Below are 55,091 nucleotides of genomic sequence, written 5' to 3' on the forward strand. Positions count from 1 at the left end.
CGTTTGGTGATGATGGCGGAAGGGAACCACGCGTACCCATACCGAACACGACCGTTAAGCCTTCCAGCGTCGATGGTACTTGGACCGCAGGGTCCTGGGAGAGTAGAACGTCGCCAAGCAATGAAAGAGCCTCTTCGGATTATAATCCGAAGAGGCTCTTTCCTGTTGTGTGATGCATAAAATAAGCACATCTTTTCAATTTGAAATGCTTTTGCGGTATATGAAATAAACGATGGGGTGTTTTTTAAAAATAAGCGCACGGTATTATTTAAAGACATAATCTTAGGGAAAGAATACATAATAAGCATAGGAACCGAAACCGTTGTTGCTTAAACGAAGTTAAACAAATGTGATATCGGAGCATCTCGCTGTAGGCTCAGTCTGGAGCACTGCGGGGTGTTGCATTATTGTAAAAATCTGATATAATGTTTTTAAAGTCAAAGAAAGTCAAAGTCAATAATTGAGATTTTCAATGGCTTTCACACAACATTTTACGAACTGGCTTTACTTCTGCCTTTGGAGGTCGAACGGATGCGAAATGTTTCAGAAGTTATCGAACAGTATCTGAAGCAAATTTTGCAGCAGAGCCCGGGCGGCGTGATTGAGATCCAGCGTAATGATCTTGCCGATCAGTTCAACTGTGTTCCATCACAAATCAACTATGTCATCAGTACCCGTTTTACTTTGGAAAAAGGGTACATTGTGGAAAGTAAACGAGGCGGCGGCGGGTACATTCGAATTCAGAAGATTAAACTGCATTCTCATGGCCCCGTGCTTGACCATATTTTTCGAACGATCGGCTCGCATATGGATCAATCCGCTTCGGAAGGTCTGTTGTACCAGCTAGAGGAGGGCGGCTTCATTTCCGAAAGGGAAGCGGCCATCATGAAGGCAGCTATGGCAAGAGAGGTGCTCACCTTGAAACTGCCTCTTCGCGACGAGATTCGGGCGAAGCTTCTTAAAGCCATGCTGATCTCCTTACTTAGCAAATGAGGAGGGAACCGAATGTTATGTCAAGAATGTGGTAAAAAACAAGCAACGCTGCATTTTACTAAAATTTTGAATGGCGAGAAGACGGAATTTCACATTTGTGAAACGTGTGCCAGGGAAAAGGGAGAGCTGATACCGGGAACCCCGAATGGCTTTTCCATTCACAATCTGTTGAGCGGATTACTTGACTTTGAACCCTCAACAACGCCCGGCACGCTGGCGAATAAAGTTCAACCGAGCCGCTGCGAGCATTGCGGGCTTACTTATAGTCAATTTAGTAAAGTAGGACGATTCGGCTGCAGCGAATGCTACAAATATTTCGGTGAGAAGCTCGATCCCCTTTTCAAAAGAGTCCACGGAAATATCATTCACACCGGCAAGGTTCCAAAACGATCTGGCGGGTTGATTAAATATAGGCGCGAAATCGATCGGCTCAAAAAGGAGCTGCTGTTATCCGTTGAAAATGAAGAATTTGAGCAAGCGGCCAAGCTTCGGGATCAGATTCGGGAATTAGAAAAGAAAGTAGCCGAAGGCTGAGATAATGACAGGTTGTTGGGGGGAATGCTTATGACAGAGGCGAGCCGGTTTACAAAGCATGCTCTGAGCGATTGGATGAAGGCGGATGGCCCAGATTCGGATATCGTGATGAGCAGCAGAATTCGCATTGCCCGGAATTTACGGGCCTACCCTTTTCCTATGTTGGCGACGAACCAACAGTCAAAAGAGGTTTTGGATCAAGTAGCTCAGGCGCTTCATAATGATGAATTGAATACGATCAGCAAGTTTACGCTGCTTCCGCTCTCGGAATTGAATGATTTGGAAAAACGGGTGCTGGTTGAAAAGCATCTGATCAGTCCGGCCCTGGCTAACGAGTCACGGAACGGTGCGGTTATTTTGAGCGATAATGAATCGATCAGCATCATGGTGAATGAAGAAGACCATCTGCGAATACAATGCCTGTGCCCCGGTTTTCAAATTAAAGAAGCGTGGGAGATGGCTAATGAAATCGACGATGCTTTCGAGGTGCAGCTGAACTACGCATTTGATGAGAAAAGAGGGTACATGACGAGCTGCCCGACAAATGTCGGAACCGGTATTCGCGCGTCGGTTATGATTCACCTTCCGGCGTTGGTGCTGACTCAGCAGATCAATCGAATTTTGTCGGCTATCACACAGGTAGGCTTGGCGGTTCGGGGTCTGTATGGTGAAGGCAGCGAGGCTCTGGGCAATCTGTTCCAAATATCCAACCAGATTACGCTCGGGCAATCGGAAGAGGAAATTATCGACAATCTTTACAGCGTAGTCAGACAGATCATCGAGCATGAACGGGCGGCCAGACAGAAGTTGGTACATGAAACCAAAGCCAAAATTATCGATCGAGTCAGCCGTTCCTATGGAATTCTTTCCTATGCGGCGATTATGGACTCCAAAGAAGCGACGCAGCGGTTGTCGGATGTTCGGCTCGGCATTGATTTACAATTTATCAAGAATGTGTCACCAAACGTACTGAATGAGCTTCTCGTGATGACCCAACCGGGTTTTTTACAGCAATTAGCAGGAGAAAAGCTAACCCCTGAAGAAAGAGACATTAGAAGGGCCCAGCTGATCCGGGACAAATTATCACAATCGGATTGAAGCCCGGCCGAGTTCATGTTAATGTGGAAACCATATTCCCTTACTAATTTTTGGAGGTGTTACACATGATGTTTGGCAGATTTACAGAACGTGCGCAGAAAGTACTGTCTTTGGCTCAGGAAGAAGCCGTTCGTTTGGGTCATAACAATATTGGAACGGAGCATATTTTGCTCGGTTTGATTCGCGAAGGCGAAGGAATTGCGGCCAAGGCGCTGATCGCGTTGGGGCTTGGTTTGGAGAAAATTCAGGACGAAGTCGAATCGCTGATCGGCAGAGGACAAGAGCAGCCGACGAATATCGCTTATACCCCTCGAGCCAAAAAGGTTATTGAGCTGTCCATGGATGAGGCGCGAAAACTCGGGCATACGTATGTCGGAACGGAGCATATTCTGCTCGGATTGATTCGCGAAGGCGAAGGTGTTGCAGCGCGAGTGCTGGGCAATTTGGGCGTAAGCTTGAATAAAGCCCGCCAACAAGTGCTCCAACTTCTTGGCAGCAGCGAGGTGGTCTCGCCGAACCATGGTAGCCCTGCTAATGTAAATACACCGACTTTGGACGGTCTGGCGCGTGATTTGACCGCCTATGCCAAAGAAGGCAACCTCGATCCGGTTATCGGCCGGAGCAAGGAAATCGAGCGCGTCATTCAGGTGCTCAGCCGCAGAACGAAGAACAATCCGGTCCTGATCGGGGAACCGGGGGTTGGTAAAACCGCTATTGCGGAAGGCCTGGCCCAGAAAATTGTAGCCAATGAGATTCCCGAGACTTTGCGTGACAAACGCGTGATGACTTTGGATATGGGATCTGTCGTAGCCGGTACCAAATACCGCGGCGAATTCGAAGACCGTCTGAAAAAAATCATGGATGAAATTCGTCAAGCCGGCAACATCATTCTTTTCATTGATGAGCTGCATACGCTTATCGGTGCAGGCGGAGCGGAAGGCGCAATCGATGCCTCCAATATCCTGAAGCCGGCGCTGGCCCGCGGCGAACTGCAGTGCATCGGAGCGACGACGCTGGATGAATATCGCAAATATATCGAGAAGGATGCCGCTTTGGAAAGACGCTTCCAGCCGATTACGGTGGATCAGCCTTCTCCGGAAGAGGCGATTCAAATTCTCCATGGGCTTCGTGACCGGTATGAAGCACACCATCGTGTAAAAATTACAGATGAAGCGATTGAGCAAGCCGTGAAGCTCTCCGATCGTTACATCACGGACCGCTTCCTCCCGGACAAAGCGATTGATTTGATTGATGAGGCAAGCTCAAAAGTAAGGCTTCGCTCTTACACCGTTCCGCCGGATCTGAAAAAGCTCGAAAGCCGTTTGGAAGACATCCGCAAGGAGAAGGATGCTGCCGTACAGAGCCAGGAATTCGAGAAAGCAGCCGCGCTTCGTGACACGGAGCAGAAGATGAGAGAAGAGCTCGATGCCACAAAGAACGAATGGAAGGAAAAACAAGGCCGCACCGACTCCGAGGTGACGCCGGAAGATATCGCCCAAGTGGTGGCCAGCTGGACCGGCATCCCGGTGGTGAAGCTGGCTGAAGAAGAAACCGAGCGTCTGCTCAAAATGGAATCCATTCTGCACGATCGGGTGATCGGACAGGATGAAGCGGTGAAAGCCGTGAGCCGCGCAATCCGTCGTGCAAGAGCGGGGCTGAAGGATCCGAAGCGTCCGATGGGTTCATTTATATTCCTTGGGCCGACAGGGGTCGGTAAAACGGAATTGGCCCGCGCTTTGGCGGAGTCGCTGTTCGGCGATGAAAACGCGGTGATCCGGATTGACATGTCCGAGTACATGGAGAAGCATTCCACTTCCCGTTTGGTTGGAGCGCCTCCGGGATACGTCGGATATGAGGAAGGCGGACAACTTACGGAGAAAGTACGCCGCAAGCCGTACTCTGTCGTTCTTTTGGATGAAATTGAGAAGGCCCATCCGGAAGTGTTTAATATCTTGCTTCAAGTGCTTGAAGACGGACGTTTAACGGACTCCAAGGGCCGTACAGTGGATTTCCGCAACACGCTGATTATCATGACATCCAACGTCGGGGCGGATTTGATTAAGAAAAACTCGACGCTGGGCTTTACTGCGGCACAAGATTCGGGCAGAGATTACGCAAACATGAAGGACAAAGTCATGGGCGAACTGAAGAAGAGCTTCCGTCCGGAGTTCTTGAACCGGATCGACGAAATCATCGTATTCCACTCCCTGGACGAAAAGCATATCGGCGAAATCGTATCGTTGATGGCCGAAGAACTGCGTAAACGTCTGAAGGAGCAGGAAGTGGATTTCGTACTGACCGATGCGGCCAAGGCATTCCTTGCCAAAGAAGGCTACGATCCGGCATTTGGTGCAAGGCCTCTACGCAGAGCGATTCAAAAGCATATTGAAGATCGTTTGTCTGAAGAATTGCTCCGCGGCAACATCAGTAAGGGCGATACGCTTACGATTGATGAGAAAGAAGGCGAGTTGATTGTGGAGCGCAATCAAGGCGTCGCTTCACAAGCATAATGAAAAAATCCGGCTGCCGTTTTCCGGCTGGTCGGATTTTTCTTTATACGGAATGAACTGGGAGGGTTTTCAAGGGTGTTGCATCATGGTAAACTTTGTTTTGTAGTACTATAAGTGCGTTTGGGCTTGAAGCAGGATTAGGAGGCGCAATGGCCAAAGCAAAAACAAAGTTTTTTTGTCAGCAGTGCGGCTACGAAACGCCGAAATGGTTCGGCAAATGCCCTGGCTGCGGAGCTTGGAATACTTTTGTGGAAGAAGTGGAGACTTCCGGCAAGAGCAGGGGGCTTCATTTATCTTTTTCCGATAAGAAAGAAAAAGCAGTTTCCATCATAAACATAGAAAGCAGTCAGGAAGAGCGCATTATCACGGATAACCGGGAGTTAAACCGTGTGTTGGGAGGAGGCGTCGTACCAGGATCCCTTATTCTGGTAGGGGGCGATCCTGGAATTGGCAAATCGACACTTCTGCTGCAGGCTTCCTACGCATTGACGCAGCAAAATCTCAAAGTGCTGTATATTTCCGGCGAAGAATCCGTCAGGCAGACGAAGCTCCGAGCCGACCGGCTTCAAGCGGTCTCCGGTTTGTTGTTTGTACTTAGTGAAACGAACGTGGAGTATATCGAGGCGGCGATTGATGAGATGGAGCCGGATTTTGTCGTCATTGATTCCATTCAGACGGTATATCATCCCGCTGTGGCTTCGGCACCCGGCAGCGTATCTCAGGTCAGAGAATGCACGGGGCATTTTATGCGCATCGCTAAAGGGAGAGGCATTGCCACCGTGCTTGTGGGCCATGTTACTAAGGAGGGGTCGATTGCCGGGCCGCGACTTCTCGAGCATATGGTCGATTGCGTGCTTTATTTTGAAGGGGAGCGGCATCACTCGTATCGTCTTCTGCGTGCCGTAAAAAACCGGTTCGGTTCGACGAATGAGATCGGTATTTTTGAAATGCGGGAGAGCGGATTAGTCGAGGTGAGCAACCCTTCGGAGCTGTTCTTGTCGGAACGGCCGATGGGTGTATCCGGTTCAACCGTGGTTGCGAGCATGGAGGGAACCAGGCCGGTTCTGGTTGAACTGCAGGCGCTCGTATCGACCACAAATTTCCCTTCTCCCCGGAGGATGGCCACCGGCTATGATCACAACAGGTTGTCGCTGATCATCGCTGTGCTGGAGAAACGAATGGGTCTGTTCTTGCAGAATCAGGACGCTTACCTCAATATCGCAGGCGGAGTCAAGCTCGACGAACCGGCAGTAGACCTTGCTGTGGCGGTGAGCATTGCCTCAAGCTTCCGCGATCAGCCTACACAGCCGTTCGACGTTGTCTTCGGCGAGGTGGGCCTGACCGGTGAGGTCCGCGGCGTTTCCCGAGTAGATCAGCGGGTGCGCGAAGCGCAGAAGCTCGGCTTCAAGCGGGTCATTCTCCCGCACAAAAGTCTGAAGGGGTGGACGCCGCCCGCAGGAATTGAAATCATCGGTGTGAATACTGTAGCCGAAGCGCTATCAGCAGCTTTAGTATAACCGTCAGGAGGGACACCTTTGAGCAAGGAAGAAGCGAAACGCGACGTGATGAGCCAACTGCTGCAGTTGGTAGCGCCGGGAACCCCTTTTCGGGAAGGGCTCGAAAATGTGCTGCGAGCCAAAACCGGCGGTCTGATCGTCGTAGGATACAGTCCGGAAGTGATGGAAATTGTGGACGGAGGATTTTCCATCAACTGCGACTTTTCCCCAAACTATTTATATGAGTTGGCCAAAATGGACGGCGCCATCATTCTCAGCGAAGATCTCAAACGCATACTTTATGCCAATACACAGCTGATTCCGGATTCATCCATCCCATCCACCGAAACGGGGATCCGTCACCGGACAGCAGAGCGCGTCGCGAAGCAGACTTCCAAGCTGGTAGTGTCGATTTCGCAGCGGCGAAACGTCATCACGCTGTATCAAGGAAATTTGCGGTATGCCTTAAAAGATATTGGTGTGATTTTGACCAAGGCGAATCAGGCGATTCAAACGTTGGAAAAATATAAATCTGTACTCGATCAGGATTTGACGAACCTTGGCGCTTCGGAATTTGAAGAGCTCGTGACGCTACACGATGTAACGGGAGTTATACAACGTATCGAGATGGTGCTGCGTATTAAAGCGGAAATCAATCGCTACATCAACGAGCTGGGGAACGAAGGCCGTCTGATCAGTATGCAGCTGCATGAATTGGTCGGTAATACGGAATACGAAGCCTTTTTGCTGATTAAAGATTATGTCAAGGATCCCAGCGACGAAAAGGTTAAAGAAGTCTTGAACTCGCTCAAACGGCTGGCCACCGACGAAATGCTGGATCATTCCCACATTGCCCGAGTGCTTGGATTCCCGCATGCGACCAACAGTGCGGAGGAAATCGTATCCCCGCGGGGGTATCGGGTATTGAATAAAATCCCGAGGCTGCCGTCGGTGATCATTCATAATCTGATCGAGCGCTTCGAACAGCTTCCTCATCTGATGATGGCCACGATCGAGGAACTGGACGAAGTGGACGGAATCGGAGAAGTAAGGGCCCGAACGATAAAAGAAGGCCTAAAACGAATTCAAGATCAGGTACTCATTGACAGGCATATCTAACTTGCATACAATCATAAGGTACCTTAGTATAATTGAATTGGGTTAGGTTTTTTTGAATAGGGCACAGTATAACCAGAGGTGGATTAATCATGATAACGAAATCCCTCCCGAATTTGTTTACCGTCGGGAACTTGTTTCTCGGCATCATTTCGATCATTATGGTGTTTAACAATAAACCCGAGCTGGCGGCTATTATGGTGCTTGTGGCTATGCTGCTTGACGGTTTGGACGGACGGGTGGCCCGTGCGCTCAATGTTCAAAGCGAATTCGGCAAGGAACTGGATTCGCTGTCCGATGTCATCTCGTTTGGGGTGGCTCCGGCGTTCATTATGTATGTTATGGCCTTTACCGAGATGAACGCGGCAGGGGCGTGGATTGTCACGGCGATTTTCCCCATTTGCGGAGCGCTGCGGTTGGCTCGCTTCAACGTGATTGCCGGTACGCCCGGCTACTTTATCGGTTTGCCCATACCGGCTGCCGGCGGTGTTCTTTGTACGCTTGCTCTGTTTCACAATGAGCTGAGCACCATGGTGCTTGTCTTGGCCACACTTCTCCTGTCCTATCTGATGGTCAGCACGGTGAAATATCCGAACTTCAAGAAGGTGGGCATTCCAAAAGCGGCGATATGGGTAACCCCGATCGTGGTGATCATCGCCGTTGTCATTGCCGTTCAATTTCCGGGCACACTGTCCAAGATCATCTTTGTACCGCTGCTCCTGTATGCACTGTACGGCCTAAAAAAAAACGTTGACCGTCTTTTCGTCTTTCTCCGCCTGAAGAAAAAGAAAACGAATACGATGGAAGAACCGGAATCCAAAACAACGACAATTTAACGAAGAGATGTCCGTGAAAATGAAAAGCATTTATTTTCCTTATGGAAATAAATGCTTTTTTGTTTTTTTCTTACGGAACGATTAGGCAGGAAACTTTTGGTTCATAATTGTAACGTAAGGGATTATGCAACCGATTTTGATGGAGGTGAAGTCTATGATGAAAAAATGGTTCCAGCTTCTATTCGCAGTTATTGGCGGTACGCTTGGATTACAATGGAGTGATACGATAGGTAAACCATTATTTGAAGTCATAGGTACAGTAACGGGTATTCATGAAATAAAAGGGCAGGGAGCATGGATGTTTGGGGTGGGAGCACTCTTCTTTTATTCGATGAGCTCCTGGGCGCTAAATTCTCTGCTTAAGGTCATGGTTCAGGGGGAAGAACGCGCGGCGAATATGCCGGCGGCCGATATGCTTGCCGGGGCGGCGGGAATGGTGATGGGATTGTTGGTCTCTTCCGTTCTGCTGAATCCTTTGGCGCGTGCGGGTATATTCAATCCGCTGCTGCATATGCTGTGTATCGCGATTTTCTCGTATGCGGGATACCGGATGGGGATCTTGAAGAAAGAAGAGTTGTTAGCCGCACTCGATAAGCGGCGGTCGGATCGGAGACGCGGCGCTTCAGGCGAAGCCAAAGAGTTTGAGGAGCATAAAATTCTGGATACGAGCGTCATTATCGACGGCCGGATTGCAGATATCTGCAAGACGGGGTTTATTGAAGGTACGCTGGTCATTCCGGAATTCGTGCTGGAGGAGCTTCAGCATATTGCCGATTCCTCCGATCTTTTGAAAAGAAACCGCGGACGTCGGGGGCTTGATATTTTGAACAAGATTCAAAAGGAGCTCGACGTGAAGGTGCTGATCTATGAAGGGGATTTTGAAGAGATTTCCGAGGTGGACAGCAAATTGGTCAAGCTGGCGAAATTGCTTCAAGGCAAAGTGATCACGAACGATTTCAACCTGAATAAAGTATGCGAGCTTCAGGGCGTGTCGGTTCTGAACATCAACGATTTGGCCAATGCGGTGAAACCGGTCGTACTGCCGGGAGAGGAAATTCTCGTGCAGGTAATCAAGGACGGCAAAGAGCACGGTCAAGGCGTCGCTTATTTGGATGACGGCACGATGATTGTGGTCGAAGGCGGGCGTGACTTTATCGGCACGACACTGGATGTTCTGGTGACGAGTGTTCTGCAAACTTCAGCCGGACGAATGATTTTTGCTAAGCCCAAGCTATTGGAAAAAGCGCTCTAACGCGGTATGATAGTGTAGATGCGCTAATCGGGCCCATGTCTTGCCGGAAACGGCAGCTTTCGCGAAAGCAGGGCCCTGAAGCCGATATGTTGTGGCAGGTGGACAAGTTGACGATCAGACTTGGAGTAGTCGTTGTCGCTGCGGGCAAGGGCTCGCGGATGGGCACAAAAGAAAGCAAGCAGTATTTGCTGATTGATCATAAGCCGATTCTCGTACATACGCTGGAGCTGTTTGAACGCTTCGCTCCGGTAAGCAGCGTTGCGCTCGTTACCGGAGCGGACGATGTGCCGCGCTGCGGTCAGTTTGTCAGGGAGTACGGACTGGGCAAAGTAAAGCATATTATACAGGGTGGAAAAGAACGGCAGGATTCCGTTTATCAGGGCTTGCAGGCCTTGAAAGGGACTGTCGATTGGGTCATGGTACATGACGGCGTCAGGCCGTTCACGGCAGTTGAGCACCTCACCGCTTGTCTGCATCAAGCGATGAAGACGGAGGCAGCAGTGCTTGCCGTGCCCGTGAAGGACACGATCAAAGTCGTGGACGGCTCGGGGGTGATCCAATCCACTCCTGACCGGAGCAGCTTGTGGGCGATCCAAACGCCGCAGGCTTTTCGTTTTTCCGTGCTGCTGGAGGCGCACGAACGCGCCCGGCAAGAAGGGTTTACAGGGACGGACGATGCCATGCTGGTGGAGCGGATGGGGATCCGCGTGTCGGTAGTGGAAGCCGACTATTACAATATTAAAATCACGACTCCCGAGGATCTGCCTTGGGCGGAGTGGATTATTCGCAATGTCAGGGGAGAGAAGAAATGATGATTCGGGTAGGACAAGGCTTTGATGTACACCAGTTGGTGGAAGGGCGCAAGTGCATCATCGGCGGAGTGGAAATCCCGTACGAGAAGGGACTGCTCGGGCATTCGGACGCGGACGTGCTGCTGCATGCGGTGAGTGATGCCATTCTGGGAGCGCTCGGGCTTGGGGATATCGGCAAGCACTATCCCGATACGGATGCCGCCTTTAAAGATGCGGACAGCTATAAGCTGCTGGTAGACATATGGGGGAAGGCGAAGGAAGCGGGATACCGTTTGGGAAATGTGGATTGCACCATCATCGCGCAAAAACCGAAGATGGCTCCGTATATTCCGGCGATGGCGGAGCGCATCGCTCAGGCGCTGGAGGCGGAGACGAGCCAAGTCAATGTGAAAGCAACGACGACCGAGCAGCTTGGATTTACGGGACGCGGAGAAGGAATAGCGGCACAAGCGGTTGTTTGTCTTGTCCAAGGTGTGCTATCATAACACATATTATTTTGACGGTTGATCGGCTTGCAGGCATCGTTCGGTCTGAAGGAACGCCTGCGGAGCAGGGGAGGAGAACAACGTATGGCAAAGTTTCGTGTGAGGTATGCGCCGAGCCCGACAGGGCACTTGCATATCGGGGGAGCGCGTACGGCGCTGTTTAACTATTTGATCGCCCGTAAGGAAGGCGGACAGTTCGTGATCCGTTTCGAAGATACGGATCAAACCCGGCATGTGGAAACCGGAGTGGACAGCCAACTGAACGGATTGAAGTGGCTGGGTATCGAATGGGACGAGAGTGTGGATGTAGGAGGACCGTATGGGCCGTATCGCCAAACCGAACGGCTGGACCTGTACCGGCCTTTTATTGACCGGCTGCTGCAGGAAGGCAACGCCTACTACTGTTACTGTACGGAAGCGGAGCTGGAGGAGGAGCGGGCTAAGCAGGAGGCTGCGGGCCAGATGCCGATGTATTCGGGCAAATGCCGCCATCTGACGCCGGAGCAGGCGGAGGCCTACAAAGCGGAAGGCCGCAAGCCGTCGATCCGCTTCCGTGTGCCGGAGAACCGGACGATTGCTTTCGAGGATCGGATTCGCGAGCGCGTCGAATTCGATACGAACGGCATCGGCGATTTCATTATCGTCCGCCCCGACGGCATCCCGACGTATAACTTTGCGGTCATTCTGGATGACCACCTGATGGACATCACCCTAGTTATTCGCGGGGAAGAGCACCTGACCAATACGCCACGGCAGATCATGATGTATGAAGCGCTTGGCCTTCCTGTGCCGGAATTCGCGCATTTGGCGCTGATCCTGAATCAGGACCGCAAAAAAATGAGCAAACGGGACGAATCGATCATCCAATTTATCGAGCAGTATAGGGATCTGGGTTATTTGCCGGAAGCGGTGATGAACTTTATCGCGCTCCTAGGCTGGTCTCCGAAAGGGGAGGAAGAAATCTTCACAAGGGAAGAGCTGATTGCAGGATTCGATCTCGACCGGTTGTCCAAGAGTCCTGCGGTATTCGATATGGATAAGCTCAATTGGATGAGCAACGTCTACATCAAAAAGGCGGATACCGAGCGTATTGCAGAGCTGGCACTGCCCCATCTTCAAAAAGCGGGCAGACTGCCACAGGAGTTGACGGACGAGCAGCGGCAGTGGGCTCACTCCCTGATCGGGCTGTATCAGGAGCAGCTGCGCTATGCCGCTGAGATTGTTGATTTGTCGGAGCTGTTCTTCCGCGAGGAGGTCAGCTATGATGAAGAAGCTAAAGCGATGCTTGCGGAAGAGCATGCACCCGTCGTATTGCACAGCTTCTTAACCCAGGTGGAACAGGCGTCAGAGTTTGATGTCGATGCTCTAAAGGCGATGCTGAAAGCTGTCCAAACGGAAACCGGCTATAAAGGGAAGCAGCTCTTTATGACGGTGAGAGTGGCCCTGACGGGTCAAATGCATGGACCCGATCTGAATAAGACCTTGTATTTGTTGGGCAAAGAAAAGGTGATTCAACGGGTGAAGAAGTTATTGTAAACCTTCCGTTTTTTCGATATACTATAGAGATCATTGATATTGCTTTAACTTCATACTTAGTGGCGACGAACGGGAAAGTACGGAAAAATGCGGGATTCTCAGAGAGGACAACCGGTGTGGGGGCATGCCGGCTGCGAGTTGTCCAATCCTCTTTATCCGGAAGTGCACCCGGGAGCTGTAAAGACGATCTGCCTGCGAGCGCTCCGGCTGCAGCGGCAGGGTAGCCTTTACCGTGACGTTCACGATACGAACGATACGAGATGGATAAGCTTCCCGGCCAATCATGGCTGCCGGGAAGAGGATTTATACTTATCCAAGCAGAGTGGAACCGCGGTATTTGAACGCCTCTGCAGCCGAAATCGGCTGCGGAGGCGTTTTTTGCGCGACGTTCTTTCTTTGGCTTGGGGGATTAGGAAAGGGAAGCGGTGAAACGATATGTTCGAACGGATGAAAGAAGACATCAATACGATCTTTGAGAACGACCCGGCGGCCAGGGGATGGTTTGAAGTCGTCTTTACTTATGCCGGTTTGCATGCGCTTTGGGCGCATCGGGTCGCGCATTGGTTTTATAAAAAAAGATGGTATACGCTGGCCCGCGTGATTTCTCAGATCAGCAGGTTTATGACGGGCATTGAGATTCACCCGGGTGCGGTTATCGGACGGAGATTTTTTATCGACCACGGCATGGGCGTCGTCATTGGAGAAACCTGCGAAATCGGCGATGACGTACTGTTGTATCATGGTGTAACGCTGGGGGGTACAGGCAAAGAGCGAGGGAAGCGCCATCCGACCATCGGCAATAATGTGGTCATTTCGGCCGGAGCCAAGGTGTTGGGTTCATTCACGGTAGGAGACAACTCCCGCATCGGCTCGAATGCGGTAGTGTTGAGCGAAGTGCCGCCGAACAGCACCGTAGTGGGAATTCCGGGACGCATCGTCAAGAGGGATGGCGTTCGTATCGGTCGGTTGGAGCATGATAAGCTTCCCGATCCGATCATCGATATGTTCAAACAGCTGCAGGAGCAGGTTGACGAGCTGAAGGCGGCGCAGCAATGGGAGCAGAAAAGGGAACCAGTGAAAACAAAGATCGGAGGAAACGATTGAGCATGTCGCTTAAGATTTATAACACGATGACACGTACGAAAGAAAACTTTATACCGCTGGAACCGGGTAAAGTAAAAATGTATGTGTGCGGTCCGACCGTATATGATTATATTCACATCGGGAATGCCAGACCGGTTATTTTTTTCGATGTGGTTCGCCGTTATCTGGAGTCGATAGGTTATGATGTGACGTTCATTGTGAATTTTACCGATGTGGATGACAAGCTGATCAAGAAGGCCGCGGAGATGGGCACCACCGTTCCGGAGGTGGCGGACTTGTTTGTTCAAAAGTATTATGAGGATACGGCGGGTCTGGGTGTTCGCAAAGCGACGGCGCATCCCCGCGTGACGGAGAACATGGCGGACATCATCGAGTTCATTTCGGGGCTGGTAGCCAATGATTACGCCTACGAATCCGGAGGAGACGTTTATTTTCGGACATCCAAATTTACCGAGTACGGCAAGCTTTCCCACCAAAACCTGGAGGAGCTGCAGTACGGCATTCGGGTAGACGTGGACGAGCGCAAGGAGAATCCTCAAGATTTCGTGCTTTGGAAGGCTGCGAAGCCGGGTGAAATTAGTTGGTCAAGCCCCTGGGGTGAAGGCCGCCCGGGATGGCATATCGAATGCTCGGCGTTGGTTCGTAAATATTTGGGCGAAACGATCGATATTCACGGTGGAGGCCAGGACCTGACTTTTCCGCACCATGAATGTGAAATCGCTCAATCCGAGGGATTAACCGGCCGCCGGATGGCCAATTATTGGATGCATAACGGATTTGTGAATATCAACAATGAAAAAATGTCCAAATCGCTTGGAAACGGCATTCAAGTGCATCAACTGCTCAAGGAGATGCCGGGCCAGGTGATCCGCTATTTTATGCTCTCCGGCCATTACCGCAATCCGTTGAATTTCAGCGAGGATGCGGTGGAGCAAGCAAAGGGCAGCTTAGCCCGTTTGGACAACTGTATCGCCGCTTTGAAGCACCGGCTGCAATCCGCGGAAGCGGGGGAGGCCGACGCTGCGGTCGTGGAGGCGGTCCGTGCGGCCAAGGAGCAATTTGAAGCGAAGATGAACGATGATTTCAATACGCCGGATGCAATTACGGCGGTGTTTGAGCTTGTCAGTGCCGCGAATAATTATTTGCAATCGGGGCGGGTAACGTCCGGCTCCCTGGAGTTGTTCGTACAGCAGTTTGCAGCTATGGACGGCGTGTTGGGTCTATTGGCCCCGGAGGCAGAGGAATTATTGGATGAAGAGGTGGAACGGCTCATTACAGAAAGGACCGAAGCGCGAAAAGCGAAAAATTGGGCCCGCGCCGATGAAATCCGGGATCTGCTGACAGAACGCGGCATTCAACTGGAAGATACGCCTCAAGGCATCCGCTGGCGGCGGAAGTAGGGCGAGTTTATGAAATGGGACGAAATGTCGGATCAGGAGATCAAGAGCCATTTATTTTCCTTCCCGCCCGCCCGCGAACCGGGTCAGCTTCATCCGCTGGTGCTGGCGTATATGGGAGACGCCATTTACGAGGTGTTCGTGAGGCAGTATGTGGTGGCGCAAACGAATCATAAGCCTAACTACTTGCATCGGACGGCTACCCGGTATGTTTCGGCAAAATCGCAGGCGAAATCGCTGCAGCGTTGGCTGCCGCATCTCACGGAAGAGGAACAGGATGTCGTCAAGCGGGGGCGCAATGCCAAGTCCGGGACAACCGCGAAGAATGCGGATGTGTTGGAATATCGGCACAGCACCGCGTTTGAATGCCTGATCGGCTATTTGTATTACACGCAGCAATGGGAGCGGCTTCAGTATTTGATGTTGCTGTCGTTGGAGCAGGATAAATAACATTCGAAGAAGGAAAGGGGGCCTTGGGCATGGAAGAAGAATTTATCGGAGGAAAGCATTCCGTACTTGAAGCGCTGCGTTCCGGGCGGACGATCAACAAAATTTGGATTGCCGAGCAGGCGCAAAAACAGCTCGCCCAGCCGATTATTGCCGAAGCGAAGCGCAGCGGGGTGGTTGTGCAGCTGGCTGACAAGCGGAAGCTGGATCAAATGGCCTCGGGCCTGCAGCATCAAGGAATCGTCGCGCAAGTGGCGGCATATGCATACGTCGAAGTCGAGGATTTGCTTGCGAGAGCGGAGGAGCGCGGTGAGATGCCGTTCTTGCTTTTGCTTGATGAAATAGAAGATCCGCATAACCTTGGCTCCATTCTGCGTACAGCGGACTGTACCGGCGTGCACGGGGTCATTATCCCCAAAAGACGTTCCGTGGGATTGACGGCTGCCGTCTCGAAAACATCCGCGGGTGCAGTAGAGTATGTTCCGGTAGCGCGTGTGACGAATCTGGCGCAGACCATCGAGCTGCTAAAGGAGCGCGGGGTATGGGTGGCCGGAGCGGATGTCGGGGCCGAGCAGCCCGTATACCAGACGAATCTGAACCTGCCTCTGGCGATTGTGATCGGTAATGAAGGTAAAGGGATCGGCCGGTTGATTAAGGAAAAATGCGATTTTCTGCTTAAACTCCCGATGTTCGGTCAAATTAATTCGCTGAATGCCTCTGTCGCCGCATCGGTCTTCATGTATGAAGTCGTCCGGCAGCGGACGGCAGCCCGCTAGCGCGCTTACCAGCAGGGCGATGCTGCATGATACAGGAAATCTTAATCGTAGACGGATACAACATCATTGGCGACTGGCCTGAGCTTAAGGCGCTGAAAGAAATCAGGCTGGAAGAAGCGCGGGACAGGTTGATTGAGATGATGGCGGAATATCAATCGTTCTCGGGCATGAAGGTGATCGTTGTTTTTGACGCGTATTATGTGCCGGGACTTGGCGGTAAGTATGTTCAGAGCAAGCTTCCGGTTTATTACACCAAAGAAAAGGAAACGGCGGATGAACTGATCGAACGATTGGTTACGGAGCATATCGGACGGCGAAAGCAAGTATATGTGGCGACTTCGGATATGACGGAGCAGCATGTTATTTTCGGTAAAGGAGCCTTCCGCATTCCGGCCGGCGAGCTTCTCGTAAAGCTGCGGCAAGCGCGGGCCGAGATCCGGCGAAAAATTGAGGATGAAGCCGCGGGGAAGCGTAATACCTTTGATAAGCGGCTCAGTGAAGATGTTCGGGCGATGTTCGAAAAGTGGCGGCGGGAGAAGTAGCTTTGCAAATCTAGCAAGTAAAGCTTTTTCTAACGGGAATCCGGTTGACGATGGTAGATTACATAATGTATACTAGTCCTATCTTTCAAGCGTTGGGCCGGAGGGATTGTAGTGAGTGTCGACTTCAAAGAGTTGAGAATGGACGAATACGACCTCAAGGCAGACGAAGATCTTGTCGAAGCGGTCCGTGAAGGAAATAGCGATGCACTGGAGTACTTGATCAACAAGTATAAAAACTTTGTCCGCGCCAAAGCACGTTCTTATTTTTTGATCGGCGCTGACAGGGAAGACATCGTGCAGGAAGGTATGATCGGTCTCTATAAATCGATCCGCGATTTCCGCGGAGAAAAGCTCGCCTCTTTTAAAGCCTTTGCCGAACTCTGTATTACCCGCCAAATCATCACAGCGATCAAAACCGCCACGCGCCAAAAGCATATTCCTCTGAATTCTTACGTTTCGCTGGACAAGCCCATTTATGATGAAGATTCCGACCGTACACTGCTTGATGTGATCTGCGGTTCCCGGGTATCCGATCCGGAGGAGCTGATCATCAATCAAGAGGAGTTTAGCGGACTTGAAGACAAGATGGGCGAGATTTTAAGTGATCTCGAACGCAGAGTGCTGATGCTGTATTTGGACGGACGCTCCTATCAGGAGATTGCTGTTGATTTAGACCGCCATGTCAAATCGATTGACAACGCGCTTCAACGGGTAAAACGCAAGCTCGAAAGGTATTTGGAAGTACGCGATGCATAATGATTAAAGCGCCTTTTGCTTTTGTGGAGGTGCTTTTTTGCAATAAAAATAAAAACGTCCGGCAAAACTGAACAATTTCCTTTCCGCGCAAGAAAAGCGGCTGTACAAACCGCAAATGGTTCTTCACCGAAAGGGCTTCGTTCGGAAGCTTTTTTATACCCTTATCATAGAACAAATGTTCCTGAAATGCAAGGGATCCCTTTATATAAATCGGTTTAGGATTCGTTTAAGATCCGGGGCCTTGGTTAATAATGGATGTGGACGGGGACGGACAGCCAAGTGAATACATTCCTTGACACAAGCTATGTCGTGTGCTAAAGTATTTGGGTGGCCTTAATTGAAAGGCGTTTTTTTGCTGATCATATAAGGCTGTAAATCTTGAGGCTGGTCCGTAGGAGGTGTACATCATGCGGGTGATCATCACTTTAGCGTGCACAAACTGCAAGCAAAGAAACTATACATCCACTAAAAATAAGCGCAACCATCCCGACCGCATGGAGTTGAAGAAATATTGCAAGTTTTGCAATGAACAGACAGCTCATCGCGAAACGCGCTAGTTTTTTGGAGGTGTAGTTGTGTCCTTTTTGGCTAAATTGAAGCAGGGATTCGGCAATACATTTTCTTTTTTTGCGGACAGCTGGTCCGAGCTGAAAAAAGTAAAATGGCCTAGCCGTAAAGAGCTGATTAGCTACACGCTGGTCGTATTATTTACGGTCACCTTTATAACGGTGTACTTCTACGTTCTGGACCTGGGAATTTCAGAGCTGCTTCGCCTCGTGTTTCAATAATCTGGGCTGGTGGGTGGCACTATGGAAATGGAAAAAAGATGGTACGTCGTACATACCTATTCCGGGTATGAAAACAAGGTGAAGGCAAATTTGGAAAAGCGCGTCGAATCCATGGATATGAAGGACAAGATTTTTCGTGTGCTCGTTCCCATGGAAGAAGAGCTTGTGAATAAAGACGGCAAGAAGAAAACGGTTATGCGTAAAGTATATCCAGGGTATGTCCTCGTGGAGATGATCCAGACGGACGATTCGTGGTATGTCGTGCGCAACACTCCTGGGGTTACCGGGTTTGTCGGATCGACCGGTTCGGGTTCGAAGCCGACGCCGCTGCTTCCCGAGGAAGTGGATGCGATTCTCAAGCACATGGGTATGGAAGAGCCGAAGCCGAAGATCGATTTCGAGCTCAAAGAAACCGTACGCGTAAAAGTTGGACCGTTTGCCAATTTTGTCGGTTCCGTAGAAGAAATTCTGCTCGACAAAAGCAAGCTGAAGGTTCATGTCAACATGTTCGGCAGAGAGACGCCGTTGGAGCTTGACTATAATCAGGTGGAAAAGCTTTAACCGTTGTAAGCGAAATTCTGCCATACTACGGGCGAGGAGGTGTACACAACAATGGCAAAAAAGGTTATTAAAATGGTGAAATTGCAGGTCCCTGCAGGAAAAGCGAATCCGGCTCCGCCGATCGGTCCTGCTCTTGGTCAAGCCGGCGTTAATATCATGGCGTTCTGTAAAGAATTTAATGCTCGCACGGCCGATCAAGCAGGTCTCATCATTCCGGTAGAAATTACGGTATTCGAGGACCGTTCCTTCACGTTCGTTACCAAAACGCCTCCAGCTGCCGTATTGCTGCGCGTGGCTGCAGGGATCGAAAAAGGTTCCGGCGAACCGAACAAGAAGAAAGTTGCAACCGTTAATCGTGCGAAAATTCGTGAAATTGCCGAGCAAAAAATGCCTGACCTGAACGCGGCATCCATCGAGGCTGCTATGCGTATGGTGGAAGGTACGGCTCGCAGCATGGGCGTTGCAATCGTAGACTAATCCATGCTTCCGGCCCCCGGTTATAACGGAGGAGCCAACCAAGTGGGAGGATATTCCGCTAATACCACATAGGAGGATAAGACAGTGGCTAAACACGGCAAGAAATACTTGGAAGCTGCCAAGCAAATCGACGCTGACGCTTTTTACGAGCCGCTCGAGGCGATCGAGCTCGTGAAGAAGACAGCGCGTGCCAAATTCGACGAAACCGTTGAAGTGGCTGTACGTTTGGGCGTAGACCCTAGAAAACAAGACCAAGCCGTTCGCGGTGTGGTTGTATTGCCTCACGGCACAGGTAAAACAAAACGCGTTCTTGTATTCGCCAAAGGCGAAAAAGCCAAAGAAGCGGAAGCGGCAGGAGCCGATTTCGTTGGCGATCAAGACATGATCAACAAGATCCAGCAAGGCTGGTTCGACTTCGATGTCTGCGTAGCTACGCCAGACATGATGAGCGAAGTGGGTAAGCTCGGCCGTATCTTGGGTGGTAAAGGTTTGATGCCGAATCCGAAAGCGGGTACCGTTACGTTCGACGTGGCGAAAGCCGTTCAGGAGATCAAGGCTGGTAAAATCGAATACCGTCTGGATAAAGCCGGACAAATTCACGCGCCGATCGGAAAAGTTTCCTTCGAAGCCGAGAAGCTTGCTGAAAATTTCAAAGCTTTGATTGATGCGCTGAACAGAGCGAAACCGGCCGCAGCTAAAGGGGTATACCTGAAGAACATCGCGGTATCCTCGACAATGGGTCCGAGCGCTCGTGTGAACGCTGCAGCTCTTAGATAGGAGTAGCCTTGGTATTTGACTTTCCAGGTCATCCATGCTAACCTGTTCTAAGTCTAACAAACGAATATGCTTACCGTAGACAGCAGGTGCTCCTACCCATGGGCTTAATTTCCTGCCGAGGTGTTATGATATAAATTCGGTATTCTTTGCTTAACAGCTCAAGAATATGTGAATCATCATGCCTTCGCTTTCGTCTGCGAAGGCATTTTCGCTTTTATGCGGACCTTGCCTTGGCGGAGATGGCGAGAAACGGAATGAGCGGCCTCGGGCGGACTTTGTTTACGAGTTAAGTTTACGAAGCAGTTTTCTCACGAAAACTTATAGCTTATGCTTACGATGCAAGCTTTCCTGCAGAAAGCTCTTAGGAGGTGCAAAAATGGCAAACGCAAAAATTATCGAGCAAAAAGCTCAACAGGTTACGGCTGTAGCCGAAAAGCTGAAAGAAAGCTCTTGTTCCATCGTTGCCGATTACCGCGGCTTGAACGTTGCCCAAGTAACGGAGCTTCGCAAACAATTGCGTGAAGCTGGTGTGGAATTCCAAGTGTTGAAAAATACTTTGGTACGCCGTGCTACGGCGAATGCGGAACTGTCTGAACTGGATGAGTATTTGACTGGTCCTACTGCGATCGCATTCAGCAAAGAAGATGTCGTGGCTCCGGCTAAAATTTTGGCGGAGTTCGCTAAGAAGAACGAAAACCTGAACATTAAAGCAGGCGTTGTAGAAGGTAAAGTGGTTGATATCAACCAAATCAAGGCGCTGGCTGAGCTTCCGTCCAGAGAAGGTCTTCTGTCCATGTTGCTCAGCGTGCTTCAAGCTCCGATTCGCAACTTCGCCCTTGCGGTTAAGGCTGTATCCGATAAGCAAGAAGGCGGCGTACAAGAAGCGTAATCTTTTTAAAAAAACGATCTAAATATAAACGGAGGTTTAAACCATGAGCAAAGAGCAAATTTTGGAAGCCATTAAAGGCATGACAGTATTGGAACTGAACGATCTGGTTAAAGCAATCGAAGAAGAGTTTGGCGTAACGGCGGCTGCTCCTGTGGCAGTAGTAGCAGGCGGCGGCGCTGCAGAAGCGCAAGAGCAATCCGAATTCGACGTTATCCTGGCAAGCGCAGGCGCGTCCAAAATCAACGTAATCAAAGTGGTTCGCGAAATTACAGGCCTTGGCTTGAAAGAAGCAAAAGACCTCGTAGACGGCGCACCGAAGCCGTTGAAAGAAAAAGTTTCCAAGGAAGAAGCTGAATCCATCAAAGCTAAGCTGGAAGAAGCAGGCGCTTCCGTAGAAGTGAAGTAATTTCAAAGGTCAAGCACCCCTTGAAGAGGCGATTCTCTCAAGGGGTTTTCCTTTTCAATACAGCAAACAGGGAGGTGGCCGAACGTGTCGGAACATTACTATTCCAGAAAACCCAGCGTTGAACATGACCTGCACACCATTGAAGAGACGATGCGTGGACGCAGGTTCATTTTTGTAACGGATGCCGGGGTGTTCTCAAAAAAGGGGGTTGATTACGGATCGAAGCTGCTCGTGGAAACGGTGGCGCTTCCCGTCGATGCCCGGATTCTTGATGTGGGCTGCGGTTACGGGCCGATTGGACTGACGGCTGCCGTGCTGGCGCACAAGGGTACGGTCACCATGGTGGACATCAATGAACGCGCTGTTGCGTTAGCCAAGCACAATGCCGATCGGAACGGCCTGGACAATGTAGAAATACTGCAAAGTGACCTGTTATCGGAGTTGAAGGGCCGGTCGTTTGATGTGGTGCTGACCAATCCTCCGATCCGAGCCGGCAAAGAAACGGTTCACCGTATTTTCGAGCAGGCGCATGAAGCACTTGTACCGGGCGGCGCTCTTTGGGTCGTTATTCAGAAGAAACAAGGCGCCCCGTCGGCTTATAGCAAATTGGAGTCTCTCTATAGCCGTGTAGAACAGGTGGAACGGAGTAAAGGCTACTGGATTATCAAGGCTGCGAAATGATTTTGATGCGCTGGAAAAATGTTGACTTGAATTTTGGGATGTGATATTATATTAAAATGTCAGTATTATGGTCATGCTTTTTCTCTTTAGTTTACTAAAATGTCAAGATATTTTTTTCATGCTGGGATGAATAAGATTTTATCATTTGACGTATAATGTTTAAATTTTAGGTAAACCCTACAAGGTGTGAAGAAAATTATGGTAAAATGGGGAAAAAGTCACCTGTTCGTTGTACGATTCGTGCATCGTAATAACAAGCTTCCTTAAGAAGTTTATCTTCGTGCAGTATTTACTCGAGAAGGCTTCCCAAAGAGGCTTTTATTTTGTTCTATTGAGTAGACATGAGGGGTGAATCTAAGTTGGCGGGACATCTTGTTCAATTAGGTCGACGTAAACGCAGGTCGTACGCGCGGATTCATGAGGTGTTGGAAGTTCCAAACCTGATTGAAATCCAACAAAAATCATATCAGTGGTTTTTGGATGAAGGGTTGCGTGAAATGTTTCAAGATATTTCCCCAATCCAAGATTTTACGGGGAATTTGGTGTTGGAATTTATCGACTACAGCTTGGGAGAGCCAAAGTATTCAGTGGATGAATCCAAAGAACGCGACGTCACCTTCGCTGCACCGCTTCGTGTGAAAGTACGTTTGATCAATAAAGAGACTGGCGAAGTCAAGGAGCAGGAAGTCTTTATGGGCGATTTCCCTCTGATGACCGAAACGGGTACTTTTATTATCAACGGCGCTGAACGGGTTATTGTCAGTCAGCTGGTTCGTTCCCCGAGCGTCTATTTTAGTACGAAAGTCGATAAAAACGGTAAAAAGGCTTATACCGCTACCGTGATTCCGAACCGCGGCGCTTGGCTTGAATTGGAAACGGATGCGAAGGATATCATCTATGTGCGTATTGACCGTACAAGAAAAATCCCTGTAACCGTACTGCTTCGTGCACTCGGCTTCGGTACCGACGCGGAAATCATAGACCTGCTGGGTGACGATGAATATATCCGCAATACGTTGGACAAGGATAACACCGATTCGACGGACAAGGCGTTGATTGAAATTTACGAGCGTCTTCGCCCGGGCGAGCCGCCGACGCTGGATAATGCGAGAAGCTTGCTGATCGCCAGATTCTTCGATCCGAAGCGTTACGATCTTGCCAATGTTGGACGGTACAAAATCAACAAAAAGCTGCATATCAAAAATCGTCTGTTCAATCAACGTCTGGCTGAGACCCTTGTTAATCCGGAAACAGGCGAGATTATTGCAGAAGCTGGACAACAGCTTGACCGCCGTTTGCTCGACACGATTATTCCTTATCTGGAAGACAACGTCGGCTTCAAAGAATATTCGGTCGCTAACGGCGTAACTGAAACAGATAAGATTACGCTGCAGCACATTAACGTCTACTCCCCGATTGAAGACGGGAAAGTGGTTAAAGTCATCGCCAACGGGAAAATTGACAAGTCGGTGAAGAACATTACGCCGGCTGATATCATTGCATCGATCAACTATTTCATTAACTTGCTGCATGGGATCGGCAGCACCGATGATATCGATCATCTGGGTAACCGTCGCTTGCGTTCCGTGGGAGAGCTTTTGCAGAACCAGTTCCGCATTGGCCTGTCCCGGATGGAGCGCGTGGTACGCGAGCGGATGTCGATTCAGGATGTGAACACGATCACCCCGCAGCAATTGATCAATATACGTCCGGTCATCGCTTCGATCAAGGAGTTCTTCGGAAGCTCCCAGCTGTCGCAGTTTATGGACCAGACGAACCCGCTTGCCGAACTGACGCACAAACGCCGCCTGTCCGCTCTTGGACCCGGTGGTTTGACGCGGGAACGCGCAGGTTTTGAAGTGCGGGACGTCCATCACTCCCACTATGGGCGGATGTGTCCGATTGAGACGCCGGAAGGACCGAACATCGGTTTGATTAACTCACTTTCCACGTTCGCGCGTGTGAATGAATTCGGCTTTATTGAAGCGCCCTACCGGCGTGTTGACCCGAATACCGGCATAGTTACGGATGAGATCGCTTATTTGACGGCCGATGAAGAAGATAATTACGTGGTCGCGCAGGCGAATGCCGAGTTGACCGAGGACGGCAGATTTGCGAATGATAACGTCATTGTCCGTTACAAGGACGATATTCTGACGCTCCCTAAAGAGCGTGTCGATTACATGGACGTTTCCCCTAAGCAGGTTGTGTCGGTAGCGACGGCGCTTATTCCATTTTTGGAAAACGACGACTCCAACCGTGCTCTCATGGGTTCGAACATGCAGCGTCAAGCCGTTCCGCTTCTTATCCCTAAGGCGCCGCTTGTCGGTACGGGGATGGAGCATAAGGCGGCCAAGGACTCGGGTGTATGTGTCGTTTCCAAGGTGAACGGTGTAGTAGAACGGGTGACGGCTAACGAGATCTGGGTACGCCGTCAGGAAGTAGTGGACGGCCGGCTGGTGAACGGAGACATCGTTAAACATAAATTGCACAAGTTTTTGCGCTCCAATCAAGGAACATGTATTAACCAACGTCCGATTTGCCATAAAGGCGAGCAAGTGCGCGTAGGAGATATCCTCGCCGATGGTCCGTCGACGGAGATGGGCGAGCTTGCGCTCGGGCGGAACGTAGTGGTTGCCTTTATGACATGGGAAGGCTACAACTACGAGGATGCGATATTGCTTAGTGAAAAACTGGTGAAGGAAGACGTCTATACTTCCATTCACATTGAAGAATATGAGTCTGAAGCCCGGGATACGAAGCTCGGACCGGAGGAAATCACCCGTGATATTCCGAACGTCGGGGAAGATGCGCTGAAAAATCTCGATGAGCGCGGAATTATCCGCGTCGGTGCCGAGATCGCGGCAGGCGACATTCTGGTGGGCAAAGTAACGCCAAAAGGGGTTACGGAGCTGACCGCGGAAGAACGTTTGCTTCATGCGATTTTCGGTGAAAAAGCCCGTGAAGTTCGCGATACTTCGCTTCGTGTGCCGCACGGTACCGATGGTATCGTAGTCGACGTGAAAGTATTTACCCGTGAGAACGGCGACGAACTGCCTCCTGGCGTAAACCAGCTGGTGCGCGTCTACATCGCCCAGAAGCGGAAAATTTCCGAAGGCGACAAGATGGCGGGACGTCACGGAAACAAAGGGGTTATCGCACGGATTTTACCGGAAGAGGACATGCCGTTCCTGCCGGACGGCACGCCGGTTGAAGTTGTGCTGAACCCGCTTGGCGTTCCTTCCCGGATGAACATCGGACAGGTGCTGGAAGTTCACTTGGGGATGGCTGCCAAGTATCTCGGTATCCATACGGCAACGCCGGTATTCGACGGTGCTAATGAATACGACGTGTTCGATACGATGGAAGAGGCCGGCATGCAGCGTAACGGCAAGACGATCCTGTACGACGGCAGAACCGGTGAACCGTTTGAGCGAGAGGTAACGGTAGGCGTCATGTATATGATCAAGCTGGCTCACATGGTCGATGATAAAATCCATGCGCGTTCGACAGGGCCGTACTCGCTCGTTACGCAGCAGCCGCTGGGCGGTAAAGCTCAGTTCGGCGGACAGCGGTTTGGCGAGATGGAGGTATGGGCGCTCGAGGCTTATGGTGCAGCTTATACCCTGCAGGAGATTTTGACTGTGAAATCCGACGACGTGGTAGGACGCGTCAAAACGTATGAGTCGATTGTTAAAGGTGAGAATGTTCCGGAGCCTGGCGTACCGGAATCCTTCAAGGTATTGATCAAAGAGCTTCAAAGCTTGGGTATGGATGTGAAAATCTTGTCCGAGAATGAAGAAGAGATCGAAATGAAGGAAATCGACGATGAGGATGAGGTAACAAGCGATAAGCTTAACCTTAACCTTGAAGGCGCGGAAATGGGAGTCGAGTAATCTATTGGGCCAGGCGTAAGCCACGGGTGTATGAAGCGTACAGACAGCACATTCTTACAACGGATGCTTCCGGTGTAGATTTGCCCACACAAACTTGGAGGAGGGTTGCTCCTTGATCGACGTCAACAATTTTGAATTCATGAAAATCGGATTGGCTTCCCCCGACAAAATCCGTTCATGGTCCAGAGGCGAAGTGAAAAAGCCGGAGACGATCAACTACAGGACGCTGAAACCTGAAAAAGAAGGCTTGTTCTGTGAGAAAATATTTGGTCCGACCAAGGATTGGGAATGTCATTGCGGTAAATATAAACGGGTTCGTTACAAAGGCGTTGTCTGTGACCGCTGCGGCGTAGAAGTTACGCGTCAAAAAGTGCGCCGCGAGCGCATGGGTCACATCGAGCTTGCAGCACCGGTTTCACATATCTGGTATTTCAAAGGAATTCCAAGCCGTATGGGGCTTGCGCTCGACATGTCTCCGCGGTCTCTGGAAGAGATCATCTACTTTGCTTCCTATGTCGTAACTGATCCTGGAGATACGCCGCTGGAGAAAAAACAGCTGCTCTCCGAGAAGGAATACCGCAGCTATCGGGAAAAATACGGCTATGCATTCCAAGCCGGTATGGGCGCGGAAGCGGTGAAGAAGCTGCTTCAAGACATCGACATCGAGAAAGAAGTCGATATGCTGAAGGAAGAGCTGAAAACCGCTCAAGGTCAACGCCGTAACCGTGCCATTAAACGTCTTGAGGTTATGGAAGCATTCCGTAACTCCAAAAATATGCCGGAGTGGATGGTGCTCGACGTACTGCCGGTTATCCCTCCGGAGCTTCGTCCGATGGTTCAGCTTGACGGGGGGCGCTTTGCGACCTCTGACTTGAACGATTTATACCGCCGTGTCATCAACCGGAACAACCGTCTGAAACGTCTGCTTGATCTGGGCGCTCCTGATATTATCGTGCAGAACGAAAAGCGGATGCTTCAGGAAGCGGTTGACGCGCTTATTGATAACGGCCGCCGCGGCCGTCCCGTAACGGGACCGGGTAATCGTCCGCTCAAATCCCTCAGCCACATGCTGAAGGGTAAACAGGGGCGTTTCCGTCAAAACCTGCTGGGTAAGCGGGTTGACTACTCCGGCCGTTCCGTTATCGTGGTGGGACCGAGTCTCAAAATGTATCAGTGCGGACTTCCAAAGGAAATGGCATTGGAATTGTTTAAGCCTTTCGTCATGAAAGAGCTTGTGAATAAAGGTCTTGCGCATAACATTAAGAGCGCAAAACGCAAAGTGGAACGCGTTAGTCCTGAAGTATGGGATGTTCTTGAGGAAGTCATCAAGGAACACCCGGTTCTGCTGAACCGTGCTCCCACGCTTCACCGTTTGGGCATTCAGGCGTTCGAGCCGATTCTGGTTGAAGGCCGGGCGATCAAGCTGCATCCGCTTGTTTGTACGGCATATAACGCCGACTTTGACGGAGACCAGATGGCCGTTCACGTTCCGTTGTCTGCAGAAGCCCAGGCGGAAGCCCGCGTGCTGATGCTCGCAGCAGGCAATATTCTCAACCCAAAAGACGGCAAACCGGTTGTTACGCCGTCGCAGGACATGGTTTTGGGAAGCTTCTACTTAACGACGGAAAACAAGGAAGCCAAAGGCTCCGGTACGATTATTCGTTCGATTGAAGAAGCCGTGTCGCTCTACCACCGCGGAGATGCGGCTCTGCATGCGCGCGTGGCGATTCCGGCCAAGGCTTTGAAAAAAACCAGCTTTACGCCGGAACAAGAAAAGGCCATGCTGATCACAACGATCGGTAAAATTATCTTCAATGAGATTTATCCGCCGGACTTCCCATACATTAATGAAGCGACGAAAGCGAATTTGCTGAACGGACCTTCAAACGATTATTTCGTGTTCGAGAAAGGCGTGGATCTTCGCAAGAAAATGGCGGAGCTGCCTGAAACGAAAGCGGTCGGAAAAGATTACCTTGGCACGATCATTGCAGAATGCTTCCGCCGTTACCATACGACACAAACGTCGATCACGCTGGATAATATCAAGCAGCTTGGATTTACTTACTCTACGCGTGCCGGTATCACCATTGCCGTAGCGGATGTGACGGTTCCGAAGGAGAAAGATGAAATCCTTAGAGAATCCGACGAAAAAGTTCGTGTGGTTACGAATCAATATCGCCGCGGTTTAATTACAGACGATGAACGCTACGACCGCGTTATCGCGATCTGGAGCAAGGCCAAGGATGAAATTACCGATATTTTGATGAAGTCGCTTGATAAATATAATTCCATCAATATGATGGTGGAATCCAAAGCACGGGGTAACAAATCGCAAATTACCCAGCTTGGCGGAATGCGCGGTCTGATGGCTAACCCGTCCGGTAAAATCATCGAGCTTCCGATCAAGTCCAATTTCCGCGAAGGGTTGACCGTATTGGAGTACTTTATCTCCACTCACGGTGCACGGAAAGGTTTGGCCGATACCGCACTTCGTACGGCGGACTCGGGTTACTTGACCCGCCGTCTGGTAGACGTGGCTCAAGACGTAATTGTTCGTGAAGAAGATTGCGGTACGGATAAAGGGTTCCTCGTCAGCAGAATCCAGGATGGTAAAGAAGTCATCGAAGATCTGTATGACCGAATCGAAGGACGGTACTCCTTTGAAACGATTCGTCATCCGCAAACAGGTGAGATTATTATTAACCGTAACGAGCTGATTGAAGCACATATTGCCGACCAAATTATAGCAGCCGGTATTGAGAAGGTACAAATCCGTTCCGTACTCAGCTGCCGTTCCAGACATGGCGTCTGCAAAAAGTGCTACGGCCGTAATCTGGCGACCGGTAAACATGTAGAAATCGGCGAAGCGGTAGGTATTATCGCGGCGCAATCCATCGGTGAACCAGGAACGCAGCTTACCATGCGTACGTTCCATACCGGGGGCGTTGCGGGCGACGACATCACGCAAGGTTTGCCGCGGATTCAGGAGCTCTTCGAAGCTCGTAATCCAAAAGGGCAAGCGATAATTTCTGAAATTGACGGTGTGATTAAAGAAATCCGTGAAGCGAAGGATCGTCGTGAGATTGAGGTTCAAGGCGAAGCTGAATCGAAAGTATATTCCGTACCTTACGGCTCCCGGATTCGCGTCACAGTGAACCAGACCGTAGAGGCCGGAGATGAGCTGACGGAAGGCTCGATCGATCCGAAGGAAATGCTGCGCATTAAAGGGATCCGCGGCGTGCAGAACTACATTTTACAGGAAGTTCAGCGCGTATACCGGAACCAAGGGGTGGAAATCAACGACAAGCACGTCGAAGTGATGATCCGCCAAATGCTGCGTAAAATTCGCATCGTCGATGCCGGAAATACGACTCTGCTTCCGGGATCCTTTGTGGACATTCATGAGTACGAAGAAGCGAACAAAGTGGCGCTTTTCGCCAATGAGGAACCTGCTGTTGCCAAACCGGTGCTTCTGGGTATTACCAAAGCATCGCTCGAAACAGATTCCTTCCTCTCTGCGGCATCGTTCCAGGAAACGACTCGTGTCCTGACGGATGCGGCGATTAAAGGAAAAGTCGACCAGCTGCTCGGTTTGAAGGAGAATGTGATCATCGGTAAACTGATACCGGCAGGTACGGGGATGGCAAGATACCGTAACATCCGCATTACAGATCCGAACGCAGAGCCAAGGGATGAAGAGTTGACTGAAGCAGAAGCGGTAACCGTAGAGTAACGAAGAAGACCCGGCGCTTGCCTTCAAAGTATGGATTGTAAAATCTTTTTGAAGGCAAGCGTCCATTCTTGACACGGTAAAACCGAGATGCTAATATATCAAAGTGTGCCATTTTCTAAGCCTAGTCACCTGTCCTTTTGGAGGATATGATCTATGTCTTATGATAAAGTGAAACAGGCAGCAAAGCTGATTATAGGCACGAAACAAGTGACGAAAATGGTAGAGGCGGGACATGCCGCCGAAGTTTTCGTTGCCAGAGATGCAGATCCGCGAATTACGATAAAAATAGTTAACCTCTGCAAGATGATGGGGGTTAAAGTGACATACGTGGACTCCATGACCATGTTAGGTAAAGCGTGTGGAATCGAAGTAGGCGCAGCTATGGCTGCGGTAGTGAATGAATGATGCAGTAATGTTTTTGCCTGAGAATCCGTAAGGGTTTAAGGTAAAAACTTTTACTTTGTTCATTTACGATTCGCCTGGATCTGTGGGCTTGAAAAGAAAGAACCATTCATATTAAAGGAGGTGGCCAATATGCCAACAATTAACCAGCTCGTTCGTAAAGGACGCCAAGCGAAAGTTGTAAAATCCAAATCCCCGGCTCTTCAAAGAGGTTTCAACGCCTTGAAAAGAGAAGCGACGAATCTGAGTTCTCCTCAGAAACGTGGCGTCTGCACTCGTGTAGGTACGATGACCCCGAAGAAACCAAACTCTGCTCTTCGTAAGTATGCGCGTGTTCGCTTGACGAACCGTGTAGAGGTTACTGCCTACATTCCGGGTATCGGACACAACCTGCAGGAGCACAGCGTTGTTCTGATTCGCGGCGGTCGTGTTAAGGACCTTCCAGGGGTACGTTACCACATCGTTCGCGGCGCACTCGATACTTCCGGTGTAGCCAACCGCAAGCAAGCACGTTCCAAGTACGGCGCAAAACGCCCGAAAGAGAAAAAGTAATACAGCTTTTATAAATTGAATGATTTTAGAAGAAAGGGGGATAACTATGCCTCGTAAAGGTCCAGTTACTCGCAGAGACGTATTGCCAGATCCGATTTATAACAGCAAGCTCGTTACCCGCTTGATCAACCGCATTATGATTGATGGTAAAAGAGGAACAGCTCAAACAATCCTTTATAATGCTTTCAATCTGATTAAAGAACGTACGGGTAAAGAACCTATGGAAGTATTTGAACAAGCGATCAAAAACATTATGCCGGTTCTTGAAGTTAAAGCTCGCCGTGTTGGGGGTGCCAACTATCAAGTTCCTGTAGAGGTAAGACCTGATCGCCGTACGACTTTAGGTCTTCGCTGGCTTGTAAACTATTCCCGCCTGCGCGGTGAAAAAACGATGGAAGAAAGACTGGCTCAAGAAATCATCGATGCCAGCAACAACACAGGCGCTTCCGTGAAAAAACGCGAAGATACGCACAAAATGGCAGAAGCCAACAAGGCGTTTGCACATTATCGTTGGTAAAATTAAATTCCTTTTTATAGGAAGGAGACGTTCCTGATGGCAAGAGAGTTCTCCTTGAAAGATACGCGTAACATCGGGATCATGGCGCATATTGATGCCGGCAAGACCACCACGACGGAACGCATCCTGTTCTACACTGGCCGCGTGCACAAAATCGGTGAAGTTCACGAGGGTGCTGCTACGATGGACTGGATGGAGCAGGAGCAGGAGCGCGGAATCACCATTACTTCCGCTGCTACGACCGCTCAATGGAAAGGCCACCGCATCAATATTATCGACACCCCGGGACACGTTGACTTCACTGTAGAAGTTGAACGCTCCCTGCGCGTATTGGACGGAGCAGTAGGCGTATTCAGCGCCAAAGAAGGCGTTGAGCCGCAGTCGGAGACAGTTTGGAGACAAGCGGACCGTTATGGCGTTCCCCGGATCGCCTATGTCAATAAAATGGATATCATCGGTGCGGATTACCTGCAGGTTATCCAATCGATGCGCGATAAGCTTGGCGCGAACGCAGTTGCCATTCAGCTGCCGATTGGGGCTGAAAATGATTTCAAAGGCGTTATCGACCTTATCGAGCGTAAAGCTTATATCTACAAAGACGATCTGGGTAAAGAACCTGACCAGGTTGAAGTCCCTGCTGAATACAAGGATAAAGTGGAAGAGCTTCGTCTTGAGCTTGTAGAGAAGGTAGCGGAGCTTGACGAAGAACTGATGATGAAATATCTGGAAGGTGAAGAACTGACGGTCGAAGAAATTAAAGGGGCGCTCCGTAAAGGGGTTGTCGGCGTTAAAATCTTCCCGGTTGTCTGTGGATCGTCTTACCGGAATAAAGGCGTACAGTTAATGCTGGATGCCGTTATTGACTATCTCCCGTCTCCAATCGATGTGCCGAACATCAAAGGTACGCTCGAGGACGGATCGGAAGTCGTACGTAAATCTTCTGATGACGAACCGTTTGCCGCTCTGGCATTCAAAATCATGACAGACCCGTTTGTCGGCAAATTAACGTTCTTCCGTGTGTACTCAGGGGTTCTGAACTCCGGTTCTTACGTATTGAACGCGACAAAAGGCAAACGCGAACGGATCGGCCGTATTCTTCAGATGCATGCGAACAGCCGTCAGGAAATCAGCGAGGTTTATGCGGGTGACATTGCGGCTGCCGTAGGCTTGAAGGATACTGTGACCGGGGATACGCTGTGTGATGAGAAGCATCCGGTTATTCTGGAATCCATGAACTTCCCGGAACCGGTTATTCAGCTGGCTGTTGAACCGAAAACAAAAGCCGACCAAGACAAAATGGGTATTGCGCTGGCCAAATTGTCTGAAGAAGATCCGACTTTCCGTGCGCATACGGATGAAGAAACCGGCCAAACGATCATCTCCGGTATGGGTGAGCTTCACCTTGAGATTATCGTCGACCGCATGCTTCGCGAGTTCAAGGTAGAAACCAATGTGGGTAAACCGCAGGTTGCCTACCGCGAAACGTTCCGTCAACCGGCTAAGGTTGAAGGTAAATTCGTTCGCCAATCCGGCGGCCGTGGTCAATACGGACATTGTTGGGTTGAGTTCGAACCGCTGGAGCCGGGTACCGGATTCCAGTTTGAAAGCAAAATTGTCGGTGGTGCGATTCCTAAAGAATTCATCCCTCCGATTCAAGCCGGTATTGAAGAAGCTATGAAAAATGGCGTATACGCAGGCTTCCCGCTCGTGGATATCAAAGCAACTGTCGTTGACGGTTCTTACCACGATGTGGACTCCAGCGAAATGGCGTTTAAAATTGCTGGTTCCATGGCACTCAAAGCTGCCGGAGAAAAATGCCGTCCGGTATTGCTTGAGCCGATCATGAAGGTAGAGGTTACCGTGCCGGAAGAGTACATGGGCGACGTTATGGGCGACCTGAACTCCCGCCGCGGAAGAATCGAAGGTATGGATTCCCGCTTCGGCGCGCAAATTATCCGTGCCAAAGTGCCTCTTTCCGAAATGTTTGGTTACTCTACGACGCTGCGCTCCCGTACACAAGGCCGGGGTGTATACTCGATGGAAATTTCGCACTATGAAGAAGTGCCTAAGTCGATTGCCGAAGAAATCGTTGCAAAGAACAAAGGCGCTTAATATAATTACTATATTTAAGGAGGCTATTCACTCATGGCTAAAGCAAAATTTGAGCGTACAAAACCGCACGTTAATATTGGCACCATCGGTCACGTTGACCATGGTAAAACAACTCTGACTGCCGCAATCACTACCGTATTGTCCAAAAAATACGGCGGTGCCGCTGTAGCTTTCGATCAAATCGACAAAGCACCGGAAGAGCGCGAACGCGGTATCACGATTTCGACTGCACACGTTGAATATGAAACGCCTAACCGTCACTATGCACACGTTGACTGCCCAGGCCACGCTGACTATGTTAAAAACATGATCACGGGTGCTGCGCAAATGGACGGCGCGATCCTGGTTGTATCCGCAGCAGACGGTCCGATGCCGCAAACTCGCGAGCACATCCTGCTGTCCCGTCAGGTAGGCGTACCTTACATCGTGGTATTCCTGAACAAATGTGACATGGTTGAAGACGAAGAGCTTCTTGAACTGGTTGAAATGGAAGTTCGCGACCTGCTGAACGAATACGAGTTCCCAGGCGACGAAACTCCAATCATCCGCGGCGCTGCTCGTGAAGCCCTGCAAAACCCAGACGGTCCTTGGGCTGACAAAATCATTGAGCTGTTCGAGCAAATCGACAACTACATCCCTACGCCTGAGCGCGACACTGATAAACCTTTCTTGATGCCGGTAGAGGACGTGTTCACGATCACTGGTCGTGGTACTGTTGCTACAGGCCGTGTAGAGCGTGGTGTGGTTAAAGTCGGTGACGAGGTTGAAATCATCGGTTTGGCTGAAGAAACTCGCAAATCCGTTGTTACGGGCGTAGAAATGTTCCGTAAGCTTCTGGATTCCGCACAAGCTGGTGACAACATCGGTGCACTGCTTCGCGGTGTAGACCGTAAAGACATCGAGCGTGGACAAGTTTTGGCAAAGCCGGGTTCCGTTAAACCGCACACGAACTTCACCGCTCAAATCTACGTTCTGACAAAAGAAGAAGGTGGACGTCACAAACCTTTCTTCAGCGGTTACCGTCCGCAGTTCTACTTCCGTACAACGGACGTAACAGGTATCATCAACCTGCCGGAAGGTTCCGAGATGGTTATGCCTGGTGACAACATCACTGTTACCGTAGAACTGATCTCGCCGATCGCTATCGAAGAAGGAACTCGCTTCGCGATCCGTGAAGGCGGCCGTACAGTTGGTGCCGGCGCCGTTGCAACCATCAGCAAGTAATTTCGGTGATCCGAATCCTATAGATTTACGTACTGTTCCGAAGCAAGACCAAAGCAATTTGTACTGTTCCGAAGCAACCCTTCATCTATATAGATGAAGGGTTTTAATTTTTTAGGCATCCGCAGCATTTTTTTCTTGCTTTTCATAATGAAATTTAATATAATAGTGAACGTTGGTCTGTGACGTTGCGATGATGTGAGAGGTTGCTGACACGCCCGGCCCCTTTGCCATAGGGACGGCGTCAGGAGATTTTCACGGAGTATGTCCGATACTAAATTGGGCGAAAGAAGGAGGGAATACTATGGCAAAGCAAAAGATTCGTATTCGTTTGAAGGCGTATGATCACAGAATTCTGGATCAATCTGCCGAAAAAATCGTGGACACTGCAAAACGTTCCGGTGCAGGGGTATCTGGTCCGATTCCGCTTCCTACCGAGAAGCAAATCATCACGATTCTTCGTGCGGTTCACAAGTACAAAGATTCTCGTGAACAGTTCGAGATGCGTACACATAAACGTTTGATCGATATCGTCAATCCGACGCCGCAAACGGTTGATGCATTGATGCGTTTGGATCTGCCGTCCGGTGTGGACATCGAAATCAAACTGTAATATATACACTGTGGTTATAAAACAACAGGCTAAAGAGGAAAAGAGGTGTCAACGATGACTAAAGGTATCTTAGGTAAAAAGATTGGGATGACTCAAGTATTTACTCCTGAAGGATTGGTTGTTCCGGTTACCGTTATTGAAGCAGGTCCTTGCACGGTGCTGCAAAAGAAGGACGTAGAGAACGACGGTTACGAAGCCATCCAAATCGGTTTTGCCGACAAGAAAGAAAAGAATGCGAACAAACCTGAGTTGGGCCACGCGAAAAAAGCCGGCACAACACCTAAGCGCTACGTGAAAGAAATTCGCAATGTACAGATCTCTGAGTATGAAGTTGGCCAGGAGATCAAGGCTGACATCTTCGCAGAAGGCGAATTCGTTGACGTAACGGGTACATCTAAAGGTAAAGGATTCCAAGGCGTTATCAAAAGACATAACCAATCCAGAGGTCCGATGGCGCACGGCTCGCGTTATCATCGCGGTCCGGGTTCGATGGGCTCGATCCAGGCTAACCGTGTTCCAAAAGGTAAAAACCTTCCGGGTCACATGGGTACAGAGACGGTTACCATTCAAAAGCTTGAAGTGGTTAAAGTCGATGCGGAACGGAATGTACTTCTAGTTAAAGGCTCCATTCCAGGTCCTAAAAACAGCTATGTTACCGTGAAATCTTCAGTGAAGAAGTAAGAAAGCGGGAAAGGAGGATAACAAATGCCAAAAGTAGCAGTGTATAACGTTAGTGGTTCTCAAGTAGGCGAAGTGGAACTGGCCGACAGCGTGTTCGGAATCGAGCCGCACGTTCATGTATTGAACGAAGCGGTATTGATGCAGCGGGCATCCCTTCGTGCCGGAACTCATAAAACTAAAGGTCGCTCCGAAGTGCGCGGCGGCGGTCGCAAACCTTGGAAGCAAAAAGGTACAGGTCGTGCGCGTCAAGGCAGCATCCGCTCTCCACAATGGAAAGGCGGCGGTACCGTATTCGGACCGACACCACGCAGCTATGCTTACAAGCTGCCTAAGAAAGTTCGCCGTTTGGCGATTAAATCCGCGTTGTCTTCCAAGGTGAAGGCGAGCGAAATTATCGTGCTGGATCAATTGCAACTGGCTCAGCCGAAAACGAAAGAATTTGTATCCATTTTGAATAACCTTAAAGTAGATCGTAAGGCTTTGGTTGTGACGGCTGCATATGACGAGAACGTAGCATTGTCCGCACGCAACATTCCTGGAGTTAAATTTGTGGCTGCCGAAGGAATCAACGTGCTTGATGTTATGGTCTATGACAAGCTGATCATTACGAAGGATGCGGTGCAAAAGGTAGAGGAGGTGTTTGCGTAATGAAGAACCCTCACGATATTATTAAAAGCCCGATCATTACTGAACGTTCCAGCGAAATGATGGCGGATAAGAAATATGTATTCGAGGTGGATCTCCGTTCGAATAAAACGGAAATCAAGCAAGCGATCGAACAAATTTTCAAAGTGAAAGTTGCGAATGTCAATACGCTCAGAGTACCGGCGAAGCCAAAGCGCTACGGCCGCTATTCCGGATATACGTCCGAATGGAAAAAAGCGATCGTGACACTCAGCGCAGACAGCAAAGAGCTGGAATTCTTTGAATCGGTATAAGATGAATTCTTGAAGTAAGGAGGGAACCCACGTGCCTATCAAAAAATATAAACCAACGTCTCCTGCAAGACGTGCGATGTCGGTTTCTACATTTGAAGAAATCACAACATCGACTCCGGAGAAGTCGCTTTTGGCTCCTTTGAGCAAAAAAGCGGGACGCAACAACCAAGGTAAAATTACGGTTCGTCACCAAGGCGGCGGACATAAGCGTAAATACCGTATTATCGACTTTAAACGGAACAAAGATGGAATACCCGGTAACGTTGCTACAATCGAGTATGATCCGAACCGTTCCGCTAACATTGCATTGATTCATTATGTGGATGGCGAGAAGCGTTATATCCTCGCTCCGAAAGGCCTTAAAGTAGGCGATCAAATCGTATCCGGTCCGACAGCGGACATCAAGGTCGGCAATGCATTGCCGATGGAGAACATCCCTGTAGGTACGGTGATTCACAATATCGAATTGAAGCCCGGAAAAGGCGGCCAACTAGTTCGCGCAGCCGGTACGGAAGCGCAGCTGCTTGGTAAAGAGGATCAATACGTTATTGTTCGTTTGTCCAGTGGTGAAATGAGAAGAATTTTGAAAGTGTGCCGCGCAACGGTAGGTTCCGTAGGTAACGAAGATCACGAGCTCGTGAAAATCGGTAAAGCCGGACGTTCCCGTTGGTTGGGTAAAAGACCGGAAGTTCGCGGTTCCGTTATGAACCCGAATGATCACCCGCACGGTGGTGGTGAAGGTCGTTCCCCGATCGGCCGCAAATCCCCGATGTCTCCTTGGGGCAAGCCGACACTCGGATATAAAACACGGAAGAAGAACAAAGCTTCCAATCAATATATTATTCGTCGCCGCACGAAATAATTCGGTTTTCAGTTCGGTTAAAGAAGGGAGGAATGAAGCATGGGTCGCAGTTTGAAAAAAGGTCCATTTGTTGACGGTTATCTTTTGAAGAAAGTGGAAGCAATGAATGGTGAGGGTGTTAAAAAGCAAGTAATCAAAACTTGGTCCCGCCGTTCCACAATTTTCCCGCAATTCATCGGCCACACCTTTGCTGTATATGACGGCAGAAAGCATGTGCCGGTATATGTGACGGAAGATATGGTCGGACATAAGCTTGGTGAATTTGCTCCAACCCGTACTTACAAAGGTCACGCGGGTGACGATAAGAAGACGGGCAAGCGCTAATAGATGAACGTGAATTCGATTGAGTTGTGAATGAGAGGAGGTACTTCCATGCAACAAGCTAAAGCCATTGCAAGATATGTTCGTGTTGCTCCCCGCAAAGTTCAATTGGTTGTCGACTTGATCCGCGGCAAGAAAGTAGGCGAAGCGATCGCTATTTTGCGTCATACGCCAAAGTCCGCTTCCCCGATCGTGGAGAAGCTGTTGAACTCGGCTATTGCCAATGCGGAGCACAACTACTCTTTGGACGTAAACAACCTGGTGGTTGAGCAGGCTTATGTGAACCAGGGACCAACTTTGAAAAGATTCCGTCCTCGCGCTATGGGTCGTGCGAGCCGCATCAATAAACGTACCAGCCACATTACAGTAGTGGTATCTGAGAAATAAGGAGGGATAACGTGTGGGTCAAAAAGTAAACCCGGTAGGACTTAGAATTGGTATTATTCGCGACTGGGAATCCAAGTGGTATGCTGGAAAAGATTTCGGCGATCTGCTTATGGAGGACGTAAAAATCCGCGAATATTTGAAAACAAAACTGAAAGATTCCGCTGTTTCCCGTATTGAAATCGAACGTGCGGCAAACCGCGTGAACGTAACCATTCATACAGCTAAGCCTGGCATGGTTATCGGTAAAGGCGGATCGGAAGTCGAGGTTATCCGCGGCTACCTGTCCAAGCTGACTAACGGCAAGAAAGTTCATATTAACATTTCGGAAGTTAAAAATTCGGATCTGGATGCGATTCTTGTAGCTGAAAGCATTGCACAACAACTGGAGCGCCGCGTATCGTTCCGTCGTGCATTGAAACAAGCGATTCAAAGATCGATGAGAGCCGGAGCCAAAGGTATTAAAACATCGGTTAGCGGTCGTTTAGGCGGAGCGGAAATCGCCAGAACCGAAGGATACAGCGAGGGTACAGTTCCTCTTCATACATTGCGTGCGGATATCGATTATGGTACGGCGGAAGCTCACACCACTTACGGTCGGATCGGCGTAAAAGTATGGGTCTATCGCGGCGAGGTTCTTCCAACGGCTAAGAAAAAGGCTGCTACGGAAGGAGGCAACTAATCATGTTAATTCCTAAACGTGTAAAACACCGCAAAGAGCACCGCGGGAAAATGCGCGGCCGTGCAAAAGGCGGAACGGAAGTTCATTTTGGTGAATATGGTTTGCAGGCGTTGGAACCGGCTTGGGTAACCAACCGTCAAATCGAGGCTGCACGTATTGCCATGACCCGTTACATTAGACGGGGCGGTAAGGTTTGGATCAAAATCTTCCCTGCCAAACCAATCACTCAAAAGCCGCTTGAAGTCCGGATGGGTAGCGGTAAAGGTAACGTAGAAAAATGGGTTGCTGTCGTTAAACCGGGTAAAGTTCTGTTTGAACTTGCCGGCGTAAGCGAAGAAGTCGCTCGTGAAGCTATGCGTCTCGCCTCTCACAAGCTGCCAATCAAGACGAAGTTTGTGAAAAGAGAAGAACTGGGTGGTGAAGCAAATGAAAGCTAGTGAATTTCGCAACTTAACCACTGCTGAGATCGAACAAAAAATTTCCGGATTTAAAGAGCAGCTCTTTAACCTCCGTTTTCAACTAGCTACAGGTCAACTGGAAAATCCCGTACAAATTCAAAAAGTCCGCAAAGATATTGCTCGGGCAAAGACGGTTTTGCGTGAAAGAGAATTGGGAATCACTAGTTAATGAATGAGAGAGGAGGATTTTAACATGGCTGAACGCAACGAGCGTAAAACGCAGCAGGGTAAAGTCGTCAGCGACAAAATGGACAAAACCATCGTTGTCGCCGTTGAAACTTATAAGAAGCACGACCTTTACCACAAGCGCATCAAATACACGAAGAAGTTCAAAGCTCATGACGAAAACAATGAAGCCAAAATCGGCGATATTGTTGAAATCATGGAAACCCGTCCGCTCTCCAAAGACAAACGCTGGAGATTGGTCAAAGTGGTCGAAAAAGCGGTTATCGTTTAATATAAGCATTCGGCATCAATTCCGGAAGGAGGGAATTACACAATGATTCAACCATTTACACGATTGAAAGTAGCTGACAACTCTGGTGCAAAATCGCTGATGTGTATCCGCGTGTTGGGTGGTACCGGTCGTCGTACCGCTAACATCGGTGATCTGATCGTTTGCTCTGTGAAAGAAGCAACACCAGGGGGCGTTGTCAAAAAAGGTGATGTGGTTAAAGCTGTAGTTGTACGTACGAGACGCGGTGCGCGCCGTAAGGACGGATCCTACATCAGCTTTGACGAGAATGCAGCGGTTATCGTAAAAGAAGACAAGAGCCCGCGTGGTACTCGTATCTTTGGACCGGTAGCTCGTGAACTTCGTGACAGAGACTTCATGAAAATCGTATCTCTGGCTCCAGAAGTTATCTAATTGTCGTTCATTGACATTCAATTCGGATGCTTACGAAGTGGTTTTCTAACGAAAGCCTAAGCAGACGCTTACGAGGAAGGCATTCTTCCGAATGCCCTTAGGAGGTGGAAACATAATGCCAAAACAACCGAAGAAACTCGAGTCCCATAACAACAAACTTCATGTCAAAAAAGAAGACAAAGTGTTCGTTATTAGCGGTAAAGATAAAGGAAAAACGGGTCGCGTGATCGCTGCTTATCCTCGCGAGAACCGCGTGTTGGTCGAAGGTGTAAACTTGATCAAGAAGCATGCCAAGCCATCCCAACAAAACCCGCAAGGTGGCATCCTTACACAGGAAGCTCCTATTCACGTATCCAACGTGATGCTGGTCGATCCAAAAACAGGCGAGCCTACACGTGTTGGCTACAAAGTGCTTGATAACGGCAAAAAAGTTCGCGTTGCGAAAAAATCCGGCGAGATTATCGATTAATATCTGGTAAGAAAGGAGGCACTCGGATTCATGGCTGCAAGATTGAAGGATCGTTTTCTGAACGAAATTACTCCTGCTCTGATGCAAAAATTTAATTACACCACGGTGATGCAGGTTCCTAAAATTGAGAAAGTAGTTATCAATATGGGCGTTGGCGAGGCGGTTTCCAACTCTAAAGTGCTCGATACTGCTGTACAAGATCTGCAATTGATCTCTGGTCAAAAGCCGGTGATCACAAAAGCGAAAAAATCAATCGCAGGCTTTAAACTGCGTGAAAATATGCCGATCGGCGTGAAAGTAACATTGCGCGGCGAGCGTATGTACCACTTCTTGGACAAATTGTTTAACGTTGCTCTTCCGCGCGTGCGCGACTTCCGCGGCGTATCTACCAAAGCATTTGACGGCCGCGGCAACTATACGCTCGGATTGAAAGAACAGTTGATTTTCCCGGAAATTGAATACGACAAAGTAGACAAGGTCCGCGGCATGGATATCGTCATTGTAACAACAGCTAAAACGGATGAAGAGTCCCGTGAATTGTTAACACAATTAGGCATGCCGTTTTCCAAATAATCAGGACAGGCACCCGAGTGCCGGATCCCAACGGAAACCCCAGGAGGTGTAAACTGAAGTGGCAAAAACTTCGATGAAGGTCAAACAGCAGCGTCCTCCTAAATTTAAGGTGCAGGCCTATACGCGCTGCGAACGCTGCGGTCGTCCGCATTCCGTGCTTCGGAAATTTAAAATTTGCCGGATTTGCTTCCGCGAATTGGCATACAAAGGCCAGATTCCTGGCGTGAAGAAAGCAAGCTGGTAAAACTCATAGTTTCGGGAAGGAGGTTTCAACACATGGTTATGTCCGATCCAATTGCAGATATGCTTACACGCATTCGCAACGCTAACGTCGTTCGTCATGAGACTGTGGAAATTCCGGCTTCGAAGATCAAAAGAGAAATTGCTGAGATCCTCAAGAAGGAAGGCTTCATTCGTGACGCTGAATATATCGAAGACAACAAGCAAGGTATTATCCGCGTATTCTTGAAATACGGCCCTAACAACGAGCGCGTTATCACTGGTCTGAAAAGAATCAGCAAGCCAGGCCTGCGCGTTTATGCGAAGAGCCAAGAGGTGCCTCGCGTACTGGGCGGCTTGGGTATCGCCATCCTGTCCACATCCAAAGGTGTGATGACGGACAAGGAAGCTCGTCAATCCAAAGCCGGCGGAGAAGTTATCTGCTACGTTTGGTAATAAAGATTTTGAATGAATGGAGGTGCAGAACATGTCCCGTATTGGTCGCAAACCAATCACGATCCCAAGCGGAGTAAACGTGACTATTGATAACACATTGATTACGGTAAAAGGACCTAAAGGCACTTTGAGCCGTGAACTGCATAGAGATATGAAGATCAACGTTGAGGGCAATGTCATTACAGTAGAGCGCCCTTCAGATAATAAATTGCACCGTTCTCTCCATGGTACGACGCGCAGTGTTGTGCAAAACATGGTGAGCGGAGTAACGGACGGATTTGCTAAAAGTCTCGAGTTGGTTGGCGTAGGATACCGTGCGAACAAATCCGGCAACAAGCTGGTGTTGAACGTAGGTTACTCGCACCCGGTAGAAATCGAGCCGGAAAACGGCATCGAATTCGAAGTTCCTTCGAATACGAAAGTCATCGTTAAAGGAATCGATAAAGAGCTGGTAGGCGCAACTGCCGCTAAAGTCCGTTCTGTTCGTGAGCCTGAGCCGTATAAAGGTAAAGGTATCAAGTACGAAGGCGAACGTATTCTTCGTAAAGAAGGTAAAGCCGGTAAGAAGAAATAAGGCCGCGTAATGGACACTGCGTGCTAATGTTTCTGATCCAACTCGAAAGGAGTGACACAAGAATGATTACCAAAGTCGATAAAAATAAAGCGCGTTTGAAAAGACATCTTCGCGTGCGCAAGAAAATTCAAGGAACGGCTGAGCGTCCTCGTCTCAACATTTTCCGTTCCTCCAAGCATATGTATGCCCAATTGATCGACGATGTTAAAGGCGTTACACTTGCCTCCGCTTCCACGCAAGACAAGGAGCTCAGAGAGGGCATCCGTAACGGCGGCAACATCGAAGCGGCTACGAAGGTTGGAGCATTGATCGCTGAACGCGCCAAAAAAGTCGGTGTCGATAAAGTGGTTTTCGACCGCGGCGGATATTTGTATCACGGTCGTGTCAAAGCACTTGCAGACGCTGCTCGTGAAGCAGGTCTTGAATTCTAATCTAAATTTACACATAAGGAGGTAAAGGACTTGCGTATTGATCCCAATACTTTAGAGCTGACTGAAAAAGTCGTTCATATTAACCGCGTTGCTAAAGTAGTAAAAGGCGGTCGCCGCTTCAGCTTCAGCGCACTCGTGGTTGTAGGCGACGGCAAAGGTTGGGTAGGCGCTGGAATCGGTAAAGCTTCCGAGGTACCTGACGCGATCCGTAAAGGTATTGAAGATGCAAAGAAAAACCTGATTCACGTTCCTATCGTCGGAACTACAATTCCTCATCTGGTGACCGGACACTTCGGCGCAGGTAAAGTTCTGCTTAAACCTGCTTCCAAAGGTACAGGAGTGATCGCGGGCGGCCCGGTTCGTGCCGTGCTCGAACTGGCTGGCGTAGGCGACATTTTGACGAAGTCCCTCGGATCTTCGAACTCCATTAACATGGTCAACGCTACCTTGGAAGGTTTGGGTCGTCTGAAGCGTGCGGAAGACGTGGCTAAGCTTCGCGGTAAAACCGTTGAAGAACTCTTAGGTTAGGAGGGATACCATGGCTAAGCAATTGCAAATCACCCTCAAGCGCAGCCTGATCGGTCGTCCTGAGACTCAGCGTCGTACAGTTACGGCACTTGGGCTCCGCAAGCTGAATCAAACTGTAACCCAAGCAGACAATGCCGCGATTCGCGGAATGGTAAACCAAGTCAATCACTTGGTGGAAGTTAAAGAAATCGAAGCTTAATAGACTACCATATAGCTAGAGGAGGTGCGAACGATGAAATTGCATGAGCTTACTTCTGCTCCTGGTTCACGCAGTTCCCGCAAGCGCGTAGGACGCGGTGTGGGCAGCGGTATGGGAAAAACGGCAACTCGTGGTCATAAAGGTCAAAATGCGCGTTCCGGCGGCGGTGTTCGTCCAGGATTTGAGGGCGGTCAAAATCCGCTTTATCGTCGCTTGCCAAAACGTGGATTCAACAACTATTTCCGTAAGGAATTTGCTGTTGTCAACGTTGAGGATTTGAACAAATTCGCAGCGGGTACGGAAGTTACTCCGGAGACTTTACTTGAATCCGGCATCGTGAAAAATCCAAGAGACGGTATCAAAATCTTGGGTAACGGTGAAATCACGGTTAAATTGAACGTTAAGGCCAACAAATTCTCCCAATCTGCGGTAGAAAAAATTCAGGCTGCAGGCGGTCAAACCGAGGTGATTTAATGTTTCGTACCATATCCAATATTATGAAAGTAGAGGATCTGCGCAAACGTATCATCTTCACCTTACTTGTGCTGATCGTCTACAGGATTGGTGCTTTTATTCCGGTACCTAACATCAACACGGACATTCTGAAGCTCCAAGACCAAGCCAGTCAAGGCGGCGTGTTCGGGTTGCTTAATACTTTTTCCGGCGGCGCTCTGTTCCAATTCTCCATCTTTGCGATGGGGATTATGCCTTATATCACGGCATCGATCATTGTGCAGCTGCTCTCTATGGATGTCATTCCCAGATTTGCACAATGGGCGAAAGAAGGAGAAGCAGGCCGAAAAAAGTTAGGGCAGATTACCCGTTACGGGACCATCGTGCTGGGCATCATTCAAGCGTTCGGACTTGCGATCGGTTTTAATCGTCTGTACACCGGACTGGTTATCAATCCGACATTTGCGACCTATGCTTTGATTGCTATCGTTCTCACGGCGGGCACTGCTTTTCTGATGTGGTTAGGGGAACAAATCACCGAGAATGGCATTGGAAATGGTATTTCCATTATCATCTTTGCAGGCATCGTAGCTGCCATTCCGACAAGTATACAGCAAATTTATCAAACGCAATTTGTTGATGCCGGCGGGGCGCTCTTCCTTAACTTAGTGAAACTCGTGATTATTGCGCTCGTGGTCATTGCATTGATTGCCGGTGTGATTTTCGTCCAGCAGGGCGTGCGTAAAATCCCTGTACAATATGCTAAGCGAGTGGTCGGGCGCAAAATGTTCGGAGGCCAATCGACGCATATTCCGCTCAAAGTTAACGCGGCGGGTGTCATTCCGGTTATCTTCGCGCTTTCGCTTTTGGTGTTTCCTCCGACAATTGCAAGCTTCTGGAGAGGCAATCCGGTTGCCGATTGGATTATCACGAATATGAGTTATACACATCCGCTTGGGATGGTGTTGTATGTTTTACTGATCATCGGATTCACTTACTTCTACACCTTTGTACAGATTAACCCAGTACAAATGGCGGACCAGATGAAGAAGAACGGCGGCTATATCCCGGGAATTCGACCAGGCAAAACGACATCGGCTTACCTGACGCGGGTAATGACAAGAATCACTTTGTCCGGCGCGCTTTTCCTGGCTGCCATCTCCATTCTTCCAATCATCTTTGGTGCATTGGCCGACTTGCCTCAATCCGTGCAGATTGGCGGCACATCCTTGCTGATCGTCGTCGGTGTAGGATTGGAAACGATGAAGCAAATCGAAAGCCAGTTAATCAAACGCCATTACAAAGGTTTCATTAACAAATAGTGAATAGGTACTGATAGCTGTTTTTCAAAGCTATCGGCACCTATTGTGCTGTTAGCATCAAATGATGCGAGTAGGGGAGGAAATCGTGATGAACATCATCTTTATGGGGCCTCCTGGTGCAGGTAAAGGTACCCAGGCGGAACGAATCGTTGACGAGTTTCAGATCCCGCATATTTCAACCGGTGATGCATTCAGGCTGGCGATGAAGCAGGAGACGCCGCTCGGGGTTGAAGCGAAGAAATATGTTGACCAGGGTTTGCTTGTCCCGGATGAAATTACGATCGGGATTGTTCGTGAAAGACTTGGGCAGCCTGACTGCAGTAAAGGATTTTTGCTTGACGGTTTTCCCCGGACCATCTCTCAAGCGGAGGCGCTGGATGGTATCGCGATATCGCTGGGTAAAAGCATCGAGCATGTGATTAACCTGAAAGTGGACCGGGATTTATTGCTTGCCCGTCTGACGGGTCGTAGAATTTGTAAATCTTGTGGAGCTACGTATCATATCTTGTTTAACCCTCCTGCACGTGAAAATGTTTGCGACAAATGTTCAGGTGAATTGTATCAACGTTCGGATGACAACGAAGAAAAAGTAGGGACTCGTTTGGACGAGTATATCAATAAAACCGCTCCGCTTTTGGAGTACTATCGTAACAAGGGAATATTGCGTGAGGTTAACGGTGAGCAAGAGATAAATACGGTTACTGCACAAATCAGTTCACTATTGCGAGGGCAAGCGTAATGATCATTTGTAAATCTGAAGCTGAATTGGAATTGATGCGGGAGGCTGGGCGGATTGTTGCGGAAACTCACCTGCTGCTTCAAAAACACATTCAGCCCGATATTACAACCAAAGAGCTCGATCAAATCGCTGAGGATTATATCCGAAGTCAGGGCGCAATTCCGTCTTTTAAAGGTTACAATGGTTTTTCCGGAAGTATCTGTGCTTCAGTCAACGATGAATTGGTTCACGGCATACCCGGCAAAAGAAAGCTGAAGAATGGCGATATTATTAGTATCGACATCGGTGCGCAGTATAAGGGCTACCATGGAGATTCCGCTTGGACTTACGGTGTCGGGACGATCTCCGACACGGCAAGGAAGCTTCTGGAGGTGACCGAAAGGTCGCTCTACGCAGGAATTGCCGAAGCCAAACCGGATGTCCGGCTGTACACGATATCTAACGCTATTCAGAGGTGCATTGAGAGTGAAGGTTTTTCGGTTGTCCGGGAGTATGTAGGACATGGGATTGGTACCGAGCTTCACGAGGAGCCTCAAATTCCGAACTACGGCCCGGCCGGTCACGGCCCGCGGCTAAAGCCCGGTATGGTGCTTGCGATCGAACCAATGGTCAATGTAGGGGAACGATATGTTCGAACCTTGGAAGACAATTGGACGGTCGTCACGGTGGATGGCACACTGTGCGCTCATTTCGAGCATACCATAGCGATTACGGCAGACGGTTACGAAATTTTGACGCTTCCCGGTAAGTAGGCTTTACCATGGAACCATCGAATATGCCTGTCATCGGACAAATCGTAAGGGTGAATCGGGGGCGTGATTCCGGGAAGTACGCCGTCATTATCGGCGTCGTAGACCAACGATACGTGTGGATTGCGGACGGCGGAAAACGGAAATTCGATGAACCCAAGAAGAAAAATATCATTCATCTTGATCTCCTGCCGGCGGTCAGTTCGGAAGTAGCTGATAGTCTGCGTGAGACCGGACGTGTCACGAATGGCAAATTACGTTTTGCACTCTACAGCTATGTGGACAATTTATCTGAAGAAGCGCTAGAGAAAGGAGAATGACTGTGGCCAAAGAAGATGTAATTGAAGTTGAAGGTACAGTGATTGAACCTCTTCCGAATGCAATGTTTAAAGTGGAACTGGAGAACGGTCATAAGATACTTGCTCATGTATCCGGGAAAATCAGAATGCACTTTATCCGGATCCTGCCTGGTGATAAAGTGACGGTCGAACTCTCGCCTTATGATTTGACCAGAGGCCGTATAACCTATCGTTTTAAATAAATGTAATCTTACGAAGTAAGTTTTTCTAACGAAAAACGCTGCTTATGCTTACGAAGAAAGTTTTTCTAACGAAAAACTCTTAGGAGGTAACCACCATGAAGGTTAGACCATCGGTCAAGCCGATTTGCGAAAAATGCAAAGTCATTCGCCGCAAAGGTAACGTTATGGTAATCTGTGAAAATCCGAAGCACAAACAAAAACAAGGTTAAGGAGGTGCAGGTATAAATGGCACGTATTGCTGGTGTAGACTTACCTCGTGACAAACGGGTAATCATCGCTTTGACTTACATTTTCGGTATCGGTAACACTACCGCTCAGAAGATTGTTGCTCAAACTGGTATTAATCCCGACACTCGCGTTCGCGATCTAACGGAGGATGAAGTAAGCAAAATCCGTGATGTGATCGACAAAACGTTGAAAGTGGAAGGCGACCTGCGTCGTGAAATCGCATTGAACATTAAGCGTCTCATCGAGATCGGCTGCTATCGTGGCGTTCGTCATCGCCGCGGCTTGCCTGTTCGCGGTCAACGGACGAAAACAAACGCTCGTACGCGTAAAGGACCTCGTCGTACGGTAGCTAATAAGAAAAAATAGTAAAGGAGGTAACGCATAAATGGCTAAACCAAAAAAAGTTGTTCGTACCAAACGTCGTGACCGGAAAAATATCGACTCCGGAGTGGCACATATCCGCTCCACGTTTAACAATACGATTGTCACTATTACTGACCCGCACGGAAACGCGATTTCTTGGGCTAGTGCCGGTAATCTTGGCTTTAAAGGCTCGCGTAAAAGCACTCCGTTTGCTGCTCAAATGGCTGCCGAGTCCGCTGCGAAGGCTGCTATGGAGCATGGGATGAAAGCCGTTGAGGTTATGGTTAAAGGACCAGGCGCAGGCCGTGAAGCTGCGATTCGTTCCCTTCAAGCCGCAGGGCTCGAAGTTAACCTGATCAAAGACGTAACTCCGATTCCTCATAACGGTTGCCGTCCTCCAAAACGCCGTCGTGTCTAATTCAGGATTGCTAAGTACAAGTGGTATATTTATCCAAAAGGTGAGAATACTATTTGGATAGGCATACTGCACGTCTTATACGTCTTAAGTTATCCAGAGGGAAACGACGTTTGAAGGAGGGTTAACCAATGATCGAAATCGAAAAGCCGAAAATAGAAACCGTACATTCGAGCGAAGACGGCACCTACGGGAAGTTTGTAGTTGAGCCTTTGGAAAGAGGCTACGGGACTACGCTGGGCAACTCTCTTCGCAGAATCCTGCTTTCGTCTTTACCGGGTGCGGCCGTATCATCCGTGCAAATCGACGGCGTTCTGCATGAGTTCTCCACGATTCCAGGTGTTGTGGAAGATGTTACGGAGATCATCCTTAACCTGAAGGGGCTATCGTTAAAGATTCATTCTGACGAGGAAAAGGTTCTTGAGATCGATGCCGAAGGTGAAGGTACTGTTGTGGCTGGCGATATTCGCGGCGATAGCGATGTGGAAATTCTGAATCCGGATTTGCACATTGCTACGCTTGCCTCCGACGCCCGGCTTCATATGAGAATTCATGCGAACCGCGGCCGGGGATACGTACCGGCGGATAAGAACAAGCGCGAGGACCAACTGATCGGCGTGATTCCGATTGATTCGATCTATACTCCGATCACCCGTGTCAATTACAGCGTGGAAAATACCCGCGTCGGTCAAGTCACCAACTATGATAAGCTAACCCTCGAAGTCTGGACCGATGGAAGTATCAGACCCGAAGAAGCCGTGAGCTTGGGCGCAAAAATTTTGACGGAGCATCTGATGCTCTTTGTCGGATTGACCGATGAAGCCAAAGATGCCGAGATTATGGTAGAGAAGGAAGAGGACAAGAAAGAGAAGGTTCTCGAGATGACTATCGAGGAACTGGACCTTTCTGTGCGCTCTTACAACTGCCTGAAGCGTGCGGGTATAAATACGGTGCAGGAATTGATCACGAAAACGGAAGAAGATATGATGAAGGTTCGTAACTTGGGTCGTAAATCGTTGGAGGAAGTTCAGGAGAAGCTGGAAGAGCTTGGTCTTGGACTCCGCATGGAAGATTAATTCTCAAACAAGCGAACGGTATTAATTCAACAGAAGGAGGTTGCACACATGGCATACCAAAAGTTGGGTCGTGACTCCAGTGCGCGTAAAGCTTTGTTTCGTGACCTGGTAACCGACTTATTCATACATGAACGTATTCAAACGACGGAAGCGAAAGCGAAAGAACTTCGTTCGATCGCAGAGAAGCTGATCACTTTGGCCAAGCGCGGAGATCTGCATGCGCGTCGTCAAGTAGCTGCTTTCGTTCGCCGTGAAGCAGCGAACGACAATCAAGATGCCATTCAGAAGCTTTTCTCCGATTTGGCTCCTCGCTACGCAGAACGTCAAGGTGGGTATACCCGCATTTTGAAGCTGGGACCTCGCCGCGGCGATGCAGCACCGATGGTTTACTTGGAACTTGTAGACCGGGCTTAAGAGAAAAAAGGATGGGAAAGGGTGGACGGGATCTTAGGATTCTGATGAAACCCTTTTTTTTGTAGTCAGGTAACGGTGAACGGAAATACGCACGGGAGGCTTGGCCGTGAGGAACATTTGCATGACCGTCAGCTATGACGGTACCGCGTACAATGGATTTCAAACGCAGCCGGGGAAAAATACGGTTCAGGACCAGCTTGAGCATGCATTGCTGCGATTGACAGGCGAGGAACTGAAAATTATCGCATCAGGCCGGACGGATGCAGGGGTTCATGCAAAGGGTCAAGTCATTAATTTCCATACTCATTCCCGCATACCCGTTGAACGCTTTTGCCTTGCGATGAATTCATGGCTTCCGCGGGATATCCTTGTATGGGATGCAAAGCAGGTAGAGGATGGGTTTCACGCCAGGAAATCGGCAAAGCGAAAGACATATCGATATACGATACGCTGCGGCAAATATATCGATATATTCAGGAGTCACTTTGAGGTACATCATCCGGCCCCCCTCTGTGTCGAATCGATGCGTGACGGCTTAAAGCAGTTGATAGGGGAACATGATTTTACTTCTTTTTGTTCAACTAAAACGGTGGCTCAAAGCCATGTCAGGACGATTTATGATGCCTGGATCGAATGTGAGCCGATGGATACGGAGCTGCAGTCATTCGCTATGCATATCTATTTGACCGGTAATGGTTTTTTGTACAACATGGTACGAATTATCGTAGGAACGCTCATCGATATCGGAGAAGGCAAACGGTCAAGCTCTGAGATTCGAAGCATCCTGGAGGCCAAAGATCGTTCATTGGCAGGACCCACTGCAATGCCGCACGGTTTGATGTTATGGAAAGTTTTTTATGGTGAAGAGCCATTGCGGCCTTGATTACTGCAGCTAAATGTAGTAAAATATCTAATGGTGTTTCTTGACTGGCTAACCCACGGCCCCGGGTCATGCAAACGACCATCCGACTATTAAACCTATGAACATTAAAACGAATGTGATGAAGATAGATTTAGGAGGAACATTTCATGCGTACCACATATATGGCGAAGCCAAATGAAGTTGAACGCAAATGGTACATCATCGACGCTACGGACAAGACGCTTGGACGTCTGGCCAGCGAAGCGGCAAGTATCCTGCGCGGCAAGCATAAGCCTCAATTCACTCCGCATGTTGACACCGGCGATTTCGTCATTATCATCAATGCAGAGAAAATCAACCTGACAGGTAAGAAACTGCAAAATAAAAAGTACTACCGTCACTCCTTGTATCCAGGCGGTTTGAAAGTAACTACCGCTGGAGATATGCTGAAGAACAAACCGGAGCGTATGCTGGAATTGGCAATTCACGGTATGCTTCCGAAGAATCGTTTGGGCAACCGTATTAAGCTGAAGCTTAAAGTATATGCCGGTTCGGAGCATCCGCATCAAGCACAACAACCTGAAGTTTGGGAACTTCGCGGTTAATAAAGGGAGGACTGTCTTGTGGCACAAGTACAATATTATGGCACCGGCCGTCGTAAGCATTCGGTAGCACGCGTACGCTTGGTACCGGGTGAAGGCCGTATCATTATTAATAAGCGTAATTTGGACGATTACTTTGGTTTGGAGACATTGAAACTGATCGTAAAGCAGCCTCTGAACCTAACGGATACATTGAACAAGTATGATGTATTGGTATTGGCGCATGGCGGCGGTATTTCCGGACAAGCCGGAGCCATCCGTCACGGTATTTCCCGTGCCCTGCTCAAAGTGGACCCCGAATATCGCGGTACTTTGAAAAAAGCTGGCTTCCTGACTCGTGACCCACGGATGAAAGAGCGTAAGAAATACGGCTTGAAAGCTGCTCGTCGCGCTCCTCAATTCTCGAAACGTTAATATTTATCGTTGTAAGAAAAACCTCTCCATTTCACGGAGAGGTTTTTTGTATGATGATAAATATCCGGTTAACCGGTCGTGGACGGTTGACGGATTGTGTTTCGGCTCGTAGTCCCAATCTTTACGCTCTACGCGGCGTGGATAGGAGATGTGAATGCCGGACAATTTCAATTCATTGACGAGAGCCTTTCGGATCTCCTTGCATGCCGTCCAATAGTGATCGTCTTTAACCAAGCTTGTAACGGTATATTTAGCTCCAAGAGCATTATTTTCTACATCCGGAATACCATATAGCTGCGGCTGCTCAACGGCCTGACCTTTGTCATCTAACAGGAACATCTGCGGCATCGTTGCGATAAGGCGTGTCGAAATAGCATGAACGGCTTTTTCAATGACCGCCGAGTCTGATTGGTCCTCAAAAATAATAAAAAACCCGGTAATCAAATCCTTCACCAAAGTCTGGGCACCGAAGCCTACGGCCAATCCGATCACCCCGGCACCGGCAATAATGGGGCCTACTTCCAAACCTACATTACTTAGACACATAAGGACGGCGATAATAAACAACACATATCTGGGAAAGAGAGCAGCAGCGATTCAGCAGCAGATTAGGCTCCCAAAAACTCCAGCTCCAATACTTCTCCAGAGAATCAACGGTTTCATAAGACAAGTCGTATCATACCTCCCAGTATAGAAATCTCTTCTAAATGTACTTGAATCAACCAATGGGTTCAAACTTCTTTTCACCGAAAAGGTCATAAGGCAATAAAATAGGATAAACGCCCATCGTAAAGAAAAATTTAATTTGACAAAAAGTCATGAAGAGTTATAATAAAATTCAAATACAATAAAGCGCATTAACATACTCGGAATTATTTTATAGGAGGTACTTATATTATGAATTTATTTGAAAAAGAAGAACTCATTCGTCAAGCCGCTGAAGAATATGAGAACAAGAGCCCTGAGGAACTTTTAGCCTTTGCGGTGGAAAGATTCCCGAATATTACGCTTGCCTGTAGTTTCGGGGCGGAAGATGTCGTACTTGTCGACCTGCTCCAAAAGATTAGTCCGAAAACCGATATTTTCTATCTTGATACGAATGTGCATTTTAAAGAAACGTATGAGACCCGTGACCGTCTGCAGCAGCGTTATGGCGTAGAATTTGTACAAGTACTTCCAAAGCTCACCCTGGAAGAGCAAGCGCAGCAATACGGCGAAGAATTGTGGAAGAGCGATCCGACGCAATGCTGCAATATTCGTAAGGTGGATCCGCTCACCGATATACTTAAAAATTATGATGCATGGATTACGGGAATTCGCCGTGATCAAGCTCCTACACGTGCCAACGCCAAAAAAGTAGAGTACGATGTGAAGTTCGGACTGGTCAAATTCAACCCGCTGGCAAGCTGGACATCCGAGGATGTATGGAATTATATCCGGAACAACAATATTATTTATAACCCGCTGCATGACCGCAACTACCCAAGTATCGGATGCGAGCACTGCACACGTCCGGTAGCACCAGGTGAAGACCCGAGAGCTGGTCGCTGGGCGGGCTTTGAGAAGACGGAATGCGGACTTCATAAATAAAACAGAATTCTCGGACATAGGAGGAACGTAAAAAATGGGAGAAACCATTCGGCCGCACGGAGGAACATTAATTAACCGTATTGTAGAGGGAGAGCAAAGAGATCGACTGCTGGAGCATGCCAAAGACTTGTTTCCGCTAAGAATCAATGCGTGGACGATTTCAGATCTGGATTTGATCGGCGTAGGCGCATTTTCCCCATTGACAGGGTTTATGGGTAAACAGGATTACCATTCCGTCGTAGAACGAATGAGGCTCGCTGACGGAACGGTATGGAGCCTGCCGATTACACTGGGTGTTGAAGACGAGGTCGCGAAAGATCTGGAGCCAGGCCAGGAGGCCGCGCTTGTTGGAGAGAAGGATGGCGTCATTTACGGCATTATCCGAGTGGAGAGCATCTATCAGGTAGACCAGAAGCATGAAGCCGTCAAGGTTTTTAAAACCGACGATACGGAGCATCCGGGTGTGCAAAAGCTGTATACGAAGCCTGCCACTTATGTCGGAGGACCCGTACAGGTTCTGAACCGTCCGAAGCCGGAGAAGTTCGAGGAGTTTTATTTTGATCCGGCTGAGACTCGCAAAATCTTTTCTGACAAGGGATGGAAGACGGTAGTAGGCTTTCAAACGCGTAATCCGGTTCACCGTGCCCACGAATATATCCAAAAAAGCGCGATGGAAATCGTGGATGCGCTGTTCTTGAATCCTCTTGTCGGCGAAACCAAATCTGATGATATTTCGGCTGACGTACGGATGCGCAGTTACCTTGTACTGCTTGACAACTACTATCCGAAGGATCGTGTCTTTTTGGGCGTGTTCCCTGCCGCTATGCGTTATGCGGGACCTCGTGAAGCCATTTTCCATGCGATAGTCCGCAAAAACTACGGCTGCACGCATTTCATCGTAGGGCGCGATCATGCAGGTGTAGGTGATTATTACGGTACTTATGAAGCGCAGGAAATTTTCAGCAACTTCACGGCTGAAGAGCTCGGCATTACACCATTGTTCTTCGAACACAGCTTTTTCTGCACCAAATGCGGCAATATGGCCTCGAGCAAAACTTGCCCGCACGGCAAGGAAGACCACCTTCATTTGTCGGGAACAAAGGTACGTGCGCTGCTGCGCGAAGGTCAATGCCCTCCCCCGCAATTCACCCGTCCGGAAGTGGCGGAAGTGCTCATAGAAGGTATGAAAGAGCCTGAATATCAGGTATAAGCGGCTGGTCTAATTGTCCACCTCGTCCCATAAGATGAAAGTGAGTCTATGGGATGCGAGGTGGATTTTTCATGTTCCGAAGAAGAAAGAGGGTTGTGATCTGGCTGACCATGCACAGCGGAATCAAAATTGTCATGTCCGCCATATTGGTCGCT

70 protein-coding genes, 1 rRNA gene, 1 pseudogene and 1 other annotated feature (1 of these 73 running past the window's edge) are annotated in these 55,091 nt (G+C 49.2%); of the genes and pseudogenes, 71 read left to right on the plus strand and 1 reads right to left on the minus strand.

The window, feature by feature from the left end:
• The first annotated feature begins 2 nt into the window (after positions 1–2).
• The 68 genes from rrf to rpsI all read left to right on the plus strand — a co-directional run bounded on the left by rrf (position 3) and on the right by rpsI (position 52,136).
• A 5S ribosomal RNA gene (rrf, locus tag BLT35_RS20405) occupies positions 3–119 on the plus strand.
• A 412-nt stretch (positions 120–531) separates the two neighbouring features.
• Entirely contained in the window at positions 532–993 is a 462-nt protein-coding gene (locus BLT35_RS20410; protein WP_062410357.1) for a CtsR family transcriptional regulator, read from the plus strand.
• A 12-nt stretch (positions 994–1,005) separates the two neighbouring features.
• Entirely contained in the window at positions 1,006–1,527 is a 522-nt protein-coding gene (gene mcsA, locus BLT35_RS20415; protein ID WP_062410358.1) for a protein-arginine kinase activator protein McsA, read from the plus strand.
• A 30-nt stretch (positions 1,528–1,557) separates the two neighbouring features.
• On the plus strand, positions 1,558–2,625 hold the full coding sequence (gene mcsB, locus BLT35_RS20420) for a protein-arginine kinase McsB (RefSeq protein ID WP_062410359.1): 1,068 nt from the start codon (positions 1,558–1,560) through the stop codon (positions 2,623–2,625).
• Positions 2,626–2,690: 65 nt separating this feature from the next.
• Positions 2,691–5,135: an ATP-dependent protease ATP-binding subunit ClpC gene (gene clpC / locus BLT35_RS20425; RefSeq protein ID WP_054818694.1), complete on the plus strand. Its 2,445-nt coding sequence runs from the start codon at positions 2,691–2,693 to the stop codon at positions 5,133–5,135.
• A 149-nt stretch (positions 5,136–5,284) separates the two neighbouring features.
• Positions 5,285–6,652: a DNA repair protein RadA gene (gene radA / locus BLT35_RS20430; RefSeq protein WP_062410360.1), complete on the plus strand. Its 1,368-nt coding sequence runs from the start codon at positions 5,285–5,287 to the stop codon at positions 6,650–6,652.
• Positions 6,653–6,670: 18 nt separating this feature from the next.
• Positions 6,671–7,750 (plus strand): DNA integrity scanning diadenylate cyclase DisA, encoded by a 1,080-nt coding sequence (gene disA, locus BLT35_RS20435; protein ID WP_256380575.1) that lies wholly within the window; start codon positions 6,671–6,673, stop codon positions 7,748–7,750.
• An 89-nt stretch (positions 7,751–7,839) separates the two neighbouring features.
• Complete coding sequence (pssA, locus tag BLT35_RS20440) at positions 7,840–8,583, plus strand: CDP-diacylglycerol--serine O-phosphatidyltransferase (RefSeq protein ID WP_062410361.1); 744 nt, start codon at positions 7,840–7,842, stop codon at positions 8,581–8,583.
• 154 nt (positions 8,584–8,737) lie between these two features.
• Positions 8,738–9,835, plus strand: coding sequence for a PIN/TRAM domain-containing protein (locus BLT35_RS20445; RefSeq protein ID WP_054818697.1), 1,098 nt, complete (start codon positions 8,738–8,740; stop codon positions 9,833–9,835).
• A 107-nt stretch (positions 9,836–9,942) separates the two neighbouring features.
• Positions 9,943–10,647: a 2-C-methyl-D-erythritol 4-phosphate cytidylyltransferase gene (gene ispD, locus BLT35_RS20450; protein WP_137671169.1), complete on the plus strand. Its 705-nt coding sequence runs from the start codon at positions 9,943–9,945 to the stop codon at positions 10,645–10,647.
• Positions 10,647–11,132, plus strand: coding sequence for a 2-C-methyl-D-erythritol 2,4-cyclodiphosphate synthase (gene ispF, locus BLT35_RS20455; protein WP_054818698.1), 486 nt, complete (start codon positions 10,647–10,649; stop codon positions 11,130–11,132). The genes ispD and ispF overlap by 1 nt, the downstream gene beginning before the upstream one ends.
• 84 nt (positions 11,133–11,216) lie before the next feature.
• Positions 11,217–12,668: a glutamate--tRNA ligase gene (gene gltX / locus BLT35_RS20460; RefSeq protein WP_074729635.1), complete on the plus strand. Its 1,452-nt coding sequence runs from the start codon at positions 11,217–11,219 to the stop codon at positions 12,666–12,668.
• An 87-nt stretch (positions 12,669–12,755) separates the two neighbouring features.
• Positions 12,756–13,097 (plus strand): hypothetical protein, encoded by a 342-nt coding sequence (locus BLT35_RS20465; RefSeq protein WP_139170837.1) that lies wholly within the window; start codon positions 12,756–12,758, stop codon positions 13,095–13,097.
• 6 nt (positions 13,098–13,103) lie between these two features.
• Positions 13,104–13,772 carry a serine O-acetyltransferase gene (cysE, locus tag BLT35_RS20470; RefSeq protein WP_074729637.1) on the plus strand — a complete coding sequence of 223 codons (669 nt, stop codon included), beginning with the start codon at positions 13,104–13,106 and terminating at the stop codon, positions 13,770–13,772.
• 2 nt (positions 13,773–13,774) lie between these two features.
• Positions 13,775–15,172, plus strand: coding sequence for a cysteine--tRNA ligase (gene cysS / locus BLT35_RS20475; RefSeq protein ID WP_074729638.1), 1,398 nt, complete (start codon positions 13,775–13,777; stop codon positions 15,170–15,172).
• 9 nt (positions 15,173–15,181) lie between these two features.
• Entirely contained in the window at positions 15,182–15,619 is a 438-nt protein-coding gene (locus BLT35_RS20480; protein WP_054818700.1) for a Mini-ribonuclease 3, read from the plus strand.
• A 29-nt stretch (positions 15,620–15,648) separates the two neighbouring features.
• A complete protein-coding gene (rlmB, locus tag BLT35_RS20485; RefSeq protein WP_054818740.1) occupies positions 15,649–16,392 on the plus strand; it encodes a 23S rRNA (guanosine(2251)-2'-O)-methyltransferase RlmB in 744 nt (247 codons plus the stop codon).
• Between the two features lie 26 nt (positions 16,393–16,418).
• The gene (locus tag BLT35_RS20490; RefSeq protein ID WP_062410366.1) at positions 16,419–16,934 is read left to right on the plus strand and encodes an NYN domain-containing protein; all 516 of its coding nucleotides are present in this window, start codon (positions 16,419–16,421) and stop codon (positions 16,932–16,934) included.
• A gap of 111 nt (positions 16,935–17,045) precedes the next feature.
• Entirely contained in the window at positions 17,046–17,690 is a 645-nt protein-coding gene (gene sigH, locus BLT35_RS20495) for an RNA polymerase sporulation sigma factor SigH (RefSeq protein WP_054818701.1), read from the plus strand.
• 407 nt (positions 17,691–18,097) lie between these two features.
• Positions 18,098–18,247, plus strand: a complete 150-nt coding sequence (rpmG, locus tag BLT35_RS20500) for a 50S ribosomal protein L33 (RefSeq protein ID WP_025851018.1) — start codon at positions 18,098–18,100, stop codon at positions 18,245–18,247.
• A gap of 18 nt (positions 18,248–18,265) precedes the next feature.
• Positions 18,266–18,478: a preprotein translocase subunit SecE gene (gene secE / locus BLT35_RS20505; RefSeq protein ID WP_062410367.1), complete on the plus strand. Its 213-nt coding sequence runs from the start codon at positions 18,266–18,268 to the stop codon at positions 18,476–18,478.
• Positions 18,479–18,505: 27 nt separating this feature from the next.
• Positions 18,506–19,039: a transcription termination/antitermination protein NusG gene (gene nusG, locus BLT35_RS20510; protein WP_054818741.1), complete on the plus strand. Its 534-nt coding sequence runs from the start codon at positions 18,506–18,508 to the stop codon at positions 19,037–19,039.
• A gap of 51 nt (positions 19,040–19,090) precedes the next feature.
• On the plus strand, positions 19,091–19,516 hold the full coding sequence (rplK, locus tag BLT35_RS20515) for a 50S ribosomal protein L11 (RefSeq protein WP_062410368.1): 426 nt from the start codon (positions 19,091–19,093) through the stop codon (positions 19,514–19,516).
• An 84-nt stretch (positions 19,517–19,600) separates the two neighbouring features.
• The gene (gene rplA, locus BLT35_RS20520; protein ID WP_062410369.1) at positions 19,601–20,293 is read left to right on the plus strand and encodes a 50S ribosomal protein L1; all 693 of its coding nucleotides are present in this window, start codon (positions 19,601–19,603) and stop codon (positions 20,291–20,293) included.
• Positions 20,294–20,348: 55 nt separating this feature from the next.
• Positions 20,349–20,513: a sequence feature (ribosomal protein L10 leader region), on the plus strand.
• A 156-nt stretch (positions 20,514–20,669) separates the two neighbouring features.
• A complete protein-coding gene (gene rplJ / locus BLT35_RS20525; protein WP_074729639.1) occupies positions 20,670–21,182 on the plus strand; it encodes a 50S ribosomal protein L10 in 513 nt (170 codons plus the stop codon).
• A gap of 43 nt (positions 21,183–21,225) precedes the next feature.
• Positions 21,226–21,588 carry a 50S ribosomal protein L7/L12 gene (gene rplL, locus BLT35_RS20530; protein ID WP_054818705.1) on the plus strand — a complete coding sequence of 121 codons (363 nt, stop codon included), beginning with the start codon at positions 21,226–21,228 and terminating at the stop codon, positions 21,586–21,588.
• A gap of 84 nt (positions 21,589–21,672) precedes the next feature.
• A complete protein-coding gene (locus BLT35_RS20535) occupies positions 21,673–22,269 on the plus strand; it encodes a class I SAM-dependent methyltransferase (RefSeq protein WP_074729640.1) in 597 nt (198 codons plus the stop codon).
• A 341-nt stretch (positions 22,270–22,610) separates the two neighbouring features.
• The gene (gene rpoB, locus BLT35_RS20540; protein WP_171006031.1) at positions 22,611–26,165 is read left to right on the plus strand and encodes a DNA-directed RNA polymerase subunit beta; all 3,555 of its coding nucleotides are present in this window, start codon (positions 22,611–22,613) and stop codon (positions 26,163–26,165) included.
• A 112-nt stretch (positions 26,166–26,277) separates the two neighbouring features.
• Entirely contained in the window at positions 26,278–29,898 is a 3,621-nt protein-coding gene (rpoC, locus tag BLT35_RS20545) for a DNA-directed RNA polymerase subunit beta' (protein WP_062410372.1), read from the plus strand.
• Positions 29,899–30,051: 153 nt separating this feature from the next.
• Entirely contained in the window at positions 30,052–30,303 is a 252-nt protein-coding gene (locus BLT35_RS20550) for a ribosomal L7Ae/L30e/S12e/Gadd45 family protein (protein ID WP_054818706.1), read from the plus strand.
• Positions 30,304–30,432: 129 nt separating this feature from the next.
• Entirely contained in the window at positions 30,433–30,852 is a 420-nt protein-coding gene (gene rpsL / locus BLT35_RS20555) for a 30S ribosomal protein S12 (RefSeq protein ID WP_054818707.1), read from the plus strand.
• Between the two features lie 46 nt (positions 30,853–30,898).
• Complete coding sequence (rpsG, locus tag BLT35_RS20560; protein ID WP_054818708.1) at positions 30,899–31,369, plus strand: 30S ribosomal protein S7; 471 nt, start codon at positions 30,899–30,901, stop codon at positions 31,367–31,369.
• 36 nt (positions 31,370–31,405) lie between these two features.
• On the plus strand, positions 31,406–33,481 hold the full coding sequence (gene fusA / locus BLT35_RS20565; RefSeq protein ID WP_054818709.1) for an elongation factor G: 2,076 nt from the start codon (positions 31,406–31,408) through the stop codon (positions 33,479–33,481).
• Positions 33,482–33,514: 33 nt separating this feature from the next.
• Positions 33,515–34,705, plus strand: coding sequence for an elongation factor Tu (gene tuf, locus BLT35_RS20570; RefSeq protein WP_054818710.1), 1,191 nt, complete (start codon positions 33,515–33,517; stop codon positions 34,703–34,705).
• 301 nt (positions 34,706–35,006) lie between these two features.
• The gene (gene rpsJ, locus BLT35_RS20575) at positions 35,007–35,315 is read left to right on the plus strand and encodes a 30S ribosomal protein S10 (RefSeq protein ID WP_062410373.1); all 309 of its coding nucleotides are present in this window, start codon (positions 35,007–35,009) and stop codon (positions 35,313–35,315) included.
• 54 nt (positions 35,316–35,369) lie between these two features.
• Positions 35,370–35,996, plus strand: a complete 627-nt coding sequence (gene rplC / locus BLT35_RS20580) for a 50S ribosomal protein L3 (RefSeq protein ID WP_054818711.1) — start codon at positions 35,370–35,372, stop codon at positions 35,994–35,996.
• A 24-nt stretch (positions 35,997–36,020) separates the two neighbouring features.
• Positions 36,021–36,644: a 50S ribosomal protein L4 gene (rplD, locus tag BLT35_RS20585; protein WP_054818712.1), complete on the plus strand. Its 624-nt coding sequence runs from the start codon at positions 36,021–36,023 to the stop codon at positions 36,642–36,644.
• Positions 36,644–36,934, plus strand: coding sequence for a 50S ribosomal protein L23 (rplW, locus tag BLT35_RS20590; RefSeq protein ID WP_054818713.1), 291 nt, complete (start codon positions 36,644–36,646; stop codon positions 36,932–36,934). Before rplD ends, rplW begins: the two co-directional genes overlap by 1 nt.
• 31 nt (positions 36,935–36,965) lie before the next feature.
• Positions 36,966–37,796, plus strand: a complete 831-nt coding sequence (gene rplB / locus BLT35_RS20595; protein WP_074729641.1) for a 50S ribosomal protein L2 — start codon at positions 36,966–36,968, stop codon at positions 37,794–37,796.
• 39 nt (positions 37,797–37,835) lie between these two features.
• A complete protein-coding gene (gene rpsS / locus BLT35_RS20600) occupies positions 37,836–38,120 on the plus strand; it encodes a 30S ribosomal protein S19 (RefSeq protein ID WP_054818715.1) in 285 nt (94 codons plus the stop codon).
• 48 nt (positions 38,121–38,168) lie between these two features.
• The gene (gene rplV, locus BLT35_RS20605) at positions 38,169–38,504 is read left to right on the plus strand and encodes a 50S ribosomal protein L22 (protein WP_054818716.1); all 336 of its coding nucleotides are present in this window, start codon (positions 38,169–38,171) and stop codon (positions 38,502–38,504) included.
• Between the two features lie 13 nt (positions 38,505–38,517).
• Positions 38,518–39,183 carry a 30S ribosomal protein S3 gene (gene rpsC, locus BLT35_RS20610; RefSeq protein WP_054818717.1) on the plus strand — a complete coding sequence of 222 codons (666 nt, stop codon included), beginning with the start codon at positions 38,518–38,520 and terminating at the stop codon, positions 39,181–39,183.
• 2 nt (positions 39,184–39,185) lie between these two features.
• A complete protein-coding gene (gene rplP / locus BLT35_RS20615; RefSeq protein ID WP_062410375.1) occupies positions 39,186–39,620 on the plus strand; it encodes a 50S ribosomal protein L16 in 435 nt (144 codons plus the stop codon).
• The gene (gene rpmC / locus BLT35_RS20620) at positions 39,610–39,810 is read left to right on the plus strand and encodes a 50S ribosomal protein L29 (RefSeq protein WP_062410376.1); all 201 of its coding nucleotides are present in this window, start codon (positions 39,610–39,612) and stop codon (positions 39,808–39,810) included. Before rplP ends, rpmC begins: the two co-directional genes overlap by 11 nt.
• A gap of 24 nt (positions 39,811–39,834) precedes the next feature.
• Positions 39,835–40,098, plus strand: coding sequence for a 30S ribosomal protein S17 (gene rpsQ, locus BLT35_RS20625; RefSeq protein ID WP_054818719.1), 264 nt, complete (start codon positions 39,835–39,837; stop codon positions 40,096–40,098).
• A gap of 42 nt (positions 40,099–40,140) precedes the next feature.
• Positions 40,141–40,509 (plus strand): 50S ribosomal protein L14, encoded by a 369-nt coding sequence (rplN, locus tag BLT35_RS20630; RefSeq protein ID WP_054818720.1) that lies wholly within the window; start codon positions 40,141–40,143, stop codon positions 40,507–40,509.
• A 115-nt stretch (positions 40,510–40,624) separates the two neighbouring features.
• Positions 40,625–40,978, plus strand: coding sequence for a 50S ribosomal protein L24 (gene rplX, locus BLT35_RS20635; protein WP_062410377.1), 354 nt, complete (start codon positions 40,625–40,627; stop codon positions 40,976–40,978).
• 30 nt (positions 40,979–41,008) lie between these two features.
• Entirely contained in the window at positions 41,009–41,551 is a 543-nt protein-coding gene (gene rplE / locus BLT35_RS20640) for a 50S ribosomal protein L5 (RefSeq protein WP_054818721.1), read from the plus strand.
• A gap of 58 nt (positions 41,552–41,609) precedes the next feature.
• Positions 41,610–41,795: a type Z 30S ribosomal protein S14 gene (locus BLT35_RS20645; protein WP_026326663.1), complete on the plus strand. Its 186-nt coding sequence runs from the start codon at positions 41,610–41,612 to the stop codon at positions 41,793–41,795.
• Positions 41,796–41,827: 32 nt separating this feature from the next.
• A complete protein-coding gene (gene rpsH / locus BLT35_RS20650) occupies positions 41,828–42,226 on the plus strand; it encodes a 30S ribosomal protein S8 (RefSeq protein ID WP_054818722.1) in 399 nt (132 codons plus the stop codon).
• Between the two features lie 31 nt (positions 42,227–42,257).
• The gene (rplF, locus tag BLT35_RS20655) at positions 42,258–42,800 is read left to right on the plus strand and encodes a 50S ribosomal protein L6 (RefSeq protein ID WP_054818723.1); all 543 of its coding nucleotides are present in this window, start codon (positions 42,258–42,260) and stop codon (positions 42,798–42,800) included.
• A 62-nt stretch (positions 42,801–42,862) separates the two neighbouring features.
• A complete protein-coding gene (rplR, locus tag BLT35_RS20660; protein ID WP_062410378.1) occupies positions 42,863–43,231 on the plus strand; it encodes a 50S ribosomal protein L18 in 369 nt (122 codons plus the stop codon).
• Positions 43,232–43,261: 30 nt separating this feature from the next.
• On the plus strand, positions 43,262–43,759 hold the full coding sequence (gene rpsE / locus BLT35_RS20665) for a 30S ribosomal protein S5 (protein WP_054818725.1): 498 nt from the start codon (positions 43,262–43,264) through the stop codon (positions 43,757–43,759).
• A gap of 10 nt (positions 43,760–43,769) precedes the next feature.
• Positions 43,770–43,958: a 50S ribosomal protein L30 gene (rpmD, locus tag BLT35_RS20670; protein WP_054818726.1), complete on the plus strand. Its 189-nt coding sequence runs from the start codon at positions 43,770–43,772 to the stop codon at positions 43,956–43,958.
• A gap of 33 nt (positions 43,959–43,991) precedes the next feature.
• A complete protein-coding gene (gene rplO / locus BLT35_RS20675; RefSeq protein ID WP_054818727.1) occupies positions 43,992–44,432 on the plus strand; it encodes a 50S ribosomal protein L15 in 441 nt (146 codons plus the stop codon).
• Positions 44,432–45,733: a preprotein translocase subunit SecY gene (gene secY, locus BLT35_RS20680; RefSeq protein ID WP_054818728.1), complete on the plus strand. Its 1,302-nt coding sequence runs from the start codon at positions 44,432–44,434 to the stop codon at positions 45,731–45,733. Before rplO ends, secY begins: the two co-directional genes overlap by 1 nt.
• Positions 45,734–45,821: 88 nt before the next feature.
• Positions 45,822–46,472, plus strand: a complete 651-nt coding sequence (locus tag BLT35_RS20685) for an adenylate kinase (protein ID WP_062410379.1) — start codon at positions 45,822–45,824, stop codon at positions 46,470–46,472.
• Positions 46,472–47,224 (plus strand): type I methionyl aminopeptidase, encoded by a 753-nt coding sequence (gene map, locus BLT35_RS20690; protein WP_054818729.1) that lies wholly within the window; start codon positions 46,472–46,474, stop codon positions 47,222–47,224. The genes BLT35_RS20685 and map overlap by 1 nt, the downstream gene beginning before the upstream one ends.
• A gap of 8 nt (positions 47,225–47,232) precedes the next feature.
• On the plus strand, positions 47,233–47,541 hold the full coding sequence (locus BLT35_RS20695) for a KOW domain-containing RNA-binding protein (protein ID WP_054818730.1): 309 nt from the start codon (positions 47,233–47,235) through the stop codon (positions 47,539–47,541).
• A 2-nt stretch (positions 47,542–47,543) separates the two neighbouring features.
• Complete coding sequence (gene infA / locus BLT35_RS20700) at positions 47,544–47,762, plus strand: translation initiation factor IF-1 (protein ID WP_009676800.1); 219 nt, start codon at positions 47,544–47,546, stop codon at positions 47,760–47,762.
• Between the two features lie 95 nt (positions 47,763–47,857).
• Complete coding sequence (gene rpmJ / locus BLT35_RS20705; protein ID WP_003333770.1) at positions 47,858–47,971, plus strand: 50S ribosomal protein L36; 114 nt, start codon at positions 47,858–47,860, stop codon at positions 47,969–47,971.
• A 16-nt stretch (positions 47,972–47,987) separates the two neighbouring features.
• A complete protein-coding gene (gene rpsM / locus BLT35_RS20710) occupies positions 47,988–48,356 on the plus strand; it encodes a 30S ribosomal protein S13 (protein ID WP_062410381.1) in 369 nt (122 codons plus the stop codon).
• A 19-nt stretch (positions 48,357–48,375) separates the two neighbouring features.
• Complete coding sequence (gene rpsK / locus BLT35_RS20715; protein WP_013921137.1) at positions 48,376–48,771, plus strand: 30S ribosomal protein S11; 396 nt, start codon at positions 48,376–48,378, stop codon at positions 48,769–48,771.
• 128 nt (positions 48,772–48,899) lie between these two features.
• Positions 48,900–49,844 (plus strand): DNA-directed RNA polymerase subunit alpha, encoded by a 945-nt coding sequence (locus tag BLT35_RS20720; RefSeq protein WP_054818731.1) that lies wholly within the window; start codon positions 48,900–48,902, stop codon positions 49,842–49,844.
• A gap of 48 nt (positions 49,845–49,892) precedes the next feature.
• Positions 49,893–50,258, plus strand: coding sequence for a 50S ribosomal protein L17 (rplQ, locus tag BLT35_RS20725; RefSeq protein ID WP_054818732.1), 366 nt, complete (start codon positions 49,893–49,895; stop codon positions 50,256–50,258).
• Between the two features lie 106 nt (positions 50,259–50,364).
• Positions 50,365–51,141, plus strand: a complete 777-nt coding sequence (truA, locus tag BLT35_RS20730; RefSeq protein ID WP_062410382.1) for a tRNA pseudouridine(38-40) synthase TruA — start codon at positions 50,365–50,367, stop codon at positions 51,139–51,141.
• A 146-nt stretch (positions 51,142–51,287) separates the two neighbouring features.
• Complete coding sequence (rplM, locus tag BLT35_RS20735; RefSeq protein WP_054818733.1) at positions 51,288–51,725, plus strand: 50S ribosomal protein L13; 438 nt, start codon at positions 51,288–51,290, stop codon at positions 51,723–51,725.
• 18 nt (positions 51,726–51,743) lie between these two features.
• Positions 51,744–52,136, plus strand: coding sequence for a 30S ribosomal protein S9 (gene rpsI / locus BLT35_RS20740; protein WP_062410383.1), 393 nt, complete (start codon positions 51,744–51,746; stop codon positions 52,134–52,136).
• A gap of 3 nt (positions 52,137–52,139) precedes the next feature.
• On the opposite strand, the pseudogene BLT35_RS27965 reads toward rpsI, so the two are convergent.
• A pseudogene (locus tag BLT35_RS27965) lies at positions 52,140–52,709 on the minus strand (mechanosensitive ion channel family protein); the annotation flags it as partial.
• A gap of 324 nt (positions 52,710–53,033) precedes the next feature.
• Between BLT35_RS27965 and BLT35_RS20750 the strand changes: the two are divergent.
• The 3 genes from BLT35_RS20750 to cwlD form a co-directional block, all read left to right on the plus strand.
• Positions 53,034–53,726: a phosphoadenylyl-sulfate reductase gene (locus tag BLT35_RS20750; RefSeq protein WP_074729642.1), complete on the plus strand. Its 693-nt coding sequence runs from the start codon at positions 53,034–53,036 to the stop codon at positions 53,724–53,726.
• Between the two features lie 34 nt (positions 53,727–53,760).
• Entirely contained in the window at positions 53,761–54,936 is a 1,176-nt protein-coding gene (sat, locus tag BLT35_RS20755; protein ID WP_074729643.1) for a sulfate adenylyltransferase, read from the plus strand.
• 71 nt (positions 54,937–55,007) lie between these two features.
• Positions 55,008–55,091, plus strand: the 5' end (the start) of a protein-coding gene (gene cwlD / locus BLT35_RS20760) for an N-acetylmuramoyl-L-alanine amidase CwlD (protein WP_062410387.1). It continues 675 nt past the right edge of the window; only the first 84 of its 759 coding nucleotides appear in the window; it begins with the start codon at positions 55,008–55,010; its stop codon lies off the right edge, out of view.

The sequence above is a fragment of the Paenibacillus naphthalenovorans genome (genome assembly GCF_900099895.1).
GTDB classification, from domain to species: Bacteria; Bacillota; Bacilli; order Paenibacillales; family NBRC-103111; genus Paenibacillus_G; species Paenibacillus_G naphthalenovorans.

What these genes read in the sequence shown, in the direction of transcription:
- BLT35_RS20410 (WP_062410357.1), top strand. Translation starts at nt 532, where the DNA reads ATGCGAAATGTTTCAGAAGTTATCGAACAGTATCTGAAGCAAATTTTG.
- mcsA (WP_062410358.1), top strand. Translation starts at nt 1,006, where the DNA reads ATGTTATGTCAAGAATGTGGTAAAAAACAAGCAACGCTGCATTTTACT.
- mcsB (WP_062410359.1), top strand. Translation starts at nt 1,558, where the DNA reads ATGACAGAGGCGAGCCGGTTTACAAAGCATGCTCTGAGCGATTGGATG.
- clpC (WP_054818694.1), top strand. Translation starts at nt 2,691, where the DNA reads ATGATGTTTGGCAGATTTACAGAACGTGCGCAGAAAGTACTGTCTTTG.
- radA (WP_062410360.1), top strand. Translation starts at nt 5,285, where the DNA reads ATGGCCAAAGCAAAAACAAAGTTTTTTTGTCAGCAGTGCGGCTACGAA.
- pssA (WP_062410361.1), top strand. Translation starts at nt 7,840, where the DNA reads ATGATAACGAAATCCCTCCCGAATTTGTTTACCGTCGGGAACTTGTTT.
- BLT35_RS20445 (WP_054818697.1), top strand. Translation starts at nt 8,738, where the DNA reads ATGATGAAAAAATGGTTCCAGCTTCTATTCGCAGTTATTGGCGGTACG.
- ispF (WP_054818698.1), top strand. Translation starts at nt 10,647, where the DNA reads ATGATTCGGGTAGGACAAGGCTTTGATGTACACCAGTTGGTGGAAGGG.
- gltX (WP_074729635.1), top strand. Translation starts at nt 11,217, where the DNA reads ATGGCAAAGTTTCGTGTGAGGTATGCGCCGAGCCCGACAGGGCACTTG.
- BLT35_RS20465 (WP_139170837.1), top strand. Translation starts at nt 12,756, where the DNA reads ATGCGGGATTCTCAGAGAGGACAACCGGTGTGGGGGCATGCCGGCTGC.
- cysE (WP_074729637.1), top strand. Translation starts at nt 13,104, where the DNA reads ATGTTCGAACGGATGAAAGAAGACATCAATACGATCTTTGAGAACGAC.
- cysS (WP_074729638.1), top strand. Translation starts at nt 13,775, where the DNA reads ATGTCGCTTAAGATTTATAACACGATGACACGTACGAAAGAAAACTTT.
- BLT35_RS20480 (WP_054818700.1), top strand. Translation starts at nt 15,182, where the DNA reads ATGAAATGGGACGAAATGTCGGATCAGGAGATCAAGAGCCATTTATTT.
- rlmB (WP_054818740.1), top strand. Translation starts at nt 15,649, where the DNA reads ATGGAAGAAGAATTTATCGGAGGAAAGCATTCCGTACTTGAAGCGCTG.
- BLT35_RS20490 (WP_062410366.1), top strand. Translation starts at nt 16,419, where the DNA reads ATGATACAGGAAATCTTAATCGTAGACGGATACAACATCATTGGCGAC.
- rpmG (WP_025851018.1), top strand. Translation starts at nt 18,098, where the DNA reads ATGCGGGTGATCATCACTTTAGCGTGCACAAACTGCAAGCAAAGAAAC.
- nusG (WP_054818741.1), top strand. Translation starts at nt 18,506, where the DNA reads ATGGAAAAAAGATGGTACGTCGTACATACCTATTCCGGGTATGAAAAC.
- rplK (WP_062410368.1), top strand. Translation starts at nt 19,091, where the DNA reads ATGGCAAAAAAGGTTATTAAAATGGTGAAATTGCAGGTCCCTGCAGGA.
- rplJ (WP_074729639.1), top strand. Translation starts at nt 20,670, where the DNA reads ATGGCAAACGCAAAAATTATCGAGCAAAAAGCTCAACAGGTTACGGCT.
- rplL (WP_054818705.1), top strand. Translation starts at nt 21,226, where the DNA reads ATGAGCAAAGAGCAAATTTTGGAAGCCATTAAAGGCATGACAGTATTG.
- rpoB (WP_171006031.1), top strand. Translation starts at nt 22,611, where the DNA reads ATGAGGGGTGAATCTAAGTTGGCGGGACATCTTGTTCAATTAGGTCGA.
- BLT35_RS20550 (WP_054818706.1), top strand. Translation starts at nt 30,052, where the DNA reads ATGTCTTATGATAAAGTGAAACAGGCAGCAAAGCTGATTATAGGCACG.
- rpsL (WP_054818707.1), top strand. Translation starts at nt 30,433, where the DNA reads ATGCCAACAATTAACCAGCTCGTTCGTAAAGGACGCCAAGCGAAAGTT.
- rpsG (WP_054818708.1), top strand. Translation starts at nt 30,899, where the DNA reads ATGCCTCGTAAAGGTCCAGTTACTCGCAGAGACGTATTGCCAGATCCG.
- fusA (WP_054818709.1), top strand. Translation starts at nt 31,406, where the DNA reads ATGGCAAGAGAGTTCTCCTTGAAAGATACGCGTAACATCGGGATCATG.
- tuf (WP_054818710.1), top strand. Translation starts at nt 33,515, where the DNA reads ATGGCTAAAGCAAAATTTGAGCGTACAAAACCGCACGTTAATATTGGC.
- rpsJ (WP_062410373.1), top strand. Translation starts at nt 35,007, where the DNA reads ATGGCAAAGCAAAAGATTCGTATTCGTTTGAAGGCGTATGATCACAGA.
- rplC (WP_054818711.1), top strand. Translation starts at nt 35,370, where the DNA reads ATGACTAAAGGTATCTTAGGTAAAAAGATTGGGATGACTCAAGTATTT.
- rplD (WP_054818712.1), top strand. Translation starts at nt 36,021, where the DNA reads ATGCCAAAAGTAGCAGTGTATAACGTTAGTGGTTCTCAAGTAGGCGAA.
- rplW (WP_054818713.1), top strand. Translation starts at nt 36,644, where the DNA reads ATGAAGAACCCTCACGATATTATTAAAAGCCCGATCATTACTGAACGT.
- rpsS (WP_054818715.1), top strand. Translation starts at nt 37,836, where the DNA reads ATGGGTCGCAGTTTGAAAAAAGGTCCATTTGTTGACGGTTATCTTTTG.
- rplV (WP_054818716.1), top strand. Translation starts at nt 38,169, where the DNA reads ATGCAACAAGCTAAAGCCATTGCAAGATATGTTCGTGTTGCTCCCCGC.
- rplP (WP_062410375.1), top strand. Translation starts at nt 39,186, where the DNA reads ATGTTAATTCCTAAACGTGTAAAACACCGCAAAGAGCACCGCGGGAAA.
- rpmC (WP_062410376.1), top strand. Translation starts at nt 39,610, where the DNA reads ATGAAAGCTAGTGAATTTCGCAACTTAACCACTGCTGAGATCGAACAA.
- rpsQ (WP_054818719.1), top strand. Translation starts at nt 39,835, where the DNA reads ATGGCTGAACGCAACGAGCGTAAAACGCAGCAGGGTAAAGTCGTCAGC.
- rplN (WP_054818720.1), top strand. Translation starts at nt 40,141, where the DNA reads ATGATTCAACCATTTACACGATTGAAAGTAGCTGACAACTCTGGTGCA.
- rplX (WP_062410377.1), top strand. Translation starts at nt 40,625, where the DNA reads ATGCCAAAACAACCGAAGAAACTCGAGTCCCATAACAACAAACTTCAT.
- rplE (WP_054818721.1), top strand. Translation starts at nt 41,009, where the DNA reads ATGGCTGCAAGATTGAAGGATCGTTTTCTGAACGAAATTACTCCTGCT.
- rpsH (WP_054818722.1), top strand. Translation starts at nt 41,828, where the DNA reads ATGGTTATGTCCGATCCAATTGCAGATATGCTTACACGCATTCGCAAC.
- rplF (WP_054818723.1), top strand. Translation starts at nt 42,258, where the DNA reads ATGTCCCGTATTGGTCGCAAACCAATCACGATCCCAAGCGGAGTAAAC.
- rplR (WP_062410378.1), top strand. Translation starts at nt 42,863, where the DNA reads ATGATTACCAAAGTCGATAAAAATAAAGCGCGTTTGAAAAGACATCTT.
- rpmD (WP_054818726.1), top strand. Translation starts at nt 43,770, where the DNA reads ATGGCTAAGCAATTGCAAATCACCCTCAAGCGCAGCCTGATCGGTCGT.
- rplO (WP_054818727.1), top strand. Translation starts at nt 43,992, where the DNA reads ATGAAATTGCATGAGCTTACTTCTGCTCCTGGTTCACGCAGTTCCCGC.
- secY (WP_054818728.1), top strand. Translation starts at nt 44,432, where the DNA reads ATGTTTCGTACCATATCCAATATTATGAAAGTAGAGGATCTGCGCAAA.
- BLT35_RS20685 (WP_062410379.1), top strand. Translation starts at nt 45,822, where the DNA reads ATGAACATCATCTTTATGGGGCCTCCTGGTGCAGGTAAAGGTACCCAG.
- map (WP_054818729.1), top strand. Translation starts at nt 46,472, where the DNA reads ATGATCATTTGTAAATCTGAAGCTGAATTGGAATTGATGCGGGAGGCT.
- BLT35_RS20695 (WP_054818730.1), top strand. Translation starts at nt 47,233, where the DNA reads ATGGAACCATCGAATATGCCTGTCATCGGACAAATCGTAAGGGTGAAT.
- rpmJ (WP_003333770.1), top strand. Translation starts at nt 47,858, where the DNA reads ATGAAGGTTAGACCATCGGTCAAGCCGATTTGCGAAAAATGCAAAGTC.
- rpsM (WP_062410381.1), top strand. Translation starts at nt 47,988, where the DNA reads ATGGCACGTATTGCTGGTGTAGACTTACCTCGTGACAAACGGGTAATC.
- rpsK (WP_013921137.1), top strand. Translation starts at nt 48,376, where the DNA reads ATGGCTAAACCAAAAAAAGTTGTTCGTACCAAACGTCGTGACCGGAAA.
- BLT35_RS20720 (WP_054818731.1), top strand. Translation starts at nt 48,900, where the DNA reads ATGATCGAAATCGAAAAGCCGAAAATAGAAACCGTACATTCGAGCGAA.
- rplQ (WP_054818732.1), top strand. Translation starts at nt 49,893, where the DNA reads ATGGCATACCAAAAGTTGGGTCGTGACTCCAGTGCGCGTAAAGCTTTG.
- rplM (WP_054818733.1), top strand. Translation starts at nt 51,288, where the DNA reads ATGCGTACCACATATATGGCGAAGCCAAATGAAGTTGAACGCAAATGG.
- BLT35_RS20750 (WP_074729642.1), top strand. Translation starts at nt 53,034, where the DNA reads ATGAATTTATTTGAAAAAGAAGAACTCATTCGTCAAGCCGCTGAAGAA.
- sat (WP_074729643.1), top strand. Translation starts at nt 53,761, where the DNA reads ATGGGAGAAACCATTCGGCCGCACGGAGGAACATTAATTAACCGTATT.